Source organism: Streptomyces sp. NPDC056224 (genome assembly GCF_042267665.1).
Classification (GTDB): domain Bacteria; phylum Actinomycetota; class Actinomycetes; order Streptomycetales; family Streptomycetaceae; genus Streptomyces.
In genome coordinates, this window is the sequence record NZ_JBHJTK010000054.1 from 1 (window position 1) to 43,169 (window position 43,169).

The window sequence follows — 43,169 nt, forward strand, 5'->3', positions numbered from 1 at the left end:
TTTTTTTTTTTTAAACCCACCCCCCCCCCAAAAACCCGGCACCGCCCCCCCGCCGCTTTTGGGTGGGGGGGGGCCGGCCCCCCCCGCCCGCCCCCCCCCGCCCCCGAATCCAGCCACCCCGGACCCGGTCGTTCCACCTCCGTGTGAGGTGTGGCACGATGCTGGCTCCCCGTCACCCTTCGCACAGGAGACACCCCGCGTGCCGCACAGCCCCGCCGAGCTCGCGCCGAATGTGGAAACCCTGGCCCACACCCACGCCAAGCCCCTCCACTGGCTCGCCACGGCCACCGCCATGGCCGCCGTCATAGCCACCGCGGGACTCGTCCAGCCGGCCACCGGAACCCCCGCGGACACCGCCCGCCCCACGGCGAACGGCCCACAGGCCGCCGCCCCCGACGCAGCGGCGGTCACCTACCCCCTCGACTGCAAAGGCGCCCCGCAGGCCGTCACCGCCACCGCCCAGGGCGACCTCGACGGCGACGGCCGCCCCGAGACCGTGGCCGCCGTCCGCTGCGACGCAGGGTCCGGCACCCCGCCCCACGCGATCTACGTACTCACCCAGGACCGGACCGAAGGCGCCCGCCCCCGCGTCGTCGCCACCCTGCTCGACACCCCGCAGCGACAGACCACCGCCGACCTCACCGTGAGCGACGGAGTCGTCACCGCCACCCTCCTCGGCTACTCCTCACCGGAGATCCCGCGCTACAGCCCGGACGTGAAGAAGCTCGCCAAGTGGCGCTGGAGCGGCGGAAAATTCCGCCAGGAGCTGACGGACTCGACCGCCAGGAGTGTTTGAAGCGTCACTCGGCGTCGGGCCCGAAGACTTCCACCCCGTCCGAGACCCGCCTCACGTGGATGCAGTCACCCGGACATTCCTTCGCCGAATCCACCACGTCCCGGAGCAGCGTCAGCGGAACCGGAGTGGTCGCCCCCGCCGCCTGCAGCAGCTCGTCGTCGGCGCTCTTCACATACGCCAGACCATCGATGTCCAGCTCGAACACCTCCGGCGCGTACTGCACGCAGATCCCGTCCCCGGTGCAGAGGTCCTGGTCGATCCAGACCTCAAGCGGCTCGCCGGCCCCACCGACACCGTCAGTCCGGTCGGCGGTTGCCTCCTGCTGCACGCTCATATCTCCTGCCGTTCCCTGCGCTGAGTGATCCATCCCGGTCACCACTCGCGGCAAGTCGCGCGAGCTCTGACGGGTGTTGAACGCTTCGACCTTACAACCGGCCGCTTTCAGATGTTGATGGGTGGGTATTTCCTTGGCGTGAGGGAGTACGCAAGGGTGAAGATCGGACACACCTCTACCGTCTTTGTGATCTAGGGGTTTCAATCACCACCAGCCCAGGTAGGGTCAGGAAGCGTCCAGCTCCCCTTGGAGGAGGTGAGGACCGTGGCAGCCCACGACGACGACATCAACCGCGGCATCCGGCCCGGGCGAGGGTCTGAGGACCCCGCCGGCCAGGTTGCCTATCTCGAGCAGGAAATCGCCGTCCTGCGACGTAAGCTCGCCGACTCTCCGCGACACACGAGGATTCTCGAAGAGCGGATCGTCGAGCTGCAGACAAATCTTGCCGGCGTATCCGCACAGAACGAACGACTCGCGAATACCCTCCGTGAGGCCCGCGACCAGATCGTCGCCCTCAAGGAAGAAGTCGACCGGCTCGCACAGCCGCCGGCCGGATTCGGTGTCTTCCTGCAGTCCAATGAGGACGGCACCGTCGACATCTTCACCGGAGGCCGGAAGCTCCGCGTGAACGTCAGCCCCAGCGTCGAACCGGAAGACCTCCGGCGCGGCCAGGAGGTCATGCTCAACGAGGCCCTCAACGTGGTCGAGGCCATGGAATTCGAGCGGGCCGGGGACATCGTCACCCTCAAGGAGATCCTCGAGGACGGCGAGCGCGCCCTGGTCGTCGGGCACACCGACGAGGAGAGGGTGGTGAGGCTCGCCGAGCCGCTCCTGGACATCACCATCCGCCCCGGCGACGCCCTCCTGCTCGAACCCCGCTCCGGCTACGTCTACGAGGTCGTCCCCAAGAGCGAGGTCGAAGAGCTCGTCCTCGAAGAGGTCCCGGACATCGACTACGACAAGATCGGCGGCCTGGGCGACCAGATCGAGCTGATCCGCGACGCGGTCGAGCTCCCCTACCTCTACCCGGACCTGTTCAAGGAACACGAACTGCGCCCGCCGAAGGGCATCCTGCTCTACGGCCCCCCCGGATGCGGCAAGACGCTCATCGCCAAGGCCGTCGCCAACTCCCTTGCCAAGAAGGTCGCCGAGGTTACCGGCCAGCCCGCCGGAAAGTCCTACTTCCTGAACATCAAGGGCCCCGAACTCCTCAACAAGTACGTCGGCGAGACCGAGCGGCACATCCGCCTCGTCTTCCAGCGTGCCCGTGAGAAGGCCAGCGAGGGCACCCCCGTCATCGTCTTCTTCGACGAGATGGAGTCCCTCTTCCGCACCCGCGGATCCGGCGTCAGCTCGGACGTGGAGAACACCATCGTCCCCCAGCTGCTCGCCGAGATCGACGGCGTGGAGGGCCTGGAGAACGTCATCGTCATCGGCGCCTCCAACCGCGAGGACATGATCGACCCGGCCATCCTGCGCCCCGGCCGCCTCGACGTGAAGATCAAGATCGAGCGCCCGGACGCCGAGGCCGCGAAGGACATCTTCGCGAAGTACCTCAAGGCCTCGCTGCCCCTGCACACGGACGACCTGTCCGAACACCAGGGCTCCACGGCCGGCACCGTTCACAGCATGATCCAGACCGTCGTCGAGCAGATGTACGCCGAAACCGAGGAAAACCGCTTCCTCGAGGTCACGTACGCCAACGGCGACAAGGAAGTCCTGTACTTCAAGGACTTCAACTCGGGCGCGATGATCCAGAACATCGTGGACCGTGCGAAGAAGATGGCGATCAAGGCCTTCCTCGAGCACAACCAGAAGGGCCTTCGCGTCTCCCACCTCCTCCAGGCCTGCGTGGACGAGTTCAAGGAGAACGAGGACCTGCCCAACACCACCAACCCGGACGACTGGGCCCGGATCTCCGGAAAGAAGGGCGAGCGGATCGTATTCATCCGTACCCTTGTCACCGGAAAGCAGGGCGCCGACACCGGACGCTCCATCGACACGGTGGCGAACACCGGTCAGTACCTCTGACGAAGCGGAGCGGCTGCGGATGCCCTCCCCGGGCATCCGCAGCCGACTGCTTTACCGGACTCCCTGACTCCTTATACCGACTGCTTTTCAGCCGGTGACAGGGCAGATTCAATGACGGAAATGATCTCCCCACGAGCGCGCAGTGGTTCTAGGCTCTTCCGTACCGCCGGACGCGCAGTGCGGGGACGGGCACCGCACAGGCACACGCACCGGAGCACCAGCGGTACTTGAGCGCCGCTCCCGAAGGGGAGCGCCGCCGGGCAAGGAGGGCCGCATGACCGTACGGCGAGTAATGGGGATCGAGACGGAGTACGGGATCTCCGTCCCCGGGCACCCGAACGCCAATGCCATGCTCACCTCGTCCCAGATCGTCAACGCCTACGCGGCGGCGATGCACCGGGCGCGCCGCGCCCGCTGGGACTTCGAGGAGGAGAATCCGCTGCGGGACGCCCGCGGCTTCGACCTCGCCCGCGAGGCCGCCGACAACAGCCAGCTGACCGACGAGGACATCGGCCTCGCCAACGTCATCCTCACAAACGGCGCACGGCTCTACGTCGACCACGCGCACCCCGAGTACAGCTCGCCGGAGATCACCAATCCGCTCGACGCCGTGCTCTGGGACAAGGCCGGCGAGCGGATCATGGCCGAGGCGGCCGTCCGGGCGGCCCAGCTGCCCGGTGCCCAGCCGATCCACCTCTACAAGAACAACACCGACAACAAGGGCGCCTCCTACGGCACGCACGAGAACTACCTGATGAAGCGGGAGACCCCCTTCTCGGACATCGTGCGCCACCTGACCCCCTTCTTCGTCTCCCGCCAGGTCGTCACCGGCGCGGGCCGCGTGGGCATCGGCCAGGACGGCCGCGAGCACGGCTTCCAGATCAGCCAGCGGGCCGACTACTTCGAGGTCGAGGTCGGCCTGGAGACCACCCTGAAGCGGCCCATCATCAACACCCGCGACGAACCCCACTCGGACGCCGAGAAGTACCGCCGCCTGCACGTGATCATCGGCGACGCGAACCTGTCCGAGATCTCCACGTACCTCAAGCTGGGCACGACCGCCCTGGTCCTGTCCATGATCGAGGACGGGTTCATCAACGTCGACCTCGCCGTCGACCAGCCGGTGCGCACGCTGCACCAGGTCTCCCACGACCCGGACCTGCAGCACCTGATCACACTGCGCAGCGGCCGGACACTGACCGCCGTACAACTCCAGATGGAGTACTTCGAGCTCGCCAGGAAGTACGTCGAGGAGCGTTTCGGTTCCGACGCGGACGAGCAGACAACCGATGTGCTGGCCCGCTGGGAGGACGTGCTGGGCCGGCTGGAGACCAACCCGATGAGCCTGTCGGGGGAGCTGGACTGGATCGCCAAGCGGGAGATCCTGGAGGGCTACCGGCGCCGGGACGGGCTGGGCTGGGACGCGGCGCGCCTGCACCTGGTGGACCTCCAGTACTCGGACGTACGGCCGGAGAAGGGCCTGTACAACCGTCTGGTGGCCCGCGGCAAGATGCAGACGCTGGTGGAGGAGCCGGCGGTGGAGCGGGCGGCGGGCAAGCCGCCGGAGGACACCCGGGCGTACTTCCGCGGCCGGTGCCTGGAGCAGTACGCGGACGACGTGGCCGCGGCGTCCTGGGACTCGGTGATCTTCGACCTCCCGGGCCACGACTCGCTCCAGCGGGTCCCGACGCTGGAGCCGCTGCGGGGCACGCGGGCCCACGTCAAGGAGCTCCTGGACCGCTGCCGCACGGCGGAGGACCTGGTGCGGGTGCTTTCGGGGCGGTGAGCGGTGCTTTCGGGGCCTGAAAGGGCCCCGGTCCGGGAATCATGAGAAGGACCGGACGTTATGAAAGTGCGGGGACGAATGTCGGACCCTGCTAGTAGGGTCCGGCGTAGGGTCTGATCTTGAGAGATCCCGAATCCCGGGGTCTCTCGACATGAGCGTGCGAACCGAGCGGGGTGAGGTAGACATGGCGACCAAGGACACCGGCGGCGGACAGCAGAAGGCGACGCGCTCGACCGAGGAGGTCGAGGAGGCGGCGGTCGAGGAATCGACCGACCTCAAGGAGCGCCAGGAAAAGCTCTCCGACGACGTCGACTCCGTACTTGACGAGATTGACGATGTACTCGAGGAAAATGCCGAGGACTTCGTTCGGAGTTTCGTACAAAAAGGTGGCGAATAGCCTTCGAATCTAAGGTGAACTCGCCAGCATTGGCTCTATGTCCAATGGAGCAAAGTGGTGCCGCGGCTGTGGCCGTGACGTGCCCCTGAGCGGATTCGCCTCAGATCGGAATCGTGGGGACGGCTTACAGCCGAGTTGTCGGGAGTGCGTGGCGGCCTACAGCGCGCAGCACTACCGGCGCCGCCAGGCCGCCAGGGGCAAGGTCGTCAAGGAGAAGGTGGATGTACCGTCCGGCCACAAGCTGTGCCGGCAGTGCGGTGAGGTCAAGCCGCACAGCGAATGGCACAAGAACGCAACGGCCTCTGACGGACTGTCCACCCGGTGCAAGGCCTGCCGGGCCATCCAGGGCCGGCAAGGCCACCTCAAGCGTTCCTACGGCATCACCGAGGCTCAGCGCGACGAGATGATCGACGCTCAAGGCGGTGTCTGCGTGATCTGTCGTCAGGCTCCGGCAGAGCATGTGGACCACGATCATCAGACGGGTAAGGTCCGAGGCGTACTGTGCTTCAGCTGTAACGCAGCCTTGGGGCAGTTCAAGGATCGGCCGGACGTCATACGGCGTGCAGCCGCTTACGTGGAAGGAAACCTGTGGAACCCAACACTCGTAGCACAGGGCGTCTACCGGCAGCCTTCCTGACGCCGGGGTCGTCGTCCTTCATGGACTTCCTGGGCGCGCACTCGCCCGAGATGCTGCCCGGCAACCGCAAGCTGCCGGAGGGCGTCGTCGAGGCGCCGCACGGGACGACCATCGTCGCCGCCACCTTCCCCGGCGGGGTCGTGCTCGCCGGTGACCGGCGGGCGACCATGGGGAACATGATCGCGCAGCGGGACATCGAGAAGGTGTTCCCGGCCGACGAGTACTCCGCGGTGGGCATCGCCGGTACGGCCGGCCTGGCCGTGGAGATGGTGAAGCTGTTCCAGCTGGAGCTGGAGCACTTCGAGAAGGTGGAGGGGACGACCCTCTCCCTGGAGGGCAAGGCGAACCGTCTGTCCACCATGATCCGGAGCAATCTGGGCATGGCGATGCAGGGACTGGCCGTCGTACCGCTCTTCGCGGGGTACGACGAGGCCAAGGAGAAGGGCCGGATCTTCTCCTACGACGTGACCGGCGGCCGCTCCGAGGAGCACGGGTTCGCCGCCACCGGATCGGGCTCGATCTTCGCCAGGGGATCGATGAAGAAGCTCTTCCGGCCCGATCTGACGGAGGAGCAGGCCACCACGCTGGTCGTGCAGGCGCTGTACGACGCCGCCGACGACGACTCCGCGACCGGTGGGCCGGACCTGTACCGCCACATCTATCCGATCGTCACCGTCATCACGGACGAGGGTTTCCGCAGGCTGACGGACGCCGAGTCGCAGGAGCTCGCCCGTACGGTCACCAATCGTCGGCTGGAGCAGCCCGACGGCCCGCGCGCCGCCCTGCTCTGACCATCCGTCGCCCCTCAGGAGCCCAGAAGAAAGGGACGGACAGCCGGTGTCGACTCCGTTCTATGTGTCACCCCAGCAGGCCATGGCCGACCGGGCGGAATACGCCCGGAAGGGCATCGCCCGCGGTCGCAGCCTTGTCGTGCTGCAGTACGCCGACGGCATCGTGTTCGTCGGTGAGAACCCGTCGCGTGCCCTGCACAAGTTCAGCGAGATCTACGACCGGATCGGCTTCGCGGCCGCCGGCAAGTACAACGAGTACGAGAACCTGCGGATCGGCGGTGTGCGCTACGCGGATCTGCGGGGGTACACCTACGACCGCGACGACGTGACGGCCCGCGGGCTGGCGAACGTGTACGCGCAGACGCTGGGCACGATCTTCTCGAGTGCCGGTGAGAAGCCGTACGAGGTGGAGCTGGTCGTCGCCGAGGTCGGTGCGACGGCCGCCGGGGACCAGATCTACCGGCTGCCGCACGACGGGTCGATCGTGGACGAGCACGGCTCGGTCGCGGTCGGCGGCAACGCGGAGCAGATCAGCACCTTCCTGGATCAGCGGCACCAGGACGGGATGACCCTGTCGGAGGCGCTGAAGCTGGCGGTGCAGGCGCTGTCCAGCCAGGCCAACAGCGCGGACAAGACGATTCCGGCCGAGCGGCTGGAGGTGGCGGTGCTGGACCGGACGCGGGCGCAGCAGCGGAAGTTCAAGCGGATCCGCGGCCGGCAGCTGGCGCGGTTGCTGGAGGCGGATGTGCCGGCGGCCGCGCAGGCGGATGCCGTGTCGAACGACGAGGCTCCGGAGGACGAGGCCGAGTAGGTCCGGGAGCGGTGTGTGCCCCGGTCCGCCCGTGAGGGCGGGCCGGGGCTTCGTCGTGTTCGGGGGCGGAGGCCTCAGGGGGTGGGGGCGGGGCCCGAGGAGTTGCGGACGACGAGTTCGACGGGGAGGTCGGGGGCGGTCCAGGGGGTGTTGTCGAGGACGGAGAGGAGGGCGGTCATGCCCTGTTCGCCGACGCGTTCGGCGGGGAGGCGGACGGTGGTGAGTTCGGGTTCGACGGCGGTGGCCAGGGCGAGGTCGTCGAAGCCGGTGACGGAGAGGTCGTCGGGGATGCGCAGGCCCAGGCGGCGGGCGGCCTTGCAGGCGCCGGCGGCGAGGATGTCGTCGTCGCAGATGACGGCGGTGGGTGGGGTTCCGGGTGCTGCCAGGGCGGTCTCCGTGGCCGTACGGGCGCCGTCCACGGTGAGGGGGGCCCGTACGGTGCGCAGCTCGGTGCCGGGCCCCAGGAGGGTGGTCAGGGCTTCGGCGCGGACCTGGAAGGTCCAGGTGTCGACGGCGGAGGCGAGGTGGAGGAAGCGGCGGTGGCCGAGGGCGAGGAGGTGTTCGGTGACCTGGCGCATGCCGTCGGCCATGGCGAGGTTGACGTGGGCGCCGGCGGCGCCGGCGGTGGGGTCGCTGTCGAGCATGACGAGGGGGAGGCCGTCGCCGCCGAGGGCGTCGAGGGCGTCGGCGGCCATGGAGGAGGCGATGACTCCGTCGAGGGCGGCGCGGGCGGAGGCGAAGGGGTCGCGGGCGGGGCCGGTGCCGTCGGGGGAGGGGTAGAGGACGACGCCGAAGTCGTGTTCGGCGGCGATGCGGGCGGCGCCGGTGTAGACGCGGGCGAAGAACTCGTTGGTGAGGGCGGGGACGACGAGGAGGGCGGTGCGGGTGGTGCCCAGGCGGAGGTTGCGGGCGGCGAGGTTGGGGCGGTAGCCGAGGTGGGTGGCGGTTTCGCGGACGTGTGCGGCGGTGCGTTCGGAGACGCGGCCGCGCCATTTGCCGCCGAGGACGAGGGAGACGGTGGCCTGGGAGACCCCTGCGGCGGTGGCCACGTCGCGGCTGGTGGGTCTCGTCACACGGTTCTCCTGAAGTGCGAGGTCGGGGGGTTGGCGGGGTCCGGTGGGTGGACCGGTGACCTGTCGCCATGGTACGTATGACGGGTCACGTTATACGTATTACTCCGGCTGGGGCCGGGCAGAAGGGGGCGGACATGGCCGCGGGATACGCGGAGCTGCTCAGGACCCGGCACGCCGCGAGGCTGCTGGTGGGCACGCTCATAGGCCGGCTGCCCAATGCCACGGCGCCGATCGCGATCGTGCTGTTCACGCGGGCCGAGGGGGGCAGCTACAGCCTCGCGGGCGCGCTGGCCGCCGCGTACGGGCTGGCGAACGCCGTGGGCCAGCCGTTGCTGGGCCGGGCGGTGGACCTGTACGGGCAGCCCCGGGTGCAGCTGCCGGCCGCGGTGCTCTCCGCGCTGGGCATGGTGTGGCTGGCGGTGTCCGGTACCGGGGCGGCGGTCGCCGCGTATGCCGCGGTGGTGGTCGCGGGGCTCTTCACGCCGCCGCTTGAGGGCGGGCTGCGGGCCCTGTGGCCGGGCGTGCTGGGTGGCAGGGAGGAGCGGGTGCACGCGGCGTACGCCATGGACGCGGTGGCCCAGGAGGTCATGTTCACGGTGGGTCCGCTGCTGGTGACGCTGTTCGTGGCGCTGTGGTCGCCCGCCGGGGCGCTGCTGGCCCTGAACGCCATCGGCGTGCTGGGGGCGCTGTCCGTCGTGGTCAGTGAGCCGTCCCGGCGGTGGCGGTCGGCGCCGCGTGAGGCGCACTGGCTGGGCGCGCTGCGTTCGCCGGGTCTGCTGGCGCTGCTCGGCGCGTTCTTCTTCGTGGGGACGGCGCTGGGTTCGATCACGGTGGCGGGTGTGGCGTACGCGGACGATCACGGGAACCAGGCGGTGTACGGCTGGCTGATGGCGGCGCTCGGGCTGGGCGCGCTGATCGGCGGGGTGTTCTACGGTGCCCGGCGGTGGGCCGGTGCGCCGGAGCGGCGGCTGCGGATGCTGGTGGCGCTGCTCGCGGTCTGCTACCTGCCGTTGGTGCTGACGCCGGGGCCGGTGGCGATGACGGGGCTCGCGGCGCTCTCGGGCGTGTTCCTGGCGCCCGCGCTGGCGTGTGCGTTCATCGTCGTGGACCGGCACGCTCCGGCGGGCACGGTGACGGAGGCGTTCTCCTGGCTGGTGACGTTCTTCGGGGTGGGTGCGGCGATCGGTACGGCGGCCGCGGGGCCGGCGGTGGAGCTGGGCGGTACGGCGGCGAGTTTCGGTGTGGCGGGTGCGGCCGGGGGTGCGGCGCTGCTCGTGCTGACGGTCACTCAGCGGGTGATGGCAACTGGAGGCCGGAGCCGGGCGGTGGCGGGTTCGGCTGAGGGGGCGTCGGACGGGGTCGGTGAGGTGGCGCACGGGGTCCGGTCGGAGGGCTGATCGCGGCCGGTGTGTGGGCCGATCGGCGGAGCGGCCGGTGGGCTGATCGGTGAGTTCGCGGAGCCGTTCTCGGACGGGGGATCGGAAACTGATCGAAACGGCGCTCTCGAACCCGGTTTCAGAAGAGGGCAGAAGGCGTAATGTTCAGTCATGGACCGCCGCATTTTCGGGCTGGAGAACGAGTACGGCGTCACGTGCACGTTCAGGGGACAGCGCCGACTGTCACCTGACGAAGTGGCGCGCTACCTCTTCCGCCGTGTCGTGTCATGGGGCCGCAGCAGCAATGTCTTCCTGCGGAACGGCGCCCGCCTCTACCTCGACGTGGGTTCGCATCCGGAATACGCAACTCCCGAATGTGACAACGTGACCGAGCTGGTCACGCACGACAAGGCGGGCGAGCGCATTCTCGAAGGACTGCTCGTCGACGCCGAACGCCGCCTGCACGAGGAGGGAATCGCGGGCGACGTCTACCTCTTCAAGAACAACACCGACTCGGCGGGCAACTCGTACGGCTGCCACGAGAACTACCTGGTGGCCCGGCACGGGGAATTCTCCCGCCTGGCGGACATTCTCATTCCCTTCCTCGTCACGCGCCAGCTGATCTGCGGTGCGGGCAAGGTGCTCCAGACCCCCCGGGGGGCGGTCTACTGCGTGAGTCAGCGGGCCGAGCACATCTGGGAGGGCGTCAGCTCCGCGACGACCCGTTCGCGGCCGATCATCAACACGCGCGACGAGCCGCACGCGGACGCCGAGCGCTACCGCCGGCTGCACGTGATCGTCGGTGACTCGAACATGTCCGAGACGACCATGCTGCTCAAGGTCGGGGCCACCGACCTGGTGCTGCGCATGATCGAGGCGGGCACGGTGATGCGGGACCTGACCCTGGAGAACCCGATCCGGGCGATCCGCGAGGTCAGCCACGACATCACGGGTCAGCGCAAGGTGCGTCTGGCGAGCGGCCGGGAGGCCTCGGCGCTGGAGATCCAGCGGGAGTACTACGACAAGGCGGTGGACTTCGCCGAGCGCCGGGGCATCCGTACCGGTGTGGTGGACCAGGTGCTGGAGCTGTGGGGCCGGACCCTCGACGCGATCGAGGCGGAGGACCTGGACCGGATCGGGACCGAGATCGACTGGGTCATGAAGTACCAGCTGATCGAGCGGTACCGGGCCAAGCACAACATGACCATGTCGAATCCGCGGGTGGCTCAGATAGACCTCGCCTACCACGACATCCACCGTCGGCGCGGGCTGTACTACCTGCTGGAGCGCAAGGGGCAGGCGGCGCGGATCTGCAACGACCTCAAGATCTTCGAGGGCAAGTCGGTGCCCCCGCAGACGACGAGGGCGCGGCTGCGCGGGGACTTCATCCGGCGGGCGCAGGAGCAGCGGCGGGACTTCACGGTGGACTGGGTGCACCTGAAGCTGAACGACCAGGCGCAGCGGACCGTGCTGTGCAAGGACCCGTTCCGGTCGGTGGACGACCGGGTGGAGAAGCTGATCGCCGGGATGTGAGCCGGCGCCTCACCTCGCGTCATTGGGGCGGATGTGGGTGCTGTGACATCGCACTGATCTTGGCCAGGGCCTCGTACGGATCTCGTACGGGGCCCTGCCCACGGCTTAGAGTGGCGGGCGACCGCCTTGCCGTCTGAGATCTGAGGAACCCGTGCGCCGACTTGCCGGCTTGCTTGTCGTACCCCTTCTGCTGCTGTCGACAGCGGCCTGTGGCGACGACAGCGGCTCCGACTCCGCCCAGATGAAGAACGGGGCGCCCGCGATCACCAAGGGTGCCAAGTTCGGGGAGACGCCCACCCTGTCGAAGGGGAAGGGGCAGCCGCCGAAGGAACTGAAGGTGGTGACCATCAGCGAGGGCGATGGCCCGGCGCTGAAGAAGGGCGACATCGCCCAGGTCAACTACCTCGGCCAGGTGTGGGACGGCAAGGAGCCGTTCGACGCCAGCTTCGGCAAGGGCAAGCCCTTCGACGTCACCATCGGCGCGGGCATGGTCATCAAGGGCTGGGACCAGGGCCTGGAGGGCCAGAAGGTCGGCAGCCGCGTCGAGCTGGTGATCCCGCCGGCCCTCGGTTACGGCGAGCAGGGCTCGGGCGACAAGATCAAGCCGAACGCCACGCTGGTGTTCGTCGTGGACATCGTCAAGGGCACCTCCGTCCCGGCCTCGGCCACGGGCAAGGAGGTCGCGCAGGACAACAAGGACCTGCCGAAGGTCGGTACGAACACGGACGGCAAGGAAGTCGCCGTGACCGTCCCGAAGGACACCGCCGCCCCGGCCAAGCTGGTCTCGAACTACATCCTCGAGGCCGACGGCGCCGCGGTGAAGGACACCGACAGCGTCGTCGTCAAGTTCCACGGCAAGACGTGGAAGGACGACAAGACCTTCGAGAGCACCTACACGAGTGACACGACGGTCACGTGGCCGATGGAGCAGCTCTCGGTCAAGGGCCTGAAGGAAGGCCTGCTCGGCAAGAAGGTCGGCAGCCGGATCCTGCTGGTCATCCCGCCGGACATGGCCTTCGGCGACAAGGAGCAGGGGTCGATCCCGGCGAACTCGACGCTGGTGTTCAGCCTCGACATCCTCGCGGTGATGTAAGACTGTTCCGGTTGACCAGTTCGTACCTATGAGGAGCAGTTCCGTGAGCAACGAGCTCAGCAAGCCCGAGATCGACTTCCCCGGGGGCGAGGCCCCCAAGGACCTCGTCAAGGAGGACATCTGGGTGGGCGACGGCGCCGAGGCCAAGGCCGGCGACCGGGTCTCCGTCCACTACGTGGGCGTGGCCTTCTCCACCGGCGAAGAGTTCGACGCGTCCTGGAACCGTGGCTCCGCGCTCCAGTTCCAGCTCGGTGTCGGCCAGGTCATCGCCGGCTGGGACCAGGGTGTCCAGGGCATGAAGGTCGGCGGCCGCCGCAAGCTCGTGATCCCCGCGGACCTCGCTTACGGCGACCGCGGCGCGGGCGGCGCGATCGCCCCGGGCGAGACGCTGATCTTCGTCTGCGACCTGGTGAAGGTCGGCTGATCCGGACATCCGCGATCAGTGGAGGGGCCCCCGCCGTCCGGCGGGGGCCCCTCGCTTTTGTCCGGGCCCGCCGGGGCGGTACGGTCAACGGTCACGAGTGTGTGTGTCGAGAGCGGGGGAACGGCGTCGATGGCGATTGCCAAGGCCGAGCGGCTGATGAATCTGGCGCTGTGTCTGCTGGGGACCCGTCGGCCGCTCAGCAAGCGCGAGTTGCGCGGTTCCATCGAGGCCTACCTGGAGGCCGGCAACGACGAGTCCTTCAACCGCATGTTCGAGCGGGACAAGGACGATCTGCGTGAACTCGGCCTGGTCATCGAGACGGTGGAGAACCTGGAGGGCGAAACCGGCTATCTGGCCCGCCGGGACAGCAACCGGCTGCCGCCCGTCTCCCTGGACGCCGAGGAGGCCGCGGCCCTGGGGCTCGCCGCCAAGGTCTGGCAGCAGGCCCGCCTCGCGGGCGCGGCCAGCGGCGCCCTGCAGAAGCTGCGCGCCGGCGGGATGCCGGAGGCGGGGGACCCGTTCGAGGGCCAGCACAGTGCCATCGAGCCGCGCATCCCGGTCCACGAGGCGGCCTTCGAGCCGCTGATGCTGGCCTGCCGGGACCGCCGGCCGGTGGTCTTCGACTACCGCAAGTCCACCGCCGCCCGGCCCGAGACCCGGCAGGTGGAACCGTGGGCGCTGGAGTGCTGGCGCGGCCACTGGTACCTGGCCGGCTTCGACCGCGAGCGCGGGGCGGAGCGGGTGTTCCGGCTGTCGCGGATCACCGGCAAGGTGCGCTCCCGCGCCGCCAAGTACACCGCCGAGGTGCCGGACGTGGTGACCGTACGGGAGACCGTGGAGAGCTGGGCCGGGGAGAGCGCGGACCGCTCGGCGCGCATCCGGCTGCGCGCCGGCGCCGGGTACCCGCTGAGGGCCAGGGCCACCGCCGTGCGCGAGGGCGGCGACGGCTGGGACGAGCTGGAGATTCCTTACGGGCACGGGCTGGACGCCTGGCTGGTGGAGTTCGGCCCCGACGTCGTGGTGCTGGAGCCGGCCGACCTGCGGGCGGACGTGGTGGACCGGCTGCGCGCCGTCGCCAGGGGCTGACCCGGACATCGGGGCCCCGTACATGGGGACCCCGTACATGAGGACCCCGCACACCAGCGGCCCGGAACATCAGTAGCAACGCCCTGAGGGGGAGACGTACCAGCATGGCTGCCAACGCCATCGACCAGACCCGCCGGATGCTGTCCCTGGTCACGTACCTGCGCGAGCGCCCGGGCGCTCACGTCGCCGACGTCGCGCGCGCCTTCGGGATCACCGAGGACGAGCTGATCTCGGACCTCGACGTGCTGCCCATGTGCGGGACCAGCTTCCGGGGCGGGGACCTGCTCGACATCGACACCGACGGGGAGCGCATCTGGTGGCGCAATCCCGACGCCTCGGGGGAGTCCACCGCGGAGCCGCTGCGGCTCGCCGCCGACGAGGCGACCGCGCTGCTCGTCGCCGCCCGTGCGGTGGCGACGCTGCCCGGGCTGCGCGAGAGCGACCGGGACGCCCTGCTGCGGGCGACCGCCAAGCTGGAGGCCGCGGCGGGCGAGGCGGCCGGGGCCAGCTCCCGGCTGTCGGTGACCTTCGAGTCCGAGGGCGGGGTCTTCGCGGACGTCGACCGGGCCATCGCGGAGCGCCGCCGGCTGTGGGTGCGCTACTACTCGCCCGCGCGGGACGAGCTCACCGAGCGAAAGGTCGACCCGATCCGGCTCTTCGCGGTGGGGCACACGTACATGGAGGGGTGGTGCCACCTCTCCGAGGCGCGGCGCACCTTCCGGCTGGACCGGGTGGCGGAGATCCGGCTGCTGGACGAGCGGGCCGAGCCGCCCGCCATCGAGCCGCGCGACCTGTCCGAGGGGCTGGTCCAGCCGGCCGCCGAGGATCCGGAAGTCGTGGTCGAGGTGGGGCCCGGCGGGCGCTGGGTCGCCGAGTACTACCCGCACGACAGGGCCGAGGAGCTGGCCGAGGGGGGCTTGCGGATCACACTGCGCAGTCCGGACCCGGCCTCGCTGCGCCGGCTCGCGCTGCGGCTGGGCCGCGAGGGGCGGATCGTCGCTCCCACAGAGCTGGCTCAGAGCGCGCGGAGCGCCGCTCGAGAAGCACTCGCGGGGTACGGGGAACAGGTCTGAGGGGAGCAGCGGTCTATGTCGCCCATCTCCGGGTCCGTCGCCTTCAAGGCGGCCTGTCCCGACTGCCACGCCCGCTTCGAGCTGGACGCGGGCGCCCTGCGGCTGGTCATCGGCGGCAGCCGGCGGACCACCTTCTACTCCTTCACCTGCCCCCGGTGCGGCGCGGCGGTACGCAAACCGGCGGGTGAGCGCATCGTGGAACTGCTGACCGGCGGAGGCGTGAGCACCCTGCGCAGTGTGTGAGCCGGGCGGTGGCCTAGGCTCTTCCCATGCTGTGGCCGATGTTCGCAATTGCCCTGGGCTTCCTCGGGATCGCCGTCCTCGCCGCGGCGGCGGTACGCGTCTACGTGGAGGTCCGCAGGCTCTCCGGGCAGGTCGCGCTGGCCAGCCGCCGGATCACGGCCGCCTCGGAGGATCTTGAGCGGGCCGCGGCCGATCTGGCCCGGGCGGGTCGCGAGGTGCGTCCGTGAAGCAGGACGAACCGGTGCGAGCCGGGCGTGAACAACGGGCCCGCGCGCAAGCGGGGGTACCCCGGGGGATTGCCGGGCGTTAACCCCCGGGGGTTACGATCCTTGCCTGAGCGGTCACCGGAAACCTGTCCGAGCCGACCAGAGCCACCACAACCAGCCGCTTCGGTGAGAAGGAAGACACACATGATCGGCAATCTGAAGCCCCTTGAGATCCTTCTGATCATCGCCGTGATCGTGCTGCTGTTCGGCGCCAAGAAGCTCCCCGAGATGGCCCGTTCGCTGGGCAAGTCGGCCCGCATCCTCAAGAGCGAGGCCAAGGCCATGAAGAAGGACGGCGAGGCGGAGGACACGGCCACCGCGGCCACGGTCGCCGACCAGGCGCCGCAGCAGCCCGTCGCCCCGCGCACCATCCAGGCCGCGCCCGGTGACGTGACCAGCTCCCGGCCCGTCAGCGAGCCGAACCGCACCGCCCAGGGCTGAGACAAGCCGGACAAGCCAGTCATCTGCAACGAGCCAAGGGACGTGGGTTGCTCAAGTCTGCCCGCAAGCAGGAGAAAGCGGACAAGGACGCCGAAGGGCGGATGCCTCTTGTCGAGCACCTGCGTGAGCTGAGAAACCGTCTGCTGAAGTCGGTCCTGGCGATCATCTTGATCACCGTCGTGGCGGCCTTCTTCTACAAGGACCTCATCGACTTCATGCTGAAGCCGATGCTGGACTCCGTCGGCTGCACCGACGGGGTGGTCTCGCAGCGCAACGGCCGGCCGTGTGCCGACATGACCGTGAACGGCCTGATCGCGCCGTTCTCGATCGCCCTGAAGGTCTCGCTCACCGCCGGTGTGGTGCTCTCCGCGCCGGTGTGGCTCTACCAGCTGTGGGCGTTCACCGCCCCGGGGCTGCACAGTCACGAGAAGAAGTACGCGACGAGCTTCGTCGCGGTCGGCGCTCCGCTGTTCGGTGCCGGCGCCGTACTCGCGTACAAGATCCTTCCGCAGACCGCGACGATCCTCCTCGACTTCACCCCCGAGCACGCGCGCAACCTGCTCCCGGTCGACGACTACCTCGACCTGGTGACGCGCATGGTCGTCGTCTTCGGCCTGGCGTTCGAGCTGCCGCTGCTGCTGATCCTCCTCAACTTCACCGGCGTGCTGACGGCGAAGCGGCTGGCGAGCTGGTGGCGCGCCATGGTGCTGGGCATCACGGTCTTCTCCGCGTTCGCGACGCCCACCGGCGACCCGCTCACCATGCTGTCGCTGGCCGCCCCGATCGTGGCCCTGTACTTCATCGCCCTCGCCATCTGTCTGCTGAACGACCGCAGGCGCAAGCGCAACGACCCCGACGCGGGCCTCGGCGACGACGAGGCCGCCGATCTGGACCTGACCCCGGCGCCGATCGGCTCGATGGAGCCGGTCCAGGCCCCCGCCGAGCTGCCCGGCCAGGCGGACGGCGGACGTCATCGGATCAACGGTTACGACGACGCGACCTGACAGGTACATTCCGGTGCGTGAGCTCTGAGATCACCCTCTTCGTCAATCCCACCGCGGGGCGCGGCCGGGGCGCGCACGCCGCGCAGCCGGCCGCTTCCGCTCTGCGGGCGGCGGGCTTCTCGGTCCGGACCGTCGTCGGCACGGACGGCCCGGACGCGCTGGCCCGGCTGCGCGCCGCCGTCCGCGAGGGCACCGGCGCGGTGATCGCGGTGGGCGGCGACGGCATGGTCTCCCTGGCGCTCCAGGCGCTGGCGGGCACGCTCGTGCCGCTCGGGGTGATCGCGGTGGGCACCGGCAACGACTTCGCGAGGGCGATGGGGCTGCCCGTCCGCGAGCCCGCGCGGGCCGGACGGCTGGCCGCCGAGGCCCTCAAGGAGGGGCGGCTGCGCGAGATCGACCTGGGGCGGGTGCGCGGGTCCTCCCGGGCGGGGTCGGAGGGAGGAACCTGGTACGGGACCGTGCTGTGCTCCGGCTTCGATTCGAAGGTCAACGACCGCGGGAACCGGATGAGGCTGCCGGCGGGCCGGTTCAAGTACGACCTGGCGGTGGTCGCGGAGCTGGCGGCCTTCCGGCCCTTCCCGTACCGGATCACCCTCGACGACGGCCCGGCCGTGGAGACCGAGGCCACCCTGGTGGCGGTCGGCAACGGATCCTCCTACGGCGGCGGCATGCGCATCTGCGCGGACGCCGTCCCCGACGACGGGCTCTTCGACGTCACGGTGGTCGGCGACTGCAGCCGGGCCACCCTGCTCCGGGTCTTCCCGCAGGTCTACAAGGGGACCCACCTCAGCCACCCGAAGGTGACCGTCCACCGGGCGCGGAAGATCACCCTGGAGGCGGCCGGGGTCACCGCCTACGCCGACGGGGAGCCGCTGGGGTCGCTGCCGGTGACCGCCGAGTGCGTTCCCGGGGCGGTCCGGATCATCCGGTAGCCCGTATCCCGCAGCCCGTTTAAATGATCGCGACTGTTGTCAGGGGTGGCGGGTAGGCTCGATCTCAAGATGACCGAAGAACTCTCACCCGCCGAGCGGTACGCCGCTGCCCGGATCCGCGCCGCCGAAGAGGCCAGTGCCCTGGCCCCCTTCCGCGAGATGTACGCATTCGATCTGGATCCGTACCAGGTCGAGGCCTGCAAGGCACTGGAGGCGGGCAAGGGCGTCCTCGTGGCCGCCCCGACCGGCTCGGGCAAGACGATCGTCGGCGAGTTCGCCGTGCACTTGGCCCTCCAGCAGGGCCGCAAGTGCTTCTACACGACGCCGATCAAAGCCCTGTCGAACCAGAAGTACGCCGATCTCGTCAAGCGCTACGGCGCCGACAAGGTGGGCCTGCTGACCGGCGACAACAGCGTCAACTCCGAGGCGCCGGTGGTCGTGATGACCACCGAGGTGCTCCGCAACATGCTGTATGCGGGCTCGCAGTCGCTGCGGGGCCTCGGCCACGTCGTCATGGACGAGGTGCACTACCTCTCCGACCGGTTCCGCGGAGCCGTCTGGGAGGAAGTGATCATCCACCTCCCCGAGTCGGTCACCCTGGTCTCGCTGTCGGCCACCGTGTCCAACGCGGAGGAGTTCGGCGACTGGCTCGACACCGTACGGGGCGACACCGAGGTGATCGTCTCCGAGGAGCGGCCCGTTCCGCTGTGGCAGCACGTCATGGCCGGCCGCCGGATCTACGACCTCTTCGAGGAGGAGTCCGACCACGGCGGCCGCGGCTCCGCCCGCCGGGAGGTCAATCCCGACCTGCTGCGCATGGCGCGCGAGGAGAACAGCCGTACGTACAGTCCGAAGGACCGGCGGCGCGGCAAGATGGTCCGCGAGGCGGACCGCGAGCGCGAGCGGCGCTCCCGTGGCCGGATCTGGACCCCGTCCCGGCCCGAGGTCATCGCCCGCCTCGACGGCGACGGGCTGCTGCCCGCCATCAACTTCATCTTCAGCCGCGCCGGTTGCGAGGCCGCCGTCCAGCAGTGCCTGTACGCGGGCCTGCGGCTCAACGACGACTCCGCCCGCCTGAGGGTCCGCGAGATCGTCGAGGAGCGGACCGCCTCCATCCCCACCGAGGACCTCCACGTCCTCGGCTACTACGAGTGGCTCGAAGGCCTGGAGCGGGGCATCGCCGCGCACCACGCGGGCATGCTGCCCACCTTCAAGGAGGTCGTCGAGGAGCTCTTCGTACGCGGTCTGGTCAAGGCCGTCTTCGCCACCGAGACCCTGGCGCTGGGCATCAACATGCCCGCGCGCACGGTGATCCTGGAGAAGCTGGTCAAGTGGAACGGCGAGCAGCACGCCGACATCACCCCCGGCGAGTACACGCAGCTGACCGGCCGGGCCGGGCGGCGCGGGATCGACGTCGAGGGCCACGCGGTGGTGCTCTGGCAGCGGGCCATGGACCCGGCGGCGCTCGCCGGGCTCGCCGGTACCCGTACGTATCCGCTGCGTTCGAGTTTCAAGCCCTCGTACAACATGGCCGTGAACCTGGTCAGCCAGTTCGGGCGGCACCGCTCGCGCGAGCTGCTGGAGACCTCGTTCGCGCAGTTCCAGGCCGACCGCTCGGTCGTCGGGATCTCCCGGCAGGTGCAGCGCAACGAGGAGGGCCTGGAGGGCTACCGGGAGGGCATGACCTGCCACCTGGGCGACTTCGAGGAGTACGCGCAGCTGCGCCGGGACCTCAAGGACCGCGAGACGGACCTGGCCAAGCAGGGCGCGGCCCAGCGCCGGGCGCAGGCGGCCGCCTCGCTGGAGAAGCTCAAGCCGGGCGACATCATCCACGTGCCGACGGGCAAGTTCGCCGGGCTCGCGCTGGTCCTGGACCCGGGCGTGCCGGCCGGGCGGGTCAACGGGCACCGCGGGTACGAGTACGCGGAGGGCCCGCGCCCGCTGGTGCTCACCGCCGAGCGGCAGGTCAAGCGGCTCGCCGCGATCGACTTCCCGGTCCCGGTGGAGGCCCTCGACCGGATGCGGATCCCCAAGACCTTCAACGCACGCTCCCCGCAGTCCCGCCGGGACCTGGCGTCCCAGCTGCGGAGCAAGGCCGGGCACATCACGCCGGAGCGGCGGACGCGCGGCAGGGCCGCGGCGGCCGACGACCGCGAGATCACCCGGCTGCGGGCCGCGCTGCGGGCGCACCCGTGCCACGGGTGCGACGAGCGCGAGGACCACGCCCGCTGGGCGGAGCGCTACCACCGGCTGAAGCGGGACACCGTGCAGCTGGAGCGGCGGATCGAGGGCCGGACGAACACGATCGCCCGCACCTTCGACCGGATCCACTCGCTCCTCACCGAGCTGGACTACCTGCGCGAGGACGAGGTCACCGTGCACGGCAAGCGGCTGGCCCGGCTGTACGGGGAGCTGGACCTGCTGGCCTCCGAGTGCCTGCGGGCGGGCATCTGGGAGGGCCTGAGCCCGGCCGAACTGGCCGCCTGCGTCTCGGCGCTGGTCTTCGAGGCGCGGCAGTCCGACGACGCGGTCGCGCCGAAGGTGCCGGGAGGTGCGGCGAAGGCCGCGCTGGGCGAGATGGTCCACATCTGGGGCCGGCTCGACGCGCTGGAGGAGGAGCACCGCATCAACCAGGCGGAGGGCGTGGGCCAGCGCGAGCCGGACCTGGGCTTCGCGTGGGCGGCGTACCAGTGGGCCTCCGACAAGAGCCTGGACGAGGTGCTGCGCGAGGCGGAGATGCCGGCCGGTGACTTCGTGCGCTGGTGCAAGCAGGTCATCGACGTGCTGGGGCAGATCGCGGCGGCGGCTCCGTCGTCCTCCGGTGAGAGCGGGAGCACGGTGGCCCGCAATGCCCGCAAGGCCGTCGACGCGCTGCTGCGGGGTGTAGTGGCCTACAGCTCGGTCGGCTAGGCGTTTTTGGGGCTTCCTCCCAGAGGGGGGCCGGTTCGGTCTGATCTCTTGCCATGATCGAATTCCGGCGCCGTGTGCGACGATCGGGCCATGAGCGGGGGAGCGGACGAAGGGCCGAGACGGGTCGGTCGGCCACGCGCCGACCGGCTGAGACCGGTGAGCGGTCGGCCGCCGCGCGAGGAACTCCTCTGCGCGGCGGCCGAATTGTTCACGGTCCAGGGGTACGCGGCCACCACCACGCGGGCGGTGGCCGAGCGGGCCGGAATGCGCCAGGCGACGATGTACCACTATTTCGGCGGCAAGGAGGACCTCCTCGCCGAACTGCTGGAGTCCACGGTCGCGCCCTCACTCGCGCAGGGCCGGCGGCTGCTCGCCGACACCGCGCGGTCCGCCGCGCGGCGGCTGTGGGAGCTGTGCCGCTCGGACGTACTGCTGCTGTGCGGGACCCCGTACAACCTGGGGGCGCTCTATCTGCTGCCCGAGGTCGGGGGTGCGCGCTTCGCGCAGTTCCGCCGGATGCGCGGTGAACTCAAGCACATCTACCGGGAGTTGCTGGCCGAGATCTGTGCGGGCACCGAGCCGGCCGGGGACGGGGCGGCCCTGGCGCTCCGCAACGACCTGGTCTTCGGACTGATCGAGGGCGTCATGCTGATCCGCCGCGCCGACCCGGCCCGGCCGGTGGCGGCCTTCGCGCAGGCCACCGCCGACGCCGCGCTGCGGATCGCGGGCGTCGCAGCCGCACCCCGGGAGAAGCCCTAACCGCCCGTTCCGGCCTCCCAGCCGGCGCGGTCGTGCCAGGCCTGGAGGGTTCGGGCGCTCTCGAACCGGTGGGCGGCTCCGGTGACCGGGTCGGTGAATTCCAGCACCCGGGCCAGGAGTTGCAGCGGCCGCCGGTAGTCGTCCGGGGCGGGGTCGGTGACCCGCGGATACACCGGATCGCCGAGGAGGGGCAGGCCCAGGCCGTTCATGTGCACGCGCAGCTGGTGGGTGCGGCCGGTGTGCGGGGTCAGCCGGTAGCGGCCCAGTCCGCCCCGGACCCCGGTGAGTTCGACGAAGCTCTCCGCGTTGGGCTCGCCGGGGACCTCGGCCGCGGCGATGACCCCGCGGGTCTTCTCGATGCGGCTGCGGACGGTGCGCGGGAGCGCGAGCGAGGGGTCGTGGCCCGCGAGGGCCTCGTACTCCTTGTGGACCCGGCGCTGCTGGAAGAGGAGCTGGTACGCCCCGCGGTCCTCGGGCCGGATGCTGAACATCACCAGTCCCGCGGTCAGCCGGTCCAGCCGGTGCGCCGGGCTGAGGGCCGGCAGGTCCAGCTCGTCGCGGAGCCTGGCCAGGGCGGTCTGGGTGACGTGGCTGCCGCGCGGGGTGGTCGCCAGGAAGTGCGGCTTGTCCACGACCAGGAGGTGCGGGTCGCGGTACAGGACGGGGACCGGGAAGGGCACCGGCGGCTCCGCCGCGAGGTCCCGGTGGAACCACAGGTAGGCGCCCGGCTCGTACGGATCCCGTGCGTGCAGGACGCGCCCGCCGGGGCCGAGCACCCGCCCGGCGTGCAGCAGACGGGCGATGACCTCGGCGCCGGGGCCGCCCGCGTAGTGCTCGGCGAGGTGGCTGCCGAGGTCCGGCCAGTTCCCGTCGGGGTCGGGCGGCAGCCGCAGCCGGACCGGGTCGATGCCGGCGCGCTGGGGGAGCGGCGAGGGGGGTGGCTGGGCTCTGCGTCTCATCGGGGGACAGGCTATGCGGCTACTGCCGGGTGAAGGTGCCCAGGTGGTCGGCATCGAGGTACTCGACGCGGACCGTGCCGTCGGCGAAGGTCACCCCGGTGCGGCCGACGGCGTTCTCGCCCGCCGTCTCGAAGCTGAAGGTGTCCCCGTCGTAGTGCGCGAGCGGGAAGCGCAGGGGTTTGGGGCCGAGGGCCAGCGTGAGCGCGCCCTCGTCGTCCGCGGTCACGGTGAGCTTGCCGTAGTAGGGGTTGTCGTACGTTCCGGTGTACGCGGCGCTGTCCTTGGCGGGCCGCGCGGAGGCGGGCTGGTGCGCGTAGTCGGTGGGGGAGCGGTCCGCCGCCTCCAGCTGTGCGTAGAGCGCGCCGGCCAGGCCCAGCCAGTCGGCGGTGACCTTGCCGTGTTCGGCGAAGTCGAAGAAGTCGAGGGCGACGGCGTCGGCCAGGCCGACGGGGGCGCCGTTGGTGAGGACGACGATGCCGAGCCGCTCCAGGGGGAGCAGGGTGACGTTGGTGTTGGCGCCGAGGTCGAAGGCCCCCGAGTGACTCAGGCGCAGCCGGCCGGCGTCGTCGTAGGAGACGTTCCAGCCCAGGCCGTAGAAGCCCGTGCGGGCGGTGGGGCCGGCGGGCGGCTGCGAGACGATCTCCGGCACGTGCGTGCGGGCCAGGGTGCCGGCCGGGACGATCCGCTTCCCGTCGAGGGCGCCGTCGGCGAGCTGGAGGCGCAGCCAGCGGGACATGTCGCGGGCGGTGGAGCTGACCCCGCCCGCCGGGGCCTGGGCGTCGGGGTCGCGGACGAAGCGGGCGCTCCAGGTGCCGTCCGCGTTCTTGACGTGCGTGGCGGCGTGGTCGGGGGCGCGCGCGAAGGCGGAGAACTCGGTGCTCGTGCGCGTCATGCCGGCGGGCTTGAAGAGGGTGTCCGCGCTGAGCTTCTGCCAGCTGGTGCCCTTCGCGCGGGCGACGGCCTCGGCGGCGGCCGTGAAGCCGAAGTTGGTGTACGCGTAGCTCGCCCGGAAGGGGGCGAGGGGTTCCAGGCGCAGGTGGTCGAGGACGTACGCCTGGTCGTAGCCGAGGTCTTCGAGCAGGTCGCCGGCGTGGTCGGGGAGGCCGCTGCGGTGGGAGAACAGGTCGGCGGTCGTGAGGTGGCCGGTGACCCAGGGGTCCTTGAGGGAGAACCCGGGCAGGGTGGTGCGGCGGTCCCACTCGTCGGGGGAGGTGAGGGTGCCGGCCACGACGGTGGAGGAGACGGGCTTGGAGAGGGAGGCGATCTGGAAGACCGTGTCGGGGCCGACCTTCGCCGTGTCGCCGGTCTCGCGGAGCCCGAAGCCCTTGAGGTGGACGACCTCGTCGTCGTGGACGACGGCCACGGAGACGCCGGGGACGCCGGTGCGGCGCATCATGTCCCGGACCGTCCCGTCGAGGCGGGCGACGGCCTTGTCGACCGCGTCGTCGCTGATCGAGGGCCGGGGCTCGGGCGGGGGGCTGGGTGCGGCGTTCGCCGCCGCGGTGGCCAGCAGGACCGCGGTTCCGGCGGCCACGGCTGCGCGGAGCGTACGCATGCGGCCATTGTCCCGCCGGACGGGCGGGAGCGCGCGGGGCCGTCTGCTTCCGCGCGCTCCCGCCCGGGCGGGGCGAATGCGGCCGGCGCCGCCGGTCTGGCGCGGGCCGGATCGCCCGTCGGGCAATCGCGGTCCCGTCGGCGGTCCGGGCGCGGGCCAGGCGCGGAGCGCCGTGGGGGTTCCGCGGACGGGGTCCGGGGCGCCGTGGGTCCCCGCACGGTGGGGGCGCGGAGCGCCGTGACGGCTCCCGCGGACGGGGTTCGGGGCGCCGTGGGGTAGTGCCTCGACGGGGTCCGGGGCGGGTTCGGAGCGCCCGTGGGGGTGCCCGGTGGGCGGGGGCGCGGAGCGCCGTGGGGTCCTGACCCTCGGGGTCAGGAGCGGGTCCGGAGCACCGTGGGGATACCCGCACGGGGGTCCCGGGCGCGCGCGGAGCGCCGTGACGGCTCCCGTGGACGGTGTTCGGGCGGGTTCGGAGCGCCGTGGGGTAGTGCCCCGACGGGGTCCGGGGCGGGGCCGGGCCCGGTCGGGGCAGGAGCCCCAGGGGGCGACGGCGGTCGGAGGTTACGCGGCGGCGGCGTGGTCCTGTTCGGCCTCGACGGCCGCGTTCCAGTCGCGCTTGATCGCGCGCCAGCCCTCGTCCGTCTCGCCCAGGCGCCAGTAGCCCGAGATCGACAGGCGCTCGCGCGGGATGCCGCGTTCCAGGCGCAGGTGGCGGCGCAGGTCCTTCACGAAGCCCGCCTCGCCGTGGACGAACGCGTGCACGTCCGTGGACGGGAACTCCAGGGAGGTGACCGCCTCCACCAGGGCCTCGCCGATCGGGCGGTCGCCGCGGTGCAGCCAGACCGGCACGACCCCGTCCGGGGTGGCGACCTTCTGCTCGCCCCGCGGCCCCTCGACCTCCACGAAGGCGTGGACCCGCGCACCCGCCGGCATCCGCTCCATCGCCGCGGCGATCGCCGGCAGCGCGCTCTCGTCGCCCACCAGCAGGTGCCAGCCGGCCGTCGGGTCCGGGGCGTAGGCGCCACCGGGTCCGAGGAAGCGTACGAGCTCACCCGGCTGGACCCGGGCAGCCCAGGGGCCCGCCAGACCCTCGTCGCCGTGGACGACGAAGTCGAGGGTGAGCTCCAGGTGCACCGGGTCCCAGCCCCGTACCGTGTACGCGCGCTGGCGCGGCCACTGCGCCCGGGGGAAGTCGGCGCGGATCCGGTCGAGGTCCCACGGCGCGGGGTAGGCGACACCCTCCGGGGGGAAGAGGATCTTGATGTAGTGGTCGGTGAACTCGCCCGCGCCGAATCCGGCCAGGCCGTCCCCGCCCAGCACGAGCCGCACCATGTGCGGCGTCAGCCGCTCGGTGCGTACGACGACGGCGGTGCCGACGGTGCGGGCGCGTCCTTCTGCCACGGTGTCTCCCCTGACTCCCCAGAAACTTAGCCTTACCTAAGTTAGCACCTCACGGGCGGAGTGCAGTGCTCAGCCGGGACACTGCGCCACCCAGACCCCACCGATGGGCTAGGGCGTCGACCAGCTCGGGCTGCGCCGGGCCCGCGGGAAGGGCCGGGTCGAACCGGGGCAGCGGGACGTCGGCGGCCACCTGGACGACCTTCGGGGCCACGGCCAGATAAGGACGGGACTCGTCCAGGCGCTTGCGCTGGGCCGGGGTCAGCTTCGACTTCGGGTCGTCGACCGCCGCGATGATCCCGGCGAGGTTCCCGTAGGCGTCGAGGAGCTTCGCCGCGGTCTTCTCGCCGATGCCGGGGACGCCCGGCAAGCCGTCGCTCGGGTCCCCGCGCAGCAGTGCCAGGTCGGCGTATCCGGGGCCGTCCACCCCGTACTTCTCGCGCAGCCACGCCTCGTCCGTCACCTGCAGCGAACCCACGCCCTTGAGGGGGTAGAGCACGCGGCGCTGCCTGGCGTCGTCGACCAGCTGGTACAGGTCCCGGTCGCCGGTGACGATGTCCACCGGGCCCGTCGCGCGGGCGGTGAGCGTACCGATCACGTCGTCCGCCTCGTAACCGGCGACGCCCACGCGGGCGATGCCGAAGGCGTCCAGTGCCGCCTCGATGATCGGCACCTGCGGGGCGAGCGTGTCGGGGGTCTCCTCCACGTCCGGGCCGCTCGGCGTCTCCTGCGCGACCCGGTGGGCCTTGTAGGAGGGGATCAGCTCCACCCGCCAGTGCGGCCGCCAGTCGGCGTCCATGCAGGCCACCAGGTCGTCCGGGCGGTGGTCCTGGACCAACCGCCCGATGAAGTCGAGCAGTCCGCGCACGGCGTTGACCGGTGTGCCGTCCGGGGCCTTCACGGAGTCCGGCACACCGAAGTAGGCGCGGTAGTAGAGGGAGGCGGTGTCCAGGAGCATCAGGCGTCGTGTCGTCACGCAGACGATGATGCCGCAACGCGCCGACACGGCCTCGGGAGGGCGCCACGGACGGTGAGCGGGCCGGTACGGGAAGAGCCGTGCACGCGAAACCGGAGGCGGTTGCTGCGTAAGGTGCTTACAGCACACCGATGTGCAACGGACAAGGGGAGGGCAGCCCCGAGATGAACGACAAGGCCGACAAGGACGACCAGGGCAAGGACAAGGACGGCAAGGAACCGCTCCGTGTGGGCGTGGCCGTGCGCAAGCGGCGCCGCGCGCTCCACCTCACCCTTGCCGCCGTGTCGGCGCGCAGCGGCCTGTCGGTCCCCTTCCTGAGCCAGATAGAGAACGAGCGGGCCCGGCCCAGCATGCGGTCCCTGGAGCGGGTGGCGGACGCACTGGAGACCACGGCCGTCGAACTGCTGGCCGCGTCCGACACCGCGCGCACGGTGGACCTCGTACGGGCCGGCGACGAATCCGGGCTCACCCCGGTCCCGGGCGTACGGCCCCTCGTGCGCGGGCACCACCAGCTGCACGCGCTGGAGTTCACCGGGGACCAGGACGCCGGGCGTGAGTACCAGCACCGCAACGACGAATTGATGTACGTGGTCGCCGGTGCCTGCCAGGTGGAGGCGGAGGGGCGCGCCTATCGGCTGGAGAGCGGGGACGCGCTGTTCCTGTCGGGCGGCGTACGCCACCGCTGGCGGGCCGTCACCGAGGACACCCGGCTCCTGGTGGTCGCGGTGGGCGAGCACATCCACGCGACGTCCGAGCCGCCGTCCCCCGGGCATTGAGCGGCGTTCGGCGGGTCGTCTCGCTGGTGCCGTCGCTGACCGAGGCGGTGGCCGTGAGCGCGCCGGGACTGCTGGCCGGGGTCACGGACTGGTGCACCCACCCGGCAGACCTCGGGGACGCGGTGCGGATCGGGGGGACGAAGAACCCCGACGTGCGCAGGATCGTCGAGCTGCGCCCGGACCTGGTGATCGCCAACGAGGAGGAGAACCGGGCCCCGGACCTGGCGGCCCTGAGGGCGGCCGGAGTGGAGGTGCTGGTCACCGAGATCCGGGGCCTGCCCCAGGCGCTGCGCGAGCTGGACCGGGTACTGGTGGGGGCACTGGGGCTGGCGAGACCGGGGTGGCTGGCGGACGCGGAGGCCGCGTGGGCGCGGGTGGAACCGCTCGGCGCGCTCCGGGCCTTCGTGCCCGTGTGGCGGCGGCCGTGGATGGTGCTGGGGCGGGACACCTTCGCGGGTGACCTGCTCGCACGCCTCGGTGTACGCAACGTCTACGCCGGGCACGGGGAGCGGTATCCGCGGATCCCGGTGGAGGAACTCGCCGCCGCCGGATGCGATCTCGTGGTGCTCCCGGACGAGCCGTACCGCTTCACCGCCGATGACGGCCCGGAGGCCTTCCCGGGGCTGCCCGCCGCGCTGGTCAGCGGCCGCCACCTCACCTGGTACGGGCCCTCGCTGGCCGAGGCCCCGGCCGTACTGGCCGGAGCGCTCCGGGCGGCGCTCTAGCGGCGTGGCGCTACGGCGGCGCGGCGCTCTAGCGAGGGGCGGCGAGGAGCCGGCCGGCGGCCAGGCCGCGCAGGGTGTGGGCGGCGGCCAGGAGCCAGGCCGTGAGCAGGGCCAGGAAGAGCGCCGAGGCGAGCCAGGCGAAGGCGGTCAGGCCCGTGTGGCGGGCCAGGCCGGCCGCGCCGGTGACACAGGTGCCGACGGGGAAGGTCAGGGCCCACCAGGTCATCCCGAAGCCCATGCCGTCACGGGCGGCCCGGATCAGCATGCCGGTGGCCAGGGCCAGCCACAGCAGGGCGAAACCCGTCACGGGGACCCCGTAGACGACGGCGAGGGCGCCGAGCGCACCGGCGTAGGGGGCGCCGATCGACTGGGGAGCCACGTCGGCGAGCTGGTTCACGGCGGTGGTGGACTGGCCGAGGGGGCCGAGGACCAGGAAGAGGGTCGGGGTGAGGGCCAGGGGCAGCGGGCCGTTCACGATCAGCCGGCCGAAGACCAGGGGAAGCATCAGCAGGGTGCCGAACAGGCTGATCCCGAACATGGCGTAGCAGGCGAGCAGCATGGCCTCGCGGGGCTGTCCGGCCGGCAGGTGGGGTATCAGCAGCGGACCGAGCGCGGCGGAGACCATGGGGGCGACCAGGGGGAGCAGCCACACCGGGGTGGCCTGGTTCGCCTCGACCTTGTGGCGGACCACCATCAGATAGGGCACCGCCACCGCCATGACCAGGCCGACCGCGGTGCCGGCGGTGAACAGTACGGCGTCCACGGCGACGGCGGCGCCGGTCCCGATGAGGTCCTTGCCGACGATGAGGGTGCCGCCGCCGACGGCCAGCAGTGCCATCGAGAGACAGCCGTAGAAGGGGGCGACGGCCGGGTCGAGCAGGTGGGCGCGGGCCTGGTCGCGGTGGTGGATCCAGTGTCCGGCGCGGGCGGTGAGCAGCACGGCGAGGGCGGCGGCGGACAGCGCCCAGACGATCTGGCAGACCACGCGCTGGCCGGGGAGCTGGTACGGGAGGGTCGCGCCGGCGTTGGCGACGATGGCCGTGCCCATGACGGAGGCGTACCAGTTGGGGCCGAGGTGCCGCAGGGCCTTGTGGGTCCGGGGGGCGGTCTCGGGGGTGGAGGCGGTGGTGCGGGGTAGCACGAGGGTGGTGGCCATGGGCCCAGCGTCCCGCCGCGGCAGGGCGGGCGGCAGGGGGCATCCTCCTATGAGGCCATAAACTGATGTTATGGGTGATGAGGAGTGGGTGCCGCTGGCACACCGGGTGCCCGACCTGGGCGCGCTGGAACTGCTGCTCGCGGTCGCGCGGGTCGGCAGCCTGAGCGGCGCGGCCCGGCGGCTGGGAATCACCCAGCCCGCGGCGAGCAGCCGGATCAGGGCGATGGAGGCACGGCTGGGGGTGGCCCTGGTGGACCGCTCGCCCCGGGGGTCGACCCTGACGGCCGAGGGCGCGCTGGTCACCGACTGGGCCCGGCGGGTGGTGGAGGCGGCCGAGGCCTTCGACGCGGGGGCGCAGGCGCTGCGCGGGCGGCGCGACTCGCGGCTCCGGGTGGCCGCCAGCATGACCATCGCGGAGTACCTGATGCCGGGGTGGCTGATCGCGCTGCGCGGGCAGCGGCCGGACACGGCGGTGTCGCTGCACGCCGGGAACTCGGCGGTGGTCGCGCAGCGGGTCCTCGTGCACGAGGCCGACCTCGGTTTCGTGGAGGGGCTGACGGTTCCGGAGGGGCTCGACTCGGCGGTGATCGCGCAGGACCGCCTCGTGGTGGCGGTGGCGCCCGGCCACGCGTGGGCGCGGCGTTCGCGGGGGGTGGAGGTGGCGGAGCTGGCGTCCGCGCCGTTGATCCTGCGGGAGCGGGGGTCGGGGACGCGACAGGTGCTGGACGCCGCGCTGGCGGGCAGCGGGGGGCTGGCGGCGCCGCTGCTGGAACTGGCCTCGACCACCGCGGTGAAGGCGGCGGCGCTGAGCGGCGCGGGGCCGTGCGTGCTGTCGGAACTGGCGGTGGTGGACGAGCTGGCGGCGCGGCGGCTGGTGGAGGTGCCGGTCGCGGGCGCCGTCCTCGGACGGGCCCTGCGTGCGGTCTGGCCGGCGGGCTCCCGGCCGGCGGGCCCCGCCCGTGACCTGCTGTCGCTGACCCGGGGCACGTCCTGAGGGCCGTCCCGTGATCCCCGCGGGTCAGCGCACGGCGTCAGATGCGGTGCACCGTACGGCGCAGGGGCGCCCCGTACCGGTTGCACCGGTTGCGCTCGGGCCCCGGGTTGGGCGTATCCGGGCGTTCCGGCAACGGGGCGGGGTGCCGTGGCCGATGTCGAGCGCGCGCCGGGGATTGCGGCACAGCCCTCGGGCCCGGCGCTGTTCCTGGGGCTTCCTCCGGACTGCCCGGGCCCGGCGCCGTTCCTATGGCTCCCCCCGGACCGCCCCGCACGTCGGCGGGCCGTCAGCGTGCGGCGCCGCTGCCGCTGCCGTGGCTCCGGCCCGGACCCGGCGCCTCGAACGCGGCGGTACGGAGGTTCGCGCGGAGGGCGCCACCAGCCCGCCCGGCGTTCGAGGGCGTGCCCGCCCCGCGGGCGCCGGGTCCGGGGAGCCCCGCGCGGCGGTTACGGCACCGGGGCCGCCGCGCGGGCGGTGGCCGCTTCGATCAGGGACGCCATCACGCGGGTGTCCTTGTCGCGTTCCGGGTGCCACTGGACGCCCACGACCCACCGGTCGGGGTCGGGGAGTTCGATCGCCTCCACCGTGCCGTCCACCGCGTGCGCCGAGACCACCAGGCCGCTGCCCAGGCGCTCGACGGCCTGGTGGTGGTAGGTCGGGACCTCCGCCTCCTCCGGCACCAGGGCCGCGTACCGGGTGCCCGGGACCGGGCGGACGGGGTGCCAGGAGAAGGTGCCCGGCGTCTCGAAGTGGCCGTCGATGTGCTGGACCAGGCTGCCGCCCAGGGCCACGTTCAGCGCCTGCATGCCCCGGCAGATGCCGAGCAGCGGCATGTCCGCCTCCAGCGCGGCCGAGATCAGCGCCAGTTCCCACTCGTCGCGGACCGTCGCGGGGGGACCCGTACGGGAGTCGCGGGCGGCTCCGTAGAGGACCGGGTCCATGTCCGGGCCGCCCGCGACGACCAGGCCGTCCAGCCGGCTCAGCACCTCCGCCGCCGCCCCCGGTCCGTCCGGCGGGAGCAGTACGGCCGCACCGCCCGCCGCCTGGACGAGTTCGTAGTACCCGGTGGGTACGAGGGCCGTATCGAGGTCCCACACCCGGTAGCGGGTGGATTCCTCCACGTAGGTGGTGATGCCGATGAGCGGCCGTGGCACGGTCTTTACCTCCAGGGGCAAGGGCGGGGTCGAAGTCTGGGCCGTGGTCTGGGCCGGGGTCAGGATTTCAGTCGCGGGCCAGCTCCGCCTCGGCTTCCGCCAAGGCCGCGAACTCCTCCTCCGGGGCCGAGGCCACGAGGTGGTGCCGACTGTAGAGCGCGAAGTAGGCCAGGGCGACGGCGTACACGGCCAGGGCGATGAATGCCGCGTCCTTGTCCACCAGGAAGGTGGCGACGAGGGCCGACAGGGCGAGGACGAAGGCCACCGAGGAGGTCAGGATCCCGCCCGGGGTGCGGTAAGGACGCTCCAGCTCCGGCTCCCGGCGGCGCAGCACCATGTGCGAGAGGGCCATCAGGGCGTAGGAGATGGTCGCGCCGAAGACCGCCATGTTCAGCATCCGCGCGCCGTCGCCGGTGGCGGCGGCGAGCGCGAAGCCGATCGCGCCCGGGATGACCAGACCCAGGTACGGGGCCTTGCGCTTCGAGGTCAGGGACAGGAACCGGGGCAGGTAGCCGGCCCGGGAGAGGGCGAAGAGCTGGCGCGAGCCCGCGTAGATGAGGGAGAAGAACGAGGCGACCAGCCCCGCGAGGCCCGCGTAGTTGACGAAGCGGCTGAGCGCGGTCGGGCCGCCGTCCCCCTCCAGCGCCACGACCAGCGGGTTGCCCGCCGATTTGACGGCGTCGGCGCCCTGCGCGCCGGTCGCCGCGAAGAAGGTGATCAGTGCCAGCAGGGCGAGGATGCCCATGGAGATGGACAGCGCCTTCGGCATGGAGCGGACCGGGTCCTTGGCCTCCTCGGCCGCCAGCGGTACGCCTTCCACGCCCAGGAAGAACCACATGCCGAACGGGAACGCGGCCCAGATGCCCAGCACGCCCAGCGGCAGCCAGGAGTTCGAGCCGAAGGCGCTCGCGTCGGCAGGGATGTCGTTCAGGCCGTCGGCGCTGAACTCGGTGAAGGCGCCCACCGCGAAGATCAGCAGCGCGGCGACGGCGACGGCGGTCACCACGAGGCTGAAGCGCAGGGCCTCGCCGACGCCCCAGAGGTGGACCCCGATGAAGACGACGAAGCAGCCGAGGTAGACGGGCCAGCTGGAGGTGAGGCCGAAGAGGCCGAGGGACTCCACGTAGTCGCCGATGAAGATGACGATCGCGGCCGGGGCCAGGATGTACTCGATGAGGATCGCGGTACCGGTGAGGAAGCCGCCCCACGGGCCCAGCGCGCGGCGGGCGAAGCCGTAACCCCCGCCCGCCGTCGGCAGGATGGTGGACAGCTCCGCCAGGGAGAAGACCAGGCACGCGTACATCGTGCCCATGAGCACGGTGGCGATGGCGAGGCCGCCGAAGCCGCCCTTGTCGAGGCCGACGTTCCAGCCGGAGAAATCGCCGGAGACGACGTACGCGACGCCCAGACCGGTGAGCAGCAGCCAGCCGGCGCTGCCGCGGCGCAGAGTACGGCGCTCCAGATAGTCGGCGGACGTGGCGCCGCCCTCGGGGGACGTGGGGGGTGCGGGCACGGCTGTCAGCCGTGCCTCGATGTCGTCGGCCATCGTGCGCTCCTGCCTCAGGGCAATGGTTGTGGGGCGTACCTTTGCCGGATTGCAGGGGAGAGCGCAAGACCTCTGCGTTAAACAGAAGTTACGAAACCCTCCCGGTGTTCAGGTCAGGAAGCCCCGCAGCAGCGCCGCCGTGCCGCAGCAGTGCTCGCGCATCGTCTCGCGCGCCCCGGCCGCGTCCCGCTCCAGCACGGACTCCACCAGCGAGGTGTGCTGCTGCTGCGAGTGCTCCAGGTTGCGCACCAGGAGCGGGATGCAGTCCAGCAGGTCGTTGACCGTGGCCCGGACCGCCGCGTACTGGGCCGTCAGGGTGGCGGACCCGGCCAGCTCGCACAGGGTCAGGTGGAAGAGCGTGTCCTGGCGGCGGTAGTCGGCGAGCGGGGCGTCGTGGGTGGCGGTCAGGGCGGCGAGCAGCCGTTCGGTGCCCTCCTCCGTCAGCCCCTGGGAGGCGCACAGGCCGGCCGCCCCCACCTCCAGGACCTCGCGGAACCGCAGGGCGTCCTCGATGTCCACGCCCGCGACCCGCCGGCGCAGCTCCTCCTCGACGATGCCCGCCGGGGTGCCCGGCCGGGGCAGCACGAACGTTCCGCCGTACCGCCCGCGCCGTGCCTCCACCAGCCCCTGGTCCTGCAGTACCTTCAGCACCTCGCGCAGCGTGACCCGGCTGATCCCCATCCGCTCGGCCAACTCGCGCTCGGGCGGCAGCCGTTCCCCGCCCGGAACCAGGCCCAGCCGGACCACCTGGAGGATCTGTTCGAGTGCCTCCTCGAAGCCGTTGCCGGCCCGCACCTGCCGCAGTACGGGATTCAGCCGCGCGATCGCCCCGCCCTCGCTCGCCGTGTCGGTCATCTTGGCTCCTCCTCTTCCCAAGCAATGGTTCTATTCAATACCTTAGGCCCACTCGGCTCACCGAAGGAGATATTCCAGTGGTAGACCGCAAGCCCCCGCTCGCGACCGAGGAGCTCCGCTCCCTGGTTGCCGGCGGTGAGATCGACACAGTCGTCCTGGCCTTCCCCGACATGCAGGGACGCCTCCAGGGCAAGCGGTTCGCCGCACAGTTCTTCCTCGACGAGGTCCTCGCGCACGGCACGGAGGGCTGCAACTACCTCCTGGCCGTCGACACCGACATGAACACCGTCGACGGATACGAGATGTCCTCCTGGGACCGGGGCTACGGCGACTTCGCCATGCACCCCGACCCCGCCACCCTGCGCCGCATCCCCTGGAACCCCGGCAGCGCCTTCCTCCTCGCCGACCTCGCCTGGAACGACGGCTCGCCCGTCGTCGCCGCGCCCCGGCAGATCCTGCGCCGCCAGCTGGAGCGCCTCGCCGAGCACGGCTACACCGCGATGGTCGGCACCGAGCTGGAGTTCATGGTCTTCCAGGACACCTACGAGCAGGCCTGGAACGCGGGCTACCGCGGCCTGACCCCCGCCAACCAGTACAACATCGACTACTCGGTCCTCGGGACGGGGCGCATCGAACCCCTGCTGCGCCGTATCCGCAACGAGATGCAGGCCGCGGGCCTGACCGTCGAGTCGGCGAAGGGGGAGTGCAACCTCGGCCAGCACGAGATCGCCTTCCGCTACGACGAGGCGCTCACCACCTGCGACCAGCACTCCGTCTACAAGACCGGCGCCAAGGAGATCGCCGCCCAGGAAGGCGTCTCGCTCACCTTCATGGCCAAGTACGACGAACGGGAGGGCAACTCCTGTCACATTCACCTCTCCCTGAGCGACGCCGACGGACGCAACGCGATGGCCGGGGACGGACCAGGCGGAATGTCACCGGTGATGCGGCACTTCCTGGCCGGCCAGCTGGCCGCACTGCGCGACTTCTCCCTTCTCTACGCCCCGAACATCAACTCGTACAAGCGTTTCCGGCCGGGATCCTTCGCACCGACCGCCGTCGCCTGGGGCGTGGACAACCGCACCTGCGCCCTGCGGGTGGTCGGCCACGGCCGCTCCATGCGCTTCGAGAACCGCCTCCCCGGCGGTGACGTCAACCCGTACCTCGCCGTCGCCGGCCTGGTCGCGGCCGGGCTCTACGGCATCGAGAACCGCCTGGAACTGCCCGAGGCCTGCGGCGGGAACGCGTACACCTCCGACTACGCCCACGTCCCCGCGACCCTGCGCGAGGCCGCCGAACTCTGGGAGAACAGCGAGATCGCCAAGGCCGCGTTCGGCCCCGAGGTGGTCGCCCACTACCGGAACATGGCCCGCGTCGAACTCGACGCCTACGACTCCGCCGTCACGGACTGGGAGCTGCGCCGCTCCTTCGAACGCCTGTAAACCACCCACCGACCGTCTGAGAGGCACCACGTGTCCGATGCGCTGGCCCCACTCGATCTGAGAGTGCTGAATCCGGCCACCGAGGAAACCGTCGCCATCGTCCCGGCCGCCACACGGGACGACGTCGACGCCGCCGTCGCCCGAGCCGCCGCCGCCCAGCGCGGCTGGGCGGCGGCCGCACCCGCCGACCGGGCCCGGCTGCTGCGCCGCTTCGCCGCGGTCGTCGACGGGCACATCGAGGAACTGGCCCAGCTGGAGGTCCGCGAAGCCGGACACACCATCGGCAACGCCCGCTGGGAAGCGGGCAACGTACGCGATCTGCTCGAATTCGCCGCCGGGGGAGTGGAACGGCTCTCCGGCCGCCAGATCCCCGTCGCCGGGGGCATCGACGTCACCTTCCTCGAACCCCTCGGCGTCATCGGCGTGATCGCCCCCTGGAACTTCCCTATGCCGATCGCCGCCTGGGGGCTCGCCCCGGCCCTCGCCGCGGGCAACGCCGTCATCCTCAAGCCCGCCGAGACCACCCCGCTGACCGCGATGCGCCTCGCCGAACTCGCCCTCGAAGCCGGGATCCCCGAACACCTCTTCCAGGTGCTCCCCGGCCACGGGGCGGTCGCGGGCGACGCGCTCGTCGAACACCCCGGCGTCGCGAAGATCGTCTTCACCGGCTCCACCCGCGTCGGCAAGCAGATCATGGCCAAGTGCGCCGACCGGGTGAAGCGCGTCACCCTCGAACTCGGAGGCAAGAGCCCGAACATCGTCTTCGCCGACGCGGACCTCGAAGCCGCCGCGGCCGCCGCCCCCATGGCCTTCCTCGACAACACCGGCCAGGACTGCTGCGCCCGCACCCGGATCCTCGTCCAGCGCTCCGCGTACGACCGCTTCCTGGAGCTGGTCGCCCCCGGCATCGCATCGGTGCTGGTCGGCGACCCGTCCGACGAAAAGACCCAGATGGGCCCGCTGATCTCCCGGCCGCAGCTGGAGCGCGTACGGTCCTTCGTCACCGACGACCTCACCGCGATCCGCGGCACCGCCCCCGAAGGACCCGGCTTCTGGTACCCGCCGACCCTCGTCACGGACGTTTCCCCCACGGCGCCCGTGGCCGCCGAGGAAGTCTTCGGCCCGGTCGCCGTCGTCCTGCCCTTCGAGGACGAGGAGGACGCCGTCCGCCTGGCCAACGCGACCGAGTACGGCCTCTCCGGCTCCCTGTGGACCCGGGACATCGGCCGCGCACTGCGCGTCTCGCGCGCGGTCGCCGCCGGCAACCTGTCCGTCAACTCCCACAGCAGCGTCCGCTACTGGACCCCCTTCGGCGGCTACAAGCAGTCCGGCCTCGGCCGCGAGCTCGGACCCGACGCCCTCACCGCTTTCACCGAGACCAAGAACGTCTTCATCAGCACGGAGGCCTGAGAACATGTCCAGCCAGAGCACCGAAGAGATCATCTGCCGCCGGCTCGTCGGCCGCACAGCCGTCATCACCGGAGCCGGCAGCGGCATCGGCCTCGCCACCGCCCGCCGCCTGGCCTCCGAGGGCGCCAACGTCGTCTGCGGCGACATCGACGAGACGGCCGGCAAGGCCGCGGCGGAGGAGGTCGGCGGCACCTTCGTGAAGGTCGACGTCACCAGCCCCGACGAGGTCGAGGCCCTCTTCAAGACCGCCTTCGACACCTACGGCTCCGTCGACATCGCCTTCAACAACGCCGGCATCTCGCCCCCGGACGACGACTCCATCCTCACCACCGGGCTGGAGGCCTGGAAGCGCGTCCAGGACGTCAACCTCACCTCCGTCTACCTCTGCTGCAAGGCCGCCCTCCCCTACATGCAGCGCCAGGGCCGCGGCTCGATCATCAACACCGCCTCCTTCGTGGCCATCATGGGCGCCGCCACCTCGCAGATCTCCTACACCGCGTCCAAGGGCGGCGTCCTGGCCATGTCCCGCGAACTCGGCGTCCAGTTCGCCCGCGAGGGCATCCGCGTCAACGCCCTGTGCCCCGGACCGGTCAACACCCCGCTCCTCCAGGAGCTCTTCGCCAAGGACCCGGAGCGCGCCGCCCGCCGCCTCGTGCACATCCCGCTGGGCCGCTTCGCCGAGCCCACCGAGATCGCCGCCGCCGTCGCCTTCCTCGCCAGCGACGACTCCTCCTTCATCAACGCCACCGACTTCCTCGTCGACGGCGGCATCTCGGGCGCCTACGTCACCCCCCTGTAGGCCCTCCCCGTCCCCATCCCACCAGCCGGGCGCCGCGAGGTGCCCGGCTGTCCCTTTCCCGTTCTCCCGAGGAGCAGCATGCAGAGAAAGTGGGCGGCCCCCCTCGTCCTCGTGGCGGTCACCGGCTCCGGACTCCTGCTGGCACCACCGGCGCAGGCGAGCCACACCCCCTGCCCCCGGCCGGCCGTCGGGACCGGCTGGTACGGGGACAACCAGGCCCGTCTCCAGCAGCTCATCGACCGGTACGCCGACTGCAACCCGTACCGGCCGAGCCGTACCAAACCCGTCGCCGTCTTCGACTGGGACAACACCGTCGTCAAGAACGACGTCGGCGACGCCACCATGTTCTGGCTGCTGCGCAACGGAAAGATCCGCCAGCCCGCCCGCGGGGACTGGTCGGCCACCAGCCGCCACCTCACCCCCGCCGCCGCCACGGCACTGGCCGACGCCTGCGGCCCGCTCGCCCGGCCCGGCGCCCCGCTCCCCACCGGAACCCCGGAAGGCACCCGCTGCGCCGACGAGATCAACGCCGTCTACGGCACCGCCGCGACCCAGGCCGGCGCCGCCGCCTTCGCCGGCTGGGACCGCCGTACGACCGAACCCGCCTACGCCTGGCTCCCCCAGCTCATGCAGGGCTGGACCGCCCGCGAGATCCGCGGCTTCGCCGCCGCCGCCCGCACCGAGAACCTCGCCGCGCCCATCGGCACCGCGCAGCAGGTCGGCAGCGGCACCGCCACCGGCTGGGTCCGCTACTACGACCAGCAGAAGGACCTGATCGCCGCCCTCCGGAAAGCCGGATTCGACGTCTGGATCAGCTCGGCCTCGCCGCAGCCGGTCGTCGAGGTGTGGGCCGGGGAAGTGGGCATCGACCCGCAGCACGTCATCGGCATCCGCAACACCACCACGTACGGCGGGAAGTTCACCGCCCACCTCCAGGGCTGCGGATCCGTCGGGGACGGCGCCGACACGATGATCACCTACATCGACGGCAAGCGCTGCTGGATCAACAAGGAGATCTTCGGCGTGCGCGGCGCGGCGGCCGAGAAGGTCCAGCCCGCCGCCCGCCGCCAGGTGTTCGCCGCCGGCGATTCCGACACCGACGTCTCGTTCCTGCGCGACGCGACCGCCCTGCGCCTCGTCGTGAACCGCAACAAGAACGAGCTGATGTGCCGGGCGTACGACAACAGCGACGGCCGGTGGATCGTGAACCCCATGTTCATCGAGCCCAAGAAGCCGAAGACCGGACCCTACCCGTGCGCCACGACGGGCTACGTCGACCACGACGGCACCAAGGGCCCGGTCCTGCGGGGTGACGCGAGCGTCATCCCGGACCAGACGGACTCGGTCCACTGACGGACCCGGTCCACTGACGGACCCGCTCTGCTAGAGGAACGTACGGCCCTCGCCCCGGTACGTCGGGGCGGTGGCCGTCACCCGGTCGCCCTCCACCAGGTGCAAGGTGTCGAACCGCTCGCACAGTTCGCCCGCCTTCGCGTGCCGGAACCACACCCGGTCGCCGATCAGCAGATCGTCGGCCGGGCTGCCGAGCAGCGGGGTCTGCACCTCGCCGGCGCCCTCCTGCGGGTCGTAGCGCAGGCCCTCGGGCAGGTACGGGACCGGCAGCCGGTCCGCGCCGGGCGCACCAGAGGCGGGATACCCGCCGCCCAGTACGGTCACCACACCCACGCCGGGCCTGCGCACGACCGGCTGCGCGAAGAGGGCGGCCGGACGCCCGCTGAACGAGGTGTAGTTGTCGAACAGCCGGGGCACGTACAGCCCCGACCCGGCGGCGATCTCCGTCACCGCGTCCTCCGCGGCGGTCTGCTGCACGCTGCCGGTCCCGCCCCCGTTGACGAACTCCAGGTCGGGCACCACCTCGCGCACGGCCCGCACCACCTCGGCCCGCCGTGCCGCCAGCTCCCTGCGGGCCGCGCTCTGCATGAGCCGGATGGCCCGGGACCGCAGCGGCCGGCCCGCCAGCGCGTCCCCGACCCCGGCGACGTGCCCCTCGTACGCCATCAGGCCGACCACCCGGAACCCGGGCCGGGCACTGACCGCACGGGCCAGCCCGGCGAGCTCGCCCGGCTCCCGCAGGGGTGACCTCCGCGCCCCGACCCGCACCCTCCCGCCCAGCAGGCGCAGCGAGGTGTCCAGCTCCAGACAGACCCGGATCTCCTCCGTGCCGCCGTCGCGCGAGCGCTCGACCAGGTCCAGCTGCGCGAGATCGTCCACCATGACCGTGACCGCGGCGGCCAGCTTGGGATCGGCCGCCAGCTCGGCGAACGCGCCCCGGTCGGCCGACGGATAGGCGAGCAGCACGTCCTCGAACCCGGAACGGGCCAGCCACAGCGACTCGGCGAGCGTGTACGACATGATCCCGGCGAACCCGGGCCGGGCCAGGACCCGTTCGAGGAGCGCGCGGCAGCGGACGGACTTGCTGGCGACGCGCACCGGCTTCCCGCCCGCCCGGCGCACCAGGTCGTCGGCATTCGCGTCGAACGCGTCGAGATCCACGAGGGCCAGCGGCGCGTCCAGGTGCGCGGTCGCCCGGTCGTACCGGGCGCGATCGTCGGCGGCGGAGTTCATGGCGGGAGCTTGCCAGACCTCTCTACCGATGGGTAGGGCACGGGGCCCACCGGCCCACCGGCCCGCCCACCCCTGGCCCCGGCCCCCCGCCGGGCCCTCGCGGGCAACCGCCGGGCCCCGTCCGGCGACCCCGTAGAGTACGGGCAGGCAGCCGTACGGAACGGGGGGCGGAGCCGCCGGATGACCACGTCGACACCGCGGGCCTCGGTCCTGGGCGAGCCCGATCCGCCCCCGGCCCCCACCCCGCCGCCCGCGCCGCCGCGCCGCCCCGGACGGCTCGTCGCCGCCGGGCTCAGCGCCCTCCTCGGCATCGGCCTCCTCGGCGGCGCCGGAACCGACGCCTGGCTCGAACACCGTGCCGCGCACCGCCCCTTGCCCGCCGACGCCGCCTACCGCAAGGCCGGGTCGCTCTGGCGGTCCGCCCCCGTCGACACCCTCTTCCCGCCCGTCCTCGCCGGCCCCGCGGCCGGCCCCGGCGGCTCGAACCGCACCTGGACGCGCATCGCACTCGCCCCGGACGCCGACTGCCCCGCCGCGCTCGCCCCGGACTGGCAGCGCCTGCTGGCCGCCACCGGCTGCACCCGGGTGCTGCGCGCCACCTACACCGACGCCACCCGCAGCTTCCTCGTCACCGTCGGCATGGTCTTCACGCCCGCCGACGCCCCCGCGATGAACGCCCTCACCGGCCGGCTGACCGCACCGCCCGCGTACGGTTTCGCCGACGGCCGGCGCGCCGCCTGGACCGCGTCCGTACGGAGCGAGGCCCCCGCCGTCGTCTACACGGTCTCCGCCTTCGCCGACGGCCGCCCCCTGGAGGCGCCCCGCCCCGCGGAGGACGTGATGAGGAAGGACGCCACGGGAGCCGTCGCCCAGGCGGGCCTCGGCCACGAGGCCAAGGCCGTCGCCGACCGGATCGGCGAGGGCCTGGCCGTCCTCGCCGCCCCGCCCGCCACCCCCGCACCGGAGGCCCGATGACGTCCCGACGCGCCCGCGGCCGCGACGCCTCCCGCACCGGCCGCCCCGCCCGGGGTGCCGCCCCCCGCACCGCCGCAGTCCTCGCCCTCGCCGCCGTCCTCGCGGCCGCCACCGCGTCCCCGGCCGCCGCCGACGCCATCCGCGACCGCCAGTGGGGCCTCCTCGCCCTGCGCGCCGAAGAGGCCTGGGGCACCACCCGCGGCGACGGCGTCACCGTCGCCGTCCTCGACACCGGCGTGGACGACTCCCACCCCGACCTCGCCGGGCAGGTCCTCGGCGGCACCGACCTCATCGGCATGGGCGCCGGCCGCGGTGACCGCTCCTGGGCCCGTCACGGCACCGCCATGGCGAGCATCATCGCCGGGCACGGCCACGGCCCCGGCCACGGCCAAGGCGTCCTCGGCGTCGCCCCGCAGGCCAAGATCCTGCCGGTCCGGGTGATCCTGGAGGAGGGCGACCCGGGCCGCGCCCAGGCCCGCGACAGCAAGGGCGGCGCCCTCGCCGAAGGCATCCGCTGGGCCGCCGACAACGGCGCCGACGTGATCAACCTGTCCCTCGGTGACGACAGCGACTCCGCCCACCACGAGGCGGGGGAGGACGAGGCCGTCCAGTACGCCCTCGCCAAGGGCGTGATCGTGGTCGCCTCCGCGGGCAACGGCGGCGAGAGCGGCGACCGCGTCTCCTACCCGGCCGCCTATCCGGGGGTCATCGCCGTCACGGCCGTCGACCGCGGAGGCAGGAAAGCCGCGTTCTCCACCCGCAACTGGTACGCCACCGTCAGCGCCCCCGGCGTCGACGTCGTCATCGCCGACCCGGACCGCTCGTACTACGAGGGCTGGGGCACCAGCGCCGCCGCCGCCTTCGTCTCCGGCGCCGCGGCCCTGGTCCGGGCCGCCCACCCGGACCTCTCCCCGGCCCAGGTCAAGAAGCTGCTGGAGGACACCGCCTCCGACAGCCCGGCCGGCGGCCGCGACGACGCCCGCGGCCACGGGATGGTGGACCCCGTCGCCGCCCTCCAGACCGCGGAGGCGATACGGCCGCAGGCGCCGGTCCCCGCCCCCGCCGCGGCCGCGCACCCGTACTTCGGTCCCGGCCCCGACCCGGTCCGGCCGCCCGAGCGGCCCGCCCGGCTGGGTGCCCCCGCGGCCGCGGCCGCCGGGGCGGTGCTGCTCGCGCTGGCCGCCGTACTGGCCAGGCGCCCGCGCCGGGGCACCCGTGGACGTCCGCCCCGCGCGGCACAGTAGGGTCGGGTAACTGTGGCGAACATGGCGAACAAGAACATTCCCGACCCGGGCTTCTCCGACGACGACGGCTCGGCCGACCCCCGGCTGAGCGCGGCACTGGCCGCGTGGGCCGAGGACCGGGCGAACGAGCCGGAGGTACTGGCGGCCCTGAAGGGCGCCCGTCTGCTGGTCCCGGTCGTCGCGGTCCTCGGCGAGGTGGAGACCGACCCCGAGACGGGCCTGAAGCGCGAGAAGACCAGCGACATGGCCGTCCCGACGCTGCGGGCGGGCGATCGGCGGGCGCTGCCCGCCTTCACCTCCGTCGCCTCGCTCGCGCTCTGGGACCCGGCCGCCCGGCCGGTGGCGGTCCCGCTGCACCAGGCCCTGGCGGCCGCCGCGCACGAGAAGGCCGACACCGTGGTGCTGGACCTGGCCGGCCCGGTCACCTACCAGCTGACCGGATCCGCGCTGCTCGCGCTGGCCGAGGGCCGCACGGACGCGGACCCGCTGGCCGATCCCGCCGTACGGGAAGCCGTACGGGCCGTCGTGGCGGCGGAGCACACCGTGCTGCGCGCCTACCTGGGCCCGGGCTCCGCCGACTCCGACGGCACCCTCGCGATCGTGCCGGCCGCGGACGGCCAGGCCACGGCGGCGGCCCGCCGGGTCGCCGAGGGCCTGGCCGCGGACGCGACCCTGCGGGGCCGGCTGGTGCGCGGGCTGGATCTGGCACTGCTGCCCGCGGACGCCCCGGCCCCGCCCGGCGAGGCGCTGTTCAGCCGCTGACCGCGGGGAGGTCCGTGGACGCGGCCCGCACGTGACGACGGCCGGTGCGCCCCTTGGCGGC

The 43,169-nt window shown here is 72.0% G+C and carries 41 protein-coding genes; 30 read left to right on the forward strand and 11 right to left on the reverse strand.

The window, feature by feature from the left end; all coding sequences use genetic code 11:
- Positions 1-199 precede the first annotated feature (199 nt).
- Positions 200-796: a hypothetical protein gene (locus tag ACFCZ1_RS34430; protein ID WP_376682220.1), complete on the forward strand. Its 597-nt coding sequence runs from the start codon at positions 200-202 to the stop codon at positions 794-796.
- A 4-nt stretch (positions 797-800) separates the two neighbouring features.
- Here the strand turns inward: ACFCZ1_RS34430 and ACFCZ1_RS34435 are convergent, their stop codons facing one another.
- Positions 801-1,130, reverse strand: a complete 330-nt coding sequence (locus ACFCZ1_RS34435) for a ferredoxin (RefSeq protein ID WP_376682255.1) — start codon at positions 1,128-1,130, stop codon at positions 801-803.
- 264 nt (positions 1,131-1,394) lie between these two features.
- Here ACFCZ1_RS34435 and arc point away from each other — a divergent pair, with 264 nt between their 5' ends.
- The 6 genes from arc to prcA all read left to right on the forward strand — a co-directional run bounded on the left by arc (position 1,395) and on the right by prcA (position 7,583).
- Positions 1,395-3,161, forward strand: coding sequence for a proteasome ATPase (gene arc, locus ACFCZ1_RS34440; protein WP_376682221.1), 1,767 nt, complete (start codon positions 1,395-1,397; stop codon positions 3,159-3,161).
- Positions 3,162-3,435: 274 nt separating this feature from the next.
- Entirely contained in the window at positions 3,436-4,947 is a 1,512-nt protein-coding gene (gene dop / locus ACFCZ1_RS34445; RefSeq protein ID WP_376682222.1) for a depupylase/deamidase Dop, read from the forward strand.
- Positions 4,948-5,131: 184 nt separating this feature from the next.
- Positions 5,132-5,344 (forward strand): ubiquitin-like protein Pup, encoded by a 213-nt coding sequence (locus ACFCZ1_RS34450; protein ID WP_030233608.1) that lies wholly within the window; start codon positions 5,132-5,134, stop codon positions 5,342-5,344.
- Between the two features lie 37 nt (positions 5,345-5,381).
- Complete coding sequence (locus tag ACFCZ1_RS34455; protein ID WP_376682223.1) at positions 5,382-5,981, forward strand: endonuclease VII domain-containing protein; 600 nt, start codon at positions 5,382-5,384, stop codon at positions 5,979-5,981.
- Positions 5,933-6,772: a proteasome subunit beta gene (gene prcB / locus ACFCZ1_RS34460; protein ID WP_362397406.1), complete on the forward strand. Its 840-nt coding sequence runs from the start codon at positions 5,933-5,935 to the stop codon at positions 6,770-6,772. The genes ACFCZ1_RS34455 and prcB overlap by 49 nt, the downstream gene beginning before the upstream one ends.
- Before the next feature lie 46 nt (positions 6,773-6,818).
- Entirely contained in the window at positions 6,819-7,583 is a 765-nt protein-coding gene (prcA, locus tag ACFCZ1_RS34465) for a proteasome subunit alpha (protein WP_376682224.1), read from the forward strand.
- A 74-nt stretch (positions 7,584-7,657) separates the two neighbouring features.
- Here the strand turns inward: prcA and ACFCZ1_RS34470 are convergent, their stop codons facing one another.
- Positions 7,658-8,656 carry a LacI family DNA-binding transcriptional regulator gene (locus ACFCZ1_RS34470; RefSeq protein WP_376682225.1) on the reverse strand — a complete coding sequence of 333 codons (999 nt, stop codon included), beginning with the start codon at positions 8,654-8,656 and terminating at the stop codon, positions 7,658-7,660.
- Between the two features lie 134 nt (positions 8,657-8,790).
- On the opposite strand from ACFCZ1_RS34470, the gene ACFCZ1_RS34475 reads away from it, so the two are divergent.
- The 13 genes from ACFCZ1_RS34475 (at position 8,791) to ACFCZ1_RS34535 (ending at position 21,796) form a co-directional block, all read left to right on the forward strand.
- On the forward strand, positions 8,791-10,053 hold the full coding sequence (locus ACFCZ1_RS34475) for an MFS transporter (RefSeq protein WP_376682226.1): 1,263 nt from the start codon (positions 8,791-8,793) through the stop codon (positions 10,051-10,053).
- Between the two features lie 150 nt (positions 10,054-10,203).
- A complete protein-coding gene (gene pafA / locus ACFCZ1_RS34480) occupies positions 10,204-11,565 on the forward strand; it encodes a Pup--protein ligase (protein WP_073920416.1) in 1,362 nt (453 codons plus the stop codon).
- A gap of 151 nt (positions 11,566-11,716) precedes the next feature.
- Positions 11,717-12,658 carry an FKBP-type peptidyl-prolyl cis-trans isomerase gene (locus tag ACFCZ1_RS34485; RefSeq protein WP_376682227.1) on the forward strand — a complete coding sequence of 314 codons (942 nt, stop codon included), beginning with the start codon at positions 11,717-11,719 and terminating at the stop codon, positions 12,656-12,658.
- Positions 12,659-12,686: 28 nt separating this feature from the next.
- Positions 12,687-13,082, forward strand: coding sequence for an FKBP-type peptidyl-prolyl cis-trans isomerase (locus ACFCZ1_RS34490; protein ID WP_376682228.1), 396 nt, complete (start codon positions 12,687-12,689; stop codon positions 13,080-13,082).
- 129 nt (positions 13,083-13,211) lie between these two features.
- Entirely contained in the window at positions 13,212-14,168 is a 957-nt protein-coding gene (locus tag ACFCZ1_RS34495; protein WP_376682229.1) for a helix-turn-helix transcriptional regulator, read from the forward strand.
- A gap of 104 nt (positions 14,169-14,272) precedes the next feature.
- Positions 14,273-15,241, forward strand: a complete 969-nt coding sequence (locus tag ACFCZ1_RS34500; protein ID WP_376682230.1) for a helix-turn-helix transcriptional regulator — start codon at positions 14,273-14,275, stop codon at positions 15,239-15,241.
- Between the two features lie 15 nt (positions 15,242-15,256).
- The gene (locus ACFCZ1_RS34505) at positions 15,257-15,484 is read left to right on the forward strand and encodes a hypothetical protein (RefSeq protein ID WP_376682231.1); all 228 of its coding nucleotides are present in this window, start codon (positions 15,257-15,259) and stop codon (positions 15,482-15,484) included.
- A 26-nt stretch (positions 15,485-15,510) separates the two neighbouring features.
- The gene (locus ACFCZ1_RS34510; protein WP_376682232.1) at positions 15,511-15,711 is read left to right on the forward strand and encodes a hypothetical protein; all 201 of its coding nucleotides are present in this window, start codon (positions 15,511-15,513) and stop codon (positions 15,709-15,711) included.
- A 183-nt stretch (positions 15,712-15,894) separates the two neighbouring features.
- Positions 15,895-16,191, forward strand: a complete 297-nt coding sequence (gene tatA, locus ACFCZ1_RS34515; RefSeq protein WP_376682233.1) for a Sec-independent protein translocase subunit TatA — start codon at positions 15,895-15,897, stop codon at positions 16,189-16,191.
- 47 nt (positions 16,192-16,238) lie between these two features.
- Positions 16,239-17,195: a twin-arginine translocase subunit TatC gene (tatC, locus tag ACFCZ1_RS34520; protein ID WP_376682234.1), complete on the forward strand. Its 957-nt coding sequence runs from the start codon at positions 16,239-16,241 to the stop codon at positions 17,193-17,195.
- 17 nt (positions 17,196-17,212) lie between these two features.
- Entirely contained in the window at positions 17,213-18,127 is a 915-nt protein-coding gene (locus ACFCZ1_RS34525) for a diacylglycerol kinase (protein ID WP_376682235.1), read from the forward strand.
- Positions 18,128-18,196: 69 nt separating this feature from the next.
- Positions 18,197-21,037, forward strand: coding sequence for a DEAD/DEAH box helicase (locus ACFCZ1_RS34530; protein WP_376682236.1), 2,841 nt, complete (start codon positions 18,197-18,199; stop codon positions 21,035-21,037).
- A 90-nt stretch (positions 21,038-21,127) separates the two neighbouring features.
- Complete coding sequence (locus ACFCZ1_RS34535) at positions 21,128-21,796, forward strand: TetR/AcrR family transcriptional regulator (protein ID WP_376682237.1); 669 nt, start codon at positions 21,128-21,130, stop codon at positions 21,794-21,796.
- Here the strand turns inward: ACFCZ1_RS34535 and ACFCZ1_RS34540 are convergent.
- The 4 genes from ACFCZ1_RS34540 to ACFCZ1_RS34555 all read right to left on the reverse strand — a co-directional run bounded on the left by ACFCZ1_RS34540 (position 21,793) and on the right by ACFCZ1_RS34555 (position 26,666).
- Complete coding sequence (locus tag ACFCZ1_RS34540; RefSeq protein ID WP_376682238.1) at positions 21,793-22,755, reverse strand: pseudouridine synthase; 963 nt, start codon at positions 22,753-22,755, stop codon at positions 21,793-21,795. The two genes, ACFCZ1_RS34535 and ACFCZ1_RS34540, sit on opposite strands and share 4 nt — an antisense overlap.
- Positions 22,756-22,774: 19 nt before the next feature.
- Positions 22,775-24,310, reverse strand: a complete 1,536-nt coding sequence (locus ACFCZ1_RS34545; protein ID WP_376682239.1) for a serine hydrolase — start codon at positions 24,308-24,310, stop codon at positions 22,775-22,777.
- Between the two features lie 561 nt (positions 24,311-24,871).
- On the reverse strand, positions 24,872-25,711 hold the full coding sequence (locus tag ACFCZ1_RS34550; protein WP_376682240.1) for a siderophore-interacting protein: 840 nt from the start codon (positions 25,709-25,711) through the stop codon (positions 24,872-24,874).
- A gap of 49 nt (positions 25,712-25,760) precedes the next feature.
- Complete coding sequence (locus tag ACFCZ1_RS34555; protein WP_376682256.1) at positions 25,761-26,666, reverse strand: 5'-3' exonuclease H3TH domain-containing protein; 906 nt, start codon at positions 26,664-26,666, stop codon at positions 25,761-25,763.
- 182 nt (positions 26,667-26,848) lie between these two features.
- Here ACFCZ1_RS34555 and ACFCZ1_RS34560 point away from each other — a divergent pair, with 182 nt between their 5' ends.
- Positions 26,849-27,460 (forward strand): helix-turn-helix domain-containing protein, encoded by a 612-nt coding sequence (locus tag ACFCZ1_RS34560; protein ID WP_376682257.1) that lies wholly within the window; start codon positions 26,849-26,851, stop codon positions 27,458-27,460.
- Positions 27,457-28,185 (forward strand): helical backbone metal receptor, encoded by a 729-nt coding sequence (locus ACFCZ1_RS34565; protein WP_376682241.1) that lies wholly within the window; start codon positions 27,457-27,459, stop codon positions 28,183-28,185. The genes ACFCZ1_RS34560 and ACFCZ1_RS34565 overlap by 4 nt, the downstream gene beginning before the upstream one ends.
- 28 nt (positions 28,186-28,213) lie before the next feature.
- Here the strand turns inward: ACFCZ1_RS34565 and ACFCZ1_RS34570 are convergent, their stop codons facing one another.
- Positions 28,214-29,341 (reverse strand): TDT family transporter, encoded by a 1,128-nt coding sequence (locus tag ACFCZ1_RS34570; RefSeq protein ID WP_376682242.1) that lies wholly within the window; start codon positions 29,339-29,341, stop codon positions 28,214-28,216.
- A 70-nt stretch (positions 29,342-29,411) separates the two neighbouring features.
- Here ACFCZ1_RS34570 and ACFCZ1_RS34575 point away from each other — a divergent pair, with 70 nt between their 5' ends.
- Positions 29,412-30,335 carry a LysR family transcriptional regulator gene (locus ACFCZ1_RS34575; RefSeq protein ID WP_376682243.1) on the forward strand — a complete coding sequence of 308 codons (924 nt, stop codon included), beginning with the start codon at positions 29,412-29,414 and terminating at the stop codon, positions 30,333-30,335.
- A 446-nt stretch (positions 30,336-30,781) separates the two neighbouring features.
- Here ACFCZ1_RS34575 and ACFCZ1_RS34580 read toward each other — a convergent pair whose 3' ends face one another.
- From ACFCZ1_RS34580 to ACFCZ1_RS34590, 3 genes are all read right to left on the reverse strand, one after another.
- Positions 30,782-31,489 (reverse strand): gamma-glutamyl-gamma-aminobutyrate hydrolase family protein, encoded by a 708-nt coding sequence (locus ACFCZ1_RS34580; RefSeq protein WP_376682244.1) that lies wholly within the window; start codon positions 31,487-31,489, stop codon positions 30,782-30,784.
- A 67-nt stretch (positions 31,490-31,556) separates the two neighbouring features.
- Positions 31,557-33,035 (reverse strand): ethanolamine permease, encoded by a 1,479-nt coding sequence (gene eat, locus ACFCZ1_RS34585; protein WP_376682245.1) that lies wholly within the window; start codon positions 33,033-33,035, stop codon positions 31,557-31,559.
- 108 nt (positions 33,036-33,143) lie between these two features.
- Positions 33,144-33,890, reverse strand: coding sequence for a FadR/GntR family transcriptional regulator (locus ACFCZ1_RS34590; RefSeq protein ID WP_376682246.1), 747 nt, complete (start codon positions 33,888-33,890; stop codon positions 33,144-33,146).
- 77 nt (positions 33,891-33,967) lie between these two features.
- Here ACFCZ1_RS34590 and ACFCZ1_RS34595 point away from each other — a divergent pair, with 77 nt between their 5' ends.
- From ACFCZ1_RS34595 to ACFCZ1_RS34610, 4 genes are all read left to right on the forward strand, one after another.
- Positions 33,968-35,332: a glutamine synthetase family protein gene (locus tag ACFCZ1_RS34595; protein ID WP_376682247.1), complete on the forward strand. Its 1,365-nt coding sequence runs from the start codon at positions 33,968-33,970 to the stop codon at positions 35,330-35,332.
- Positions 35,333-35,362: 30 nt separating this feature from the next.
- Positions 35,363-36,742, forward strand: coding sequence for an aldehyde dehydrogenase family protein (locus tag ACFCZ1_RS34600; protein ID WP_376682248.1), 1,380 nt, complete (start codon positions 35,363-35,365; stop codon positions 36,740-36,742).
- Between the two features lie 4 nt (positions 36,743-36,746).
- A complete protein-coding gene (locus tag ACFCZ1_RS34605) occupies positions 36,747-37,541 on the forward strand; it encodes a 3-oxoacyl-ACP reductase (RefSeq protein WP_376682249.1) in 795 nt (264 codons plus the stop codon).
- A gap of 78 nt (positions 37,542-37,619) precedes the next feature.
- A complete protein-coding gene (locus ACFCZ1_RS34610; protein WP_376682250.1) occupies positions 37,620-38,894 on the forward strand; it encodes a haloacid dehalogenase-like hydrolase in 1,275 nt (424 codons plus the stop codon).
- 30 nt (positions 38,895-38,924) lie between these two features.
- Here the strand turns inward: ACFCZ1_RS34610 and ACFCZ1_RS34615 are convergent, their stop codons facing one another.
- Positions 38,925-40,127 carry an amino acid deaminase/aldolase gene (locus tag ACFCZ1_RS34615; protein ID WP_376682251.1) on the reverse strand — a complete coding sequence of 401 codons (1,203 nt, stop codon included), beginning with the start codon at positions 40,125-40,127 and terminating at the stop codon, positions 38,925-38,927.
- Positions 40,128-40,307: 180 nt separating this feature from the next.
- Here ACFCZ1_RS34615 and ACFCZ1_RS34620 point away from each other — a divergent pair, with 180 nt between their 5' ends.
- Genes ACFCZ1_RS34620 through ACFCZ1_RS34630 form a run of 3 tightly spaced genes read left to right on the forward strand, consistent with a single transcriptional unit; the run spans position 40,308 to position 43,108 of the window.
- Entirely contained in the window at positions 40,308-41,102 is a 795-nt protein-coding gene (locus ACFCZ1_RS34620) for a hypothetical protein (protein ID WP_376682252.1), read from the forward strand.
- Positions 41,099-42,346: a type VII secretion-associated serine protease mycosin gene (gene mycP, locus ACFCZ1_RS34625; protein ID WP_376682253.1), complete on the forward strand. Its 1,248-nt coding sequence runs from the start codon at positions 41,099-41,101 to the stop codon at positions 42,344-42,346. The genes ACFCZ1_RS34620 and mycP overlap by 4 nt, the downstream gene beginning before the upstream one ends.
- A gap of 21 nt (positions 42,347-42,367) precedes the next feature.
- A complete protein-coding gene (locus tag ACFCZ1_RS34630; RefSeq protein WP_376682254.1) occupies positions 42,368-43,108 on the forward strand; it encodes an SseB family protein in 741 nt (246 codons plus the stop codon).
- Positions 43,109-43,169 lie beyond the last annotated feature (61 nt).

Excerpts from the sequence above, each read along its gene's own strand:
- ACFCZ1_RS34435 (WP_376682255.1), bottom strand. The coding sequence starts at position 1,130 with ATGAGCGTGCAGCAGGAGGCAACCGCCGACCGGACTGACGGTGTCGGT.
- dop (WP_376682222.1), top strand. The coding sequence starts at position 3,436 with ATGACCGTACGGCGAGTAATGGGGATCGAGACGGAGTACGGGATCTCC.
- ACFCZ1_RS34450 (WP_030233608.1), top strand. The coding sequence starts at position 5,132 with ATGGCGACCAAGGACACCGGCGGCGGACAGCAGAAGGCGACGCGCTCG.
- ACFCZ1_RS34455 (WP_376682223.1), top strand. The coding sequence starts at position 5,382 with ATGTCCAATGGAGCAAAGTGGTGCCGCGGCTGTGGCCGTGACGTGCCC.
- ACFCZ1_RS34475 (WP_376682226.1), top strand. The coding sequence starts at position 8,791 with ATGGCCGCGGGATACGCGGAGCTGCTCAGGACCCGGCACGCCGCGAGG.
- pafA (WP_073920416.1), top strand. The coding sequence starts at position 10,204 with ATGGACCGCCGCATTTTCGGGCTGGAGAACGAGTACGGCGTCACGTGC.
- ACFCZ1_RS34490 (WP_376682228.1), top strand. The coding sequence starts at position 12,687 with ATGAGGAGCAGTTCCGTGAGCAACGAGCTCAGCAAGCCCGAGATCGAC.
- ACFCZ1_RS34495 (WP_376682229.1), top strand. The coding sequence starts at position 13,212 with ATGGCGATTGCCAAGGCCGAGCGGCTGATGAATCTGGCGCTGTGTCTG.
- ACFCZ1_RS34500 (WP_376682230.1), top strand. The coding sequence starts at position 14,273 with ATGGCTGCCAACGCCATCGACCAGACCCGCCGGATGCTGTCCCTGGTC.
- ACFCZ1_RS34505 (WP_376682231.1), top strand. The coding sequence starts at position 15,257 with ATGTCGCCCATCTCCGGGTCCGTCGCCTTCAAGGCGGCCTGTCCCGAC.
- ACFCZ1_RS34510 (WP_376682232.1), top strand. The coding sequence starts at position 15,511 with ATGCTGTGGCCGATGTTCGCAATTGCCCTGGGCTTCCTCGGGATCGCC.
- tatA (WP_376682233.1), top strand. The coding sequence starts at position 15,895 with ATGATCGGCAATCTGAAGCCCCTTGAGATCCTTCTGATCATCGCCGTG.
- ACFCZ1_RS34530 (WP_376682236.1), top strand. The coding sequence starts at position 18,197 with ATGACCGAAGAACTCTCACCCGCCGAGCGGTACGCCGCTGCCCGGATC.
- ACFCZ1_RS34535 (WP_376682237.1), top strand. The coding sequence starts at position 21,128 with ATGAGCGGGGGAGCGGACGAAGGGCCGAGACGGGTCGGTCGGCCACGC.
- ACFCZ1_RS34540 (WP_376682238.1), bottom strand. The coding sequence starts at position 22,755 with ATGAGACGCAGAGCCCAGCCACCCCCCTCGCCGCTCCCCCAGCGCGCC.
- ACFCZ1_RS34545 (WP_376682239.1), bottom strand. The coding sequence starts at position 24,310 with ATGCGTACGCTCCGCGCAGCCGTGGCCGCCGGAACCGCGGTCCTGCTG.
- ACFCZ1_RS34555 (WP_376682256.1), bottom strand. The coding sequence starts at position 26,666 with ATGCTCCTGGACACCGCCTCCCTCTACTACCGCGCCTACTTCGGTGTG.
- ACFCZ1_RS34560 (WP_376682257.1), top strand. The coding sequence starts at position 26,849 with ATGAACGACAAGGCCGACAAGGACGACCAGGGCAAGGACAAGGACGGC.
- ACFCZ1_RS34570 (WP_376682242.1), bottom strand. The coding sequence starts at position 29,341 with ATGGCCACCACCCTCGTGCTACCCCGCACCACCGCCTCCACCCCCGAG.
- ACFCZ1_RS34575 (WP_376682243.1), top strand. The coding sequence starts at position 29,412 with ATGGGTGATGAGGAGTGGGTGCCGCTGGCACACCGGGTGCCCGACCTG.
- eat (WP_376682245.1), bottom strand. The coding sequence starts at position 33,035 with ATGGCCGACGACATCGAGGCACGGCTGACAGCCGTGCCCGCACCCCCC.
- ACFCZ1_RS34590 (WP_376682246.1), bottom strand. The coding sequence starts at position 33,890 with ATGACCGACACGGCGAGCGAGGGCGGGGCGATCGCGCGGCTGAATCCC.
- ACFCZ1_RS34605 (WP_376682249.1), top strand. The coding sequence starts at position 36,747 with ATGTCCAGCCAGAGCACCGAAGAGATCATCTGCCGCCGGCTCGTCGGC.
- ACFCZ1_RS34610 (WP_376682250.1), top strand. The coding sequence starts at position 37,620 with ATGCAGAGAAAGTGGGCGGCCCCCCTCGTCCTCGTGGCGGTCACCGGC.
- ACFCZ1_RS34615 (WP_376682251.1), bottom strand. The coding sequence starts at position 40,127 with ATGAACTCCGCCGCCGACGATCGCGCCCGGTACGACCGGGCGACCGCG.
- ACFCZ1_RS34620 (WP_376682252.1), top strand. The coding sequence starts at position 40,308 with ATGACCACGTCGACACCGCGGGCCTCGGTCCTGGGCGAGCCCGATCCG.
- mycP (WP_376682253.1), top strand. The coding sequence starts at position 41,099 with ATGACGTCCCGACGCGCCCGCGGCCGCGACGCCTCCCGCACCGGCCGC.
- ACFCZ1_RS34630 (WP_376682254.1), top strand. The coding sequence starts at position 42,368 with ATGGCGAACAAGAACATTCCCGACCCGGGCTTCTCCGACGACGACGGC.